Here is a 57671-nt window from a genome sequence, read left to right as displayed (position 1 = left end):
GGGTAAGTCGGGCCAATCAATGCTGAGCAAGTCGCCAAATAAATAACTTAAAAGCTCTGGTCTTAAACTTGGAACATGTTGAATAAATAGTAAGCCACTACACAGTAAGGTCGCTGAACATAAGGCTAGTAGAGCATCATTGGGTAAGCGATTGTCATGTAAAGCCCATAAAACGCCTACCAGTAAAACCGCCGTACCTGCAACGCCAAGCCATAATGGAAGACTTAAGGCTCCAGCAATAGCAACCCCAAGTAGTGTACCGTGCGCCATCGTATCAGCAAAAAAAGACATACGTCTCCAAAGCATTAAACAACCCAGAGGCGCGGTCAAAAATACCAGCAGGGTTCCCATAATCCATGCGGGCAACAATAATTGTAACCATTCCATCATGGCTTAAGCTTCCGGTTCTGGGTGAATGTGAGGACGGTCATTATGAGGGCAGGGGTGTGCAGCATCACCGTGAGCACAATGGTCATGATGATGTTGATAGAAGACCCTTTGAGTTCCAAAGATTGCCTGATATTCAGGGTGTTGTTGGATATTCTCGGGTAGCCCGCTACAGCAAATATGTTTATTTAAACACACTACACGGTGAGTTCCTTGCATGACCCATTGTAAGTCATGAGAAACAATTAAGATCGCACACCCATATCGTTCTGGCAGACTGCGGACATAATCATAAAGTTCCGCTTCTGACTGAATGTCTAGACCTTGCATAGGTTCATCAAGAACTAAAATATCTGGTTGACGAAGTAGAGCGCGAGCCAATAGTACTCGTTGGCGCTCTCCACCGGAAAGTTGTTGTACTTTTGATTGTTGTAACTTTGAAATACCTGTGTCTTGAATAATTTCCTGACGCAGGGCAGGGGTACATTTTTCTAGGTCTAGTAGGTCTTGAACACGCAAAGGTAGGCTGTGTGACGGGTTAAACTTTTGTGGCACATAAGCCATTTTAAGTTTTTTATGATTGATCACACGTCCGCTACTCGGCTGGAGAATACCGAGTAGAACTTTAATTAGTGTTGATTTACCTGCACCATTAGGACCAATTAAGGACACGATTTCATTCTGATGCAGGGAAAAATCAACTTTTTTTAATATATCCCGATCATCACGATGAACAGAAACCTGCTCAAGCTGAATTAATACAGGATTTAAGGAGTTGTGCGGCACTGTTGGCATTTCCCCGAAATTTCAATAATGCTGTGTTGAGCCATAAAGTCATCTGAAGCTGCAAGCTGGTCAAGCTGGTGTGTAAGACCTTGGGAAGAGGCCTCTTTAACCATATGACATTCAGTACAAATTAAGAATGCTGCTTGGTGGCCTTCACGCGGGTGGCAGCAAGGAATATAAGCATTAATAGAAGTTAGGCGGTGAATGAGCCCTTTTTCTAATAAGAAATCTAAAGTTCTATATACAGTTGGAGGCGCAGCAGGGCGATCAGTTTGACTTTTTATACGTGCCAATAAGTCATAGGCGCCCATTGGACCTGACGCATTTAAAATGAGTTCCAGAACTTCTTTGCGCAAAGGTGTAAGACGTGCACCAGTCGCAGAACATAAACTTTCTGCTTCAGCTAAACGGCTTGCGACATTGTGGTGATCATGCACACCATGCAAAGAATCATGATGTTCATGCGAGCAGGAACTCATAAGGATAACCTCGAATTTTTAACGGAATATTAGCATGAAGCGATGCTTCATTCGATTAATCTTAGGTATTTTTGTAACTTTGTTATATTATAACATGCTTCGAGCTAATTTAAATTGATGGTCTGTCATGTTCCGTTTTTTTGTTTTCAGTATGTTCTCTCTTTTGAGTACGTTAGGGTGGAGTCAGGGTTTGGTGGTTTCTACGCACCCGATTTATCTGATTGCAAAAGAAGTCACTCAGGGGGTTGAAGAACCACAACTCTTATTAAAAGGGCAAACTGGACATGACGTACAATTAACTCCAGCACACCGTAAAGCAATTAATGACGCATCTTTGGTGATTTGGCTGGGTAAAGCGCATGAAGCGCCTTTAAATAAGTTGTTGGGTAATAATAAAAAGGCAATTGCACTATTAGATAGTGGCATCGTTTCTGTTTTGCCGCAGCGCAGTACACGTGGTGCAGCTTTACCTAATACAGTAGATACTCATGTATGGTTAGAGCCCAACAATGCAGTTCGAATCGGTTTCTTTATTGCTGCTTTACGCTCTCAGCAACACCCTGAAAATAAGGCAAAGTACTGGAATAATGCCAATATCTTTGCTCGTAAAATGTTACAGGCGGCACAAGCCTATGATAGCTCAAGTAATGGTAAGCCATATTGGGCATATCATGACGCCTATCAATATTTAGAGCGTTCATTAAACTTAAAATTCGCTGGTGCTTTAACAGATGATCCTCATGTGGCGCCAACAGCAGCTCAAATTAAATATCTTAATGATAGCCGACCAAAAAATCAGATGTGTTTATTGGCAGAAAGTTTTACCACTAAGAATCAATATCAAAAATTAGGTAACATTACTTTTCAGCCAGTAGACGAGAGCATGAATAATGAGGATGATTTCGTCACTGCATGGAAGAAACTGGCGATAAAAACTGATAAATGTGTATTAAGTACGCAAAAGTAACATAAAAAATAAACAAAGGCTGACTGTAGCGTCAGTACCACCTGTCATGAAAAACCCCGACTAAAGTCGGGAAAAGATTGCATGTTCAGGGGTGTAACTCTATAATGCCTGCGATTAAAAGCGATCATCAGCTAAACTTGTCAAGCATTTATGCTGTGAGTGGATAAAAATGAGCCAAACTAGTCGCTTGATTGACCGACGATTAGCAAAAGCTTTGGTCTTCTTACAAGCATGTATGATCCCTGTTTCCGCTCTTGTAGCGTGGAGCATAAAAGACATGACAGCAGCATTAAGTGCGGCACTTGGTGCGTTGGTCTGCTGGCTTGCGACGAGTTATTTTTCGTGGCAATCCTTCAGAACAGCAGGTGCACGAGCATCAAAACAAGTGCTGTCTAACATGTATAGGGGCATGTTAGGCAAATTTGCAATCATGATCGTTGGATTTATTTTGATTTTGAGCAATGTTAAACCTTTATCACCGTTAGCATTGCTGTTTGGTTTTATTCTCGTTCAGGCAATGTCGTGGGTCGCTCCGTTCTGGGTGTCACGTCTACAAAAACGGGTGTAGAAACAAGAAGAATTGAAGATTTTTTGGAGGGTAGCGAGATATCGACAGTGCGCCGATGTTCGTTTCCCTTCTTTTTAGTAATTGACATTGACCAGGTGTGATTTATGGCTGCTGAAGAACATGCCCTCACTTCGACAGAGTATATCAAGCATCACTTGACCAATATGACCTATGGCAAAATGCCAGACGGTACATGGAAATTGGCTGAGACTGCTGAAGAAGCTCATTCGATGGGGTTCACTGCAATTCACTTGGATTCAATGGGTTGGTCAATTGGCCTTGGTGTTATTTTCTGTTTGTTATTCTGGATCGTTGCGAAAGCTGCTAATGCAGGTGTTCCAACTAAATTCCAGTCTGCAATTGAAATGATCATTGAGTTTGTTGACTCAAGTGTCCGTGATACTTTTCATGGCAAATCACGTTTAATCGCTCCGCTTGCACTCACTATTTTCGTGTGGATTTTCCTCATGAACTTAATGGACTTGATCCCAGTTGACTGGATTCCTCAAGTTGCAGCGTTTGTAGGTGCAAACGTATTTGGTATGGACCCTCACCACGTTTACTTCAAGATCGTTCCATCTACAGATCCAAACATTACTTTAGGTATGTCTTTATCTGTATTTGTACTTATCTTGTTCTACAGCATCCGCGAAAAGGGTGTTGGTGGTTTCGTTGGCGAGTTGGCACTTAACCCATTTAACCCAAGTAACCCAGTTGCAAAAGCGTTGCTTATTCCAGTGAACTTGATTTTGGAATTGGTAACATTCCTTGCTCGTCCGATTTCATTAGCTCTCCGACTATTCGGTAACATGTATGCCGGTGAGTTGATCTTTATCCTAATTGCTTTATTGCCGTTCTGGATTCAATGGGCGTTGTCTGTGCCTTGGGCGATCTTCCACATTCTTGTAATCACGTTGCAGGCATTCATCTTTATGATGCTTACCATCGTTTACTTGAGCATGGCAAGCGAAAAACATTAATGGTATTGCCTAACTATCAAATGATGGTTGGGCTGAATTTTTTTAATTTAATTTGGTAATAACCTAACCTCTGAGGAATTTTTCATGGAACTCACTTTAGGTCTAGTTGCAATTGCATCTGCTATCTTGATCGCTTTCGGTGCTTTGGGTACTGCGATTGGTTTTGGTCTTTTGGGTGGTCGCTTTTTAGAAGCTGTTGCTCGTCAACCAGAATTGGCTCCACAACTTCAAACTCGTATGTTCTTAATCGCGGGTCTTCTTGATGCTGTGCCTATGATCGGTGTTGGTATTGGCTTGTTCTTCATCTTCGCTAATCCATTTGTAGGTTAATCATCTTAATTCCTAAATCCACTATTTGAGGAATTGCAATGAATATCAACCTCACATTGATTGGTCAAGCGATTGCGTTTGCATTCTTTGTTGCATTCTGCATGAAGTTTGTTTGGCCACCACTAATCAATGCGATTAGTGAGCGTCAGCGTAAAATTGCTGATGGCTTAAATGCAGCAGAAAAAGCGAAAGCTGACCTTGCCGATGCACAAGCGCAAGTTAAGCAAGAGCTTGATGCAGCTAAAGCACAAGCGGCTCAATTGATCGAACAAGCGAACCGTCGTGCAGCGCAATTGATCGAAGAAGCTCGTACTCAAGCTGCGGCTGAAGGTGAGCGTATTCGTCAACAGGCTAAAGAAGCTGTTGATCAAGAAATCAATTCTGCTCGCGAAGAATTACGTCAACAAGTAGCTGCTTTGGCAGTAACTGGTGCAGAAAAAATCCTGAACCAGCAAGTTGACGCAGAAGCTCATAACGCCATGCTGTCTCAGCTGGCTGCTAAACTTTAAGCGAGGCGAATTATGGCTGAACTCTTGACGTTGGCACGTCCGTATGCCAAAGCAGCATTTGCTTATGCTTCTGAGCAAGGTGCAACAGACAATTGGTCGAATGCGTTACAAGTGCTCAGTGCTGCGGTGCAAGACGAAGCATTTTCCGCTTATTTAAATCGCCCTGAACTTACTCCTGCGGAGCAAGTGAAGCTTTTTGCTAAAGTTTTAGGTGAAGATCAATCTCAAGCAGTGTCTAACTTTTTGACACTTCTTGCAGATAACGATCGTTTAATGTTGTTACCTGAAATTGAAGCAGAATATGAACAGCTTAAATCACAGAATAACAACAATGTGGATGTCGTGATTGAATCGGCTTTCCCATTAACTGCTGAACAAGAGCAACTGTTGAAATCTGCTTTAGAAAAGCGTTTTAACAGTACTGTAACTGTTTCAGTTGAAGTTAAACCTGAGCTTATTGCAGGTGTTGTAATTCGTGCAGGCGATCAAGTGATAGATGATTCTGCGCTTAACAAGCTTGAAAAAATGCGTACTCGTCTTCTTGCATAATGCAAATGATGAAGACTGAACTAATAAAAGATTGAGGAATAGCGCAATGCAACAACTGAATCCATCCGAGATCAGTGCGCTCATTAAACAGCGTATCGGAGATCTGGACACCAGCGCGACCGCTAAAAACGAAGGTACCATTGTTATGGTATCCGACGGTATCGTGCGCATTCACGGTCTTGCTGATGCAATGTACGGTGAAATGATCGAATTCGACGGCGGCTTATTTGGTATGGCACTGAACCTAGAACAGGATTCAGTGGGTGCCGTTGTTTTAGGTAACTACCTAAGCCTTCAAGAAGGTCAAAAAGCTCGTTGTACAGGTCGTGTATTAGAAGTTCCAGTTGGTCCTGAACTTCTTGGCCGTGTTGTCGATGCTTTGGGTAACCCAATTGATGGCAAAGGCCCAATTGATGCGAAATTAACTGATGCTGTTGAAAAAGTAGCACCAGGCGTAATTTGGCGTCAATCTGTAGATGAGCCTGTTCAAACTGGTTATAAATCAGTTGATACAATGATTCCTGTTGGCCGTGGCCAACGTGAGTTGATCATCGGTGACCGTCAAACTGGTAAAACAGCGATGGCGATCGATGCGATTATCGCTCAGAAAAACTCTGGCATTAAGTGTGTATACGTTGCGATTGGTCAAAAACAATCAACAATTGCAAACGTTGTACGTAAGCTAGAAGAAACTGGCGCTATGGCGTATACAACTGTTGTCGCTGCTGCGGCTGCTGATCCTGCTGCAATGCAGTACTTAGCTCCGTACTCTGGCTGTACAATGGGTGAATACTTCCGTGACCGCGGTGAAGACGCTCTTATTATTTATGATGATTTGTCTAAGCAAGCTGTTGCTTACCGTCAAATTTCATTACTTTTACGTCGTCCACCAGGTCGTGAAGCGTATCCGGGTGACGTATTCTATCTTCACTCACGTCTTCTTGAACGTGCTTCTCGTGTATCTGCTGATTACGTTGAGAAATTCACTAATGGCGCAGTAACTGGTCAAACTGGTTCTTTAACTGCATTGCCAATTATTGAAACTCAAGCAGGTGACGTATCTGCATTCGTACCAACGAACGTAATTTCGATTACTGACGGTCAGATCTTCTTAGAAACATCATTATTCAACGCAGGTATTCGTCCTGCTGTGAATGCGGGTATCTCTGTATCTCGTGTTGGTGGTTCTGCTCAAACTAAGATCATCAAAAAATTGTCTGGTGGTATCCGTACCGCTTTAGCACAATACCGTGAATTGGCTGCGTTTGCTCAGTTCGCTTCTGACCTTGACGAAGCAACTCGTAAGCAACTTGAACATGGTCAACGTGTAACTGAGTTAATGAAGCAAAAACAATATGCTCCTTACTCAATTGCTGACCAAGCTGTTTCTGTTTATGCATCTAACGAAGGCTATATGGCTGACGTAGAAGTTAAGAAAATCGTAGACTTTGATGCTGCGTTAATTTCTTACTTCCGCTCAGAATATGCTCCGTTGATGAAACAAATCGATGAAACTGGTGACTATAACAAAGACATCGAAGCAGCAATCAAAGCAGGTATTGAAAGCTTTAAAGCGACTCAAACTTACTAAGTTCAGTTTTAGTTAAGTTTGGTTCACGGATCAACCTTCGGAAGCTCGAAAGAGCTTTCGAATACTAGGTTAAGCGTATGGCAAATTTAAAAGAAATTCGCGCCAAAGTAGCTAGTATCAAGAGCACGCAAAAGATTACTCGCGCGATGCAAATGGTAGCTGCTTCTAAAATGCGTCGTGCGCAAGAGCGCATGGCTCAGGGCCGTCCGTATGCCGATAATATGCGCCGTGTAATTGCTCACTTGGTACAAGCAAACCCTGAATACAAACACCGTTATATGGTTGATCGCCCGGTTAAGCGCGTTGGCTATATCGTAGTGTCTTCAGATCGTGGTTTGGCAGGTGGCTTGAACATTAACTTGTTCAAGAAAGTTGTGCAGCATGTCAAAGCACAACAACAGCAGTCAATTGAAGTTGAATTTGCTTTAATTGGTCAAAAAGCGGTTTCGTTTTTTAAGAATTACGGCGGTAAAGTGCTCGGTGCAACTACCCAACTTGGCGATGCGCCGAGTTTGGAACAGTTAACTGGCTCAGTCCAAGTTATGCTTGATGCATTTGATAAAGGCGAATTAGATCGTATCTATCTCGTATCAAATGGCTTCGTTAATGCAATGACTCAGCAGCCTAAAGTAGAACAACTTGTTCCTTTAGCACCAGCAGAAGAAGGCGATGATCTCAACCGTACTTATGGTTGGGACTATATCTACGAACCAGAAGCAGAAGAATTGTTAAATGGTTTGTTGGTTCGCTATATCGAGTCTATGGTTTATCAAGGTGTGATTGAAAACGTTGCATGTGAGCAGTCAGCTCGTATGGTCGCGATGAAAGCAGCGACAGACAACGCAGGACAATTGATTAAAGACCTACAACTCATTTACAACAAGCTGCGTCAAGCCGCGATTACTCAGGAAATTTCCGAGATCGTTGGCGGTGCCGCTGCCGTTTAACATTATTAAGTTTGAATTGAGGAGACAGCAATGAGTAGCGGTCGTATCATTCAGATCATCGGCGCGGTTATCGACGTCGAGTTTGAGCGCAATAGCGTTCCTAAGATCTATGACGCTCTCCAAGTTGACGGTACTGAAACTACATTAGAAGTTCAGCAACAGCTTGGCGATGGTGTTGTTCGTACCATCGCAATGGGTTCTACAGAAGGTCTTAAACGTGGCCTTAATGTAACTAGCACAAATGCACCGATTTCTGTTCCAGTAGGTCCAGCTACGCTTGGTCGTATCATGGACGTTTTGGGTCGTCCTATCGATGAAGCAGGTCCTGTAGCAACTGAAGAGCGTTTGCCGATTCACCGTCAAGCACCTTCTTATGCTGAACAAGCAGCTTCTACTGACCTTTTAGAAACTGGTATTAAAGTAATTGACTTACTTTGCCCGTTCGCAAAAGGTGGTAAAGTTGGTTTATTCGGTGGTGCTGGTGTTGGTAAAACCGTTAACATGATGGAGTTGATCAACAACATCGCTAAAGCTCACTCAGGTTTATCTGTGTTTGCTGGTGTTGGTGAGCGTACTCGTGAAGGTAACGACTTCTATCACGAAATGAAAGATTCTAACGTTCTTGACAAAGTAGCAATGGTCTACGGTCAGATGAACGAGCCACCAGGTAACCGTTTACGCGTAGCGTTAACTGGTTTGACTATGGCTGAATACTTCCGTGATCAAAAAGACGAAAATGGTAAAGGTCGTGACGTATTATTGTTCGTCGACAACATCTACCGTTATACACTTGCGGGTACTGAAGTATCAGCATTGTTAGGTCGTATGCCATCTGCGGTAGGTTACCAACCTACACTTGCAGAAGAAATGGGTGTTCTTCAAGAGCGTATTACATCTACTAAATCTGGCTCGATCACATCGATCCAAGCAGTATATGTACCTGCCGATGACTTAACAGATCCATCTCCTGCAACTACATTTGCTCACTTAGATGCAACAGTAGTATTGAGCCGTGACATCGCATCTTCTGGTATCTATCCAGCGATCGATCCACTTGACTCAACTTCACGTCAGTTAGACCCATTAGTTGTTGGTCAAGAGCACTATGAAATTGCGCGTGCAGTACAAAACGTATTGCAACGTTATAAAGAGCTTAAAGACATCATCGCAATCTTGGGTATGGATGAGTTAGCTGAAGAAGACAAATTGGTTGTTTACCGTGCGCGTAAAATCCAACGTTTCTTCTCTCAACCATTCCATGTAGCTGAAGTGTTTACTGGTGCTCCTGGTAAATTAGTACCGCTTAAAGAAACGATTCGTGGCTTTAAAGGTCTATTAGCTGGTGAATACGATCACATCCCAGAACAAGCGTTCTATATGGTTGGTGGTATTGACGAAGTGATTGCTAAAGCTGAGAAACTCTAATTTAAGGAGATCATCTCATGGCGACTATGCAATGTGATGTCGTAAGTGTTAAAGAGTCTATTTACTCTGGCGCAGTAACGATGTTAATCGCGAAAGGTGCTGGTGGTGAACTTGGTATTTTGCCAGGACATGCTCCACTAGTAACCTTGCTTCAACCGGGCCCAATTCGTGTTCAGTTGGAAAATGGTACAGAAGAAATCGTCTATGTATCTGGCGGTGTTTTAGAAGTTCAACCTCATGTTGTAACGGTTCTTGCAGATACTGCAATCCGTGCTGACAATTTGGATGAAGCTGCAATTTTAGAAGCACGTAAAAATGCTGAACAATTGCTTGCAAACCAAAAGAGTGATTTGGACTCAGCTGCTGCGTTGGCTGCCTTGGCAGAAACCGCTGCACAGCTTGAAACTATCCGTAAAATCAAAAACCGCGCACTCTAATTGCCGGTTTGAGATTGAAAAAGCCACCGTAAGGTGGCTTTTTTTATGAGTTAATTTTTAAGATTCAGTTTTTGAATCCGATTTTTCATCCCCAGCCATAATCATGGAAGCAAGTTTTACCATGTCCATTTGAATGGTATTAAGCTGTTTTTCGATTTGGTCAAAATCAATTTGATCTAATTTCCCATTCAGTAATGGCATGCTAAGAGCTTGTTGATTGGCACGTAATAAACTTTGTCGAATATTTTCAATTTCCTGACTTTTGATATCTAAAGTCAGAAGAGCTTGATTTAATCCTTGTAATTGCTGTTTTAAAGTTGTGACTGTAGTTTTTAATTCGTTCTTATTTTTATCTTGGATCGCTTGCTCAACATCCAGCTGAGTATCTTTAAGTTGTTCAACATAGTCACCAGCTTTAATCTGTAAGTTCGCAGCATCACGGACCATATAAAAAATATTACCGCTTTTAAGTTCAGTTTTATTCGGTGCAATATTGGACTCTTGTTGCTCAAGAGGTTGGTCAGATGATTGTTCAGTTATCTCAGTCTTTTCTTGATCATTAGCATGATCTTGTGCTTGATCACACCCGAGTAAAAGCATGCCTGAGGCAAAAATTACAAAAGGAAGAAATGCGCCCTGTAAAACTTTTTTCATAACTACAAACAACATCAAATAAAGCAAATAGGTACTATAGGCATAAAATATGAAGAAAGATTGTATTTTTGCAAACTAACAACATTTGCGAGGATAATAAAAAAGAGCGTATAAAACGCCCTTTTTCACATTTAAACATTTTATTTTGCTAACTCTGCTTCAACTGCTTTAACAATTTGTTCGTCGTCTGCTGTTATGTTTGGAGCAAAGCGAGCCACGACTTCACCATTCTTATTAATTAAGAACTTTTCGAAATTCCATAAAACTTCTGGAGCAGGATTGGTTGGAATACCTAAGCCTTCTAAACGCTCACGGAAAGGGCCTTCACCAGTACGTTCTGGTTGAGCTGCTGTCAAAACTTGGTAAAGTGGATGCTTGTCTTCGCCGACTACAGAAACCTTAGAAAATAAAGGGAAATGAACATCATAATTTAATGAACAAAATTGCTGAATTTCTTCATCAGAGCCCGGTTCTTGCTCTTTAAAATTATTTGCAGGGAAACCTAAAATTTCAAGACCTTGATCTTTTTTTGCTTGATAAAGTTTTTCTAAGCCTTCGTATTGTGGAGTTAAACCACATTTAGAAGCAGTATTTACAATAAGTAGAACTTTACCTTTATATTGTTCGAGATCAACCGTTTCGCCCGAAATAGCTTTTACTGGAATGTGATATACAGATTGTGTCATGAGTCTTTCCTAAAGATTGTAATTGATATCAAGTAACGCATTTGTTTTAACTGCTATTGAGGGGTAGTGCAATAATATTCGTGTTCAAAAAAGAAAAAGTTTTTAAAGATAATCTGAATTCTAGTTATTTCTGATTTGGATAGGCGTTTGCCCAGTGTAACGTTTAAAAAACTCAATAAAACTTGAGCTATGTTGATAACCTAAATCGTATGCTAAACGCTTGATAGGCGTTCCTTGGCGAATCTGATGAATGGCATAAACAATTTTGGCCCGATTTCTCCATTCGGACAACGAAAGCTGAAGCTCTTGTTGACTCAAACGTAATAAGTGACGATCACTTACTGAAAAGTTCTGAAGCAACTGCTGTAAAGAGTGATTAAAAAGTAAAGGATCTGAAAGTTTTTCTAGAATAGGCAATAAAACAGGATGACGCGTTTGCGGTAAATAATGTGAATATGCAGGGGCTTGTTTAAGTTGATCGAATAAAACTTGTAAAAGATGTTCTAAATATTCAGGTTTTTCGGTTTGTTTTTGCTGTTCTAAAATCTGTAAAACTAAGGTTCGAAAGAAAGGCTGAATACTAAAACATTTACAGACGTTACCTAAAATAGAACAGAGGCTAGGATGTAGTCGAATACAGATATAATGAATTTCATGGTCGATATGAGTAGATTGATGAACTGTTTGAGGAGGAATCCAAAGCCCATAGCTTGGAGGAGATAAGTAGATTTGTTCCTCTACTTGCATTTCCAAAATGCCATTCAAACTGAAATTAAAATCTCCCCAGAGAGATGCATGAGGACGAACAATATCTTCTTTTTGGTATAGAAATTCATGAACTTCTATACTGTTCAATAAAGAAAATGCTTGGTCCTCATTTTTCATCTATATGCTCTAACTCATATTTTAATTTTCACAAGTCGCTTTAGGATTATTTAAGCCTTTTGCTAAGGTGAATGTACTTAGTAATGCTAAGGCAACGAAGCTTAATACTCCATAAATTAAAGTATTTTCATTGAAATGATCAACTACATAGCCACCTAATAAAGAACCTGTCGCAATCATTACCTGAAACATACCAACAAAAAGAGGCATACCTTTTTCAACTGCATTTGGTGCATGTACAAACATCCAGATATTGGCAGAGGTAGGAAAAGCGCCAAATGCGAATCCCCATAAAGCTGTTAAGACAATAGCACCAAACTCATGGACAGCAAAAAGAGGGAATCCAAAAAATACGATTGCAAAGCATGTACCGACAAAAGCTAATGTATAACGGACATTTAGATTGCCACTATATCCAGCAAAAGCATTTCCGAAAATACCTGCAATTCCATAGAGCAATAATAATGAACTAATGGTTGTGCCATTAAAACCGGCAACATTCTTAAAGAAAGGGGCTAAATAGCTATAGGCACAGAAATGAGCAAGTCCAATCAGTAAGACAATTAACATACCACTACGTGCTTTGGGAGTACGTAATAGTGCTGGTAAGTCTTTCAGGTGAATTGCCGAGTCCGGTACAAGTTTAGGTAAAAAGATTAATTGTAAGATTAAAACAATTAAGCCAATACCTGCTGTAATTCCAAAAGCACTACGCCAGCCATAAAATTCACTTAGCCATGTTCCAATAGGTACACCTAAAACTGTAGCAAAAGTTACACCTGCCATCACGACCGCAGTTGCTTTAGCAATAGGAAGATGTGAAGGAGCTAATTTTCCACTTAAAGCAATTGCTGTCGCCCAGAAACCACCAATTGAAATACCTAAAATTAAACGGCTCAACAATAAAACATGAAAATTTTCAGCAAAGGCGGTAATGGTATTGGCAATCACCATAATGGCTGTCAGCAAGATAAGTACATAACGCCGATCAAGTTGTTTTACGGATACAGGCAATAGAGGTGCCGCAATTGCTGCCATAATGCCGGGTACAGTAATAATCAGGCCTGCTGTACCTACAGAAATATTTAAATCAGTTGCGACACTATTTAAAACACCAACAGGTAAAAATTCACTTGTTACTAATGCAAATGCAGCAATAGAAACGGCCAAAATAGCAAACCAGCTCCCTTGAGTGGAGGTCGTGGGTCGCGCTTTAGAAATAGAAGATTGGTCCATAGGAGATCCTTACTTGTCTAAATTTGGAGTAAAGAAAGGCAATTTATTAATTAACTAACGATCATTATGAAAATAAAATAGTTGATAAAAAATCGAACGTCAATTAATTTAATAACGATTGTTATAAAAATAGATGTGATCTTTATGACAAATAGGCATGAAACAGACCTTGTTGTTACTGAGGAAACGCTAAAAAAGAAGCGTGGGCGTCCTAAATGCTTTAATGAGCAAGAGGTTTTGCAAAAAGCAATGTTGCTCTTTTGGGAGCATGGCTATGAAGCAACATCTATTAGTGACTTAACGCAAGCTTTAGAAATTACAGCACCGAGTTTATATAGTACCTTTGGGGATAAGGCAGGGCTGTTTTATAAAAGTATTGATTACTATTTGGCTCATGAAGCATGCCCCATAGAAACCATTTTTTTAGAAGCAAAAACGGCAAAAATCGCTTTTGAGTTATATCTTTATGACAATGTAAAACGCTTAATTCAACCGAATAAGCCCGCAGGTTGTATGTTGGTGGTTGCTGCCATGAATTGTTCTGATGCCACTCAAGATGTGCAGCAAAACCTATTGGATAAACGCATAAAGACCAAAGAAAAATTATTAAAACGTCTTCAACAAGGTGTCGAGCAGGGTGATTTATCTGCCAATGCTCCTCTGCAAGAAATGACAGATTTTTATGCTACAGTCATTCAAGGCCTTACTATACAGGCCAGAGACGGCGCGAGTACTGAGCAATTGCATAAAGTTGTAGAGCATGCCATGAAAGCTTGGACATTATTTTAAAAAAAAGGGCAATGTCCTAAGTTCAATATCAATGTCGGAAATACGATATTTCAATTTATTAAGACATTCTCCAAAATAAAATCTCTTTTGTAGAGGGTGTATTACTATGAGTCAGGTCATGAAATATCACAAATGGGCATTTATTTTTCCCATTTTGGCAGTACTGATTTGGTCTTTAAATATTGTAGTCACCCGCTATGTTTCGGATTATATCTCGCCAGTAAGTATTAGTTTCTATCGGTGGTTAATCGCTTTTATTATTTTAACTCCATTTATGTTGTTACCTGTTTGGAGACAAAGGCAACTGGTAAAACCATATTTACCTAAGCTTGCTGTGCTAAGTGCATTTGGGATGGTACTTTATCAAGGTTTAGCTTATACGGCTGCCCATTATACCAGTGCAACCAATATGGGAATTGTGAATGCATTTATTCCTATCTTTACGATCTTTGTTTCGCTTGCCATTTTAAAAGATGTGCCTAACCGCTTTGCAGTTTTTGGCAGTATTTTGTCTTTTGCAGGCTTGCTATATGTCATGTCCCAAGGAAATATTAATAAGTTATTAAGTGGGGGCGGGCATCTTGGTGATGCGTTAATGATTATTGCCGTATTCTTCTATGCATTTTATGGGGTTTTCCTGAAAAAATGGCAGTTACCTCTACCAATTATGACAAGCTTATATGTTCAGATTGGATTTTCTGTAATATTTCATATTCCTTTAATTCTTTGGTTTGGACTTGATGCTTTAAATGTAGAAAATGCACCAAGCGCTATTTATGCGGGCGTATTTGCTTCACTCATCGCGCCGTTAGTTTGGATGTTAGCTGTTCAACAGCTTGGTCCTAATAGAACAAGTATTTTTATGAACTTGGTTCCTGTTTTTACAGCAGTTATTGCAAGCGTCTGGTTATCTGAACAGTGGACCATTTATCATACGCTAGGTGGGATTGTTATCTTAATTGGTATTATCATGGCTCAAAAGAAGGTCAGTCCTAAAAAGAGTGAATTAATCCAAGAGCAAAACTAAAGTCGGGGAAAAAACTATGGCATATTTTGAAAAAAACTGATGAAAATATGCCATTTTCTTCTTAGTTAAAGTTTTTCTATATGATTTATAAATAGTTTATAAAAGTTGGTTGAAATATAAATATTAAAAAAGCCGAGCAAAAATATTAATATAATTTTAATTTATAAGCGAAAACTTGCAAATTCCCTACACTTTTCATGCTTTTTTTAGAGAAATAATATATTTCTCTCATTTGATCTCTTACTACATAATAGCGACCACTACGAAAGACGTGCTTTTTTACAAATTATCTTTCGTTGCAGAGATATTCAAACCCTCTGGATGTGGTATATACCCATCCTTTTTTATGCTCAGTTATCCCTATATAACTGAGCTTTTTTTTTGTCTGAATTAGGCGCGAATAATCTCTCCAGTAAGGGCATTAATAATTCTACTTGGTTGCTGACTTTGGCCTAAGTCACCATTGAGATAGTTTAATTGTGAACCAAAGTATTGGCAGGCATCTTGTAGTGAGTGAGCAGGTTCTTGCCCACTTGGGTTAGCACTCGTCGAGACAATAAATCCATGAAAAGCATTGCATAATGCTACACATAAAGGATGAGTGGTGACTCGAACAGCAACAAGCGGATGTTTACCTTTAATCCATGAAGGAATATGTTCACCAGCAGGTAATAGCCAAGTTGTCGCTCTTTCTGAAGGTTGATGATTTGTCCAACAATCAATAATTTCTTGCTGGGTTGTTTGAGGGAGCGAAGTGAGCAAGTGCTCAACTTGGCTGATATGGCCTGCTAATAGAATTACGCCTTTTTCAATAGGCCTTTGCTTGAGCTCAAGAATCTTTTGAAAAGCTTGCTCATTAAAAGGGTCGCAACCTAGCCCCCAAACTGCCTCAGTTGGATATGCCAAAACTTGACCTTGTTGTAAACATTCGGCTGCTTCGGTAACTGAGGTGGTAATCATGGTAATACTCTTCCTTTCAATCAGACAGAATTTTATTGTGCGCTCCAATACTAAGAACGACAACGTAAATACAACCCTGATTGTTGCATACATAAACCGAGTAGTTCTAGTTCCATCAGTGAAGAGGTGAGTTCTGCCACAGGTTGAGAGTGATGCAAAACAAGCTGGTCAATATCTTGTCCAACCCAGTCTAAAGACTGATAAAGGCCAATTAAATGCTCAGGAATTTCTGGGGCGCAAGAAACTATTTCTTCCTTAGTTGAGTTCTGTTGCTGACTTTGCCATTGGGTGGGTAACGCAAGGTCTTCAATAATCTGCTCAGGATGATCAACTAAAATTGCTCCTTCACGAATGAGTTGATGACAACCTTGATGAAATTCACTGTAAATATGACCAGGAATAGCAAATACGGTTTTACCTTGTTCGGCTGCTTTGTTCGCAGTAATGAGAGAACCACTTTTTAATGTAGCCTCTACCACTAACACGCCTAAACTTAAACCACTGACAATTCGGTTTCGACGGGGAAAATGCTGCTGTAAGGGTGGGGTCCCAGGTAAAAACTCAGTAATAATGGCGCCGTTTTGAGCCAAGATCTGTTCGGCAAGTTTTTTATTTTGAGCAGGGTAGGTACTATCTAAACCTGTTCCTGTCACGGCAATGGTACGTTGATGTGCGGCAGCTCCTTGATGAGCAGCTTCGTCAATCCCATATGCCAAGCCACTACTTACATAAAATCCTTTTTCACTTAAGTAGTAGGCAAAATCATAAGCAACCTGACGGCCATGTGGGCTTGGTTTTCGACTACCGACAATCGCAATTTGTGGTTGCAACAAAGCTTGCGCTTGGCCTTTTCCAAAAATGATAGGGGGGTGATCAGTATAAGGTAGTAATTGAGTGGGATAGCCTGAGTCATCTGCCGTTAAAATAAAGTCAGTATGTTGATGAATCTGTTGAACCAGTTTTTCAAACTGAGCTTGACCTTGAGCGGTTTGAAATTCATCTACGCGTTTTAAATGATTGGCGTGTAAACCAAGATTAGACCACTGTGCTAATCCATTTGGCTGGACTGCTTTTTCACAGTGACCAAAATAATCAATAATTTTTTTAAAACTAACTAAAGAGTGCTGCACCAAATACCACACTTTAAGCGTGTGGTAATGGTGTGAAGAAAGTTGAGTAAGCATTTTAAAAGGTACATCCAGCGTTAATCATTAAAGCGAGGCGGCTGAATGCTTGAACCAACTTTAATTGGTAAATCACTTTCTAATACGTAGGCATAACTCAACTGATCAAAGGTTCTAAAAACCATTAGGCTACCAATTTGTTGACCAGGTAACTTTATTGATTCCTTGGTTTTAGGGTCTCGGATGGTTTCACCTTGCTGCGTAATATCAAAAACTTGGCCTACTTGAACACCTTGAGTTGTACCGCGGTCCAAAGTCACAACACTATTTTTGGCAGCAGTGCCAATTGATCCCATTACACGAATGATTTTGCCGGCATCAGATACTTGAGTAGCGTCCACTGGATAAAATAAAGTAGGCAATGTAGCCTCTTCTTCTGGCATAACCCGATCACCACGACGTACTTCAGAATCGTAGCTGTCAGTTAACTCAAGCGTGGTAATGTCTTTTTCCGAAGAGATAGCAATCCCCGAGGCAACTTGTTGTAACTCAATACCTAGACTATGCTTTTTGCCTTTATTATCTGTGAAATAATAAGGTTCACCTTCACGGTAGATGGCATAACGTTGACCATCAATCAAACCTTGTCCGCGTGCATAAATAGTTTGACCTTTTGCTGCAAGTACTCGTTGATCGGCAGTGCCTACTACATAAGGAGTATGTTCAATTGCGTCAGCTGGCAGAATAGTGCTGTGTTCTAACCACTGCTTGATATGTTCAAGAGGAATAACAGGGATGTTATTGTTAATTGACTCTACACGAACTTGAGGTTGTAAATTTGTCATTTGGCCTGTGTAACGGCGAATAATGCCGACACAACCGTCTCCCTCATCTTTTCCAACCAACGGCCGGCCCTCTAAACTACATAGCAGTAGTCGATCACCAGGATAAATCCAATGCGGATTTTTGACATGCTGATTATTTGCCCAAATTTCAGGCCAGCGCCAAGGTTTACTCAGAAAGTGACCGGAAATATCCCAGAGCGTATCTCCCCGTTTTACTACGTAGACATGTGGTGCATTACTTTTAAGAGAGGGTGGATTATGGTTTGGACTAGCAGCATAAACCTCTGCTACCGTACCGAATGCAACCCCTGTAAAAAGTGCGAAAGCAAGTAAATGCTTTTTTATCCCCAAAGCATGAAATTGAACCATGCCGTCAAAAACCTTTTTCATTATGATAATTCCTAAAAATTATGCGTGCAGATGCGTTATAATAGGCGGCTAACACACAATTTTTCGATGAAGTATTTCCTTCATTTGGTTTTTTAATCAATGGCATAAGTGAGGACGTCAGTATGGCCTTATTACCTATTTTAAGTTTTCCTGATCCCCGTCTTCGTACCATTGCTAAGCCTGTTGAAGAAGTTACTGATGAAATTCGTCAACTTGCAGCAGATATGTTTGAAACCATGTATGCTGCACCTGGTATTGGTTTGGCAGCTTCACAGGTCGATCGTCATATTCAGCTTATCGTCATGGATTTGTCTGAATCTAAAGATGACCCTATGGTTTTCATTAACCCCAAAATTACTCCACTGACAGAAGATACGCAGCAGTACGAAGAAGGCTGCCTATCGGTGCCACAAATATACGACAAAGTTGAGCGCCCGTCACGTGTGAAAATTGAGGCAATTAACCTTGAAGGTCAAGCATTTGAGATAGAAGCTGATGGACTTCTCGCTGTTTGTATCCAACATGAAATGGATCACTTAAATGGCAAATTATTTGTGGATTATTTGTCGCCACTTAAACGTCAGCGTGCACGAGAAAAAGTTGAAAAAGTTGTTCGTCAACGTGAGCGTGAAAAAGTTGCAGTAAAACGTTAAAAATTTCTATTCTTGAAACATGAATATAGTGTGGATGTGATTTTTGGTTTTTCGTAGTGGGTTACTGCTTGCATGTGCAGCAGTATTTTTACAGATTGCGGTGTTTCTACAGCCGCTATTACCGAAGCAATATCAAATTGCTCCGGTCTGTGAAACTATTACCCTTGCTTTGCTTAAACCCAAAGCACAGACGGAAATCATGTCACATACCATGCATTCGCATCATGAGCATCATATTGAACAAGCACAAACCTCTGGACAACATGATCATCATGATGCAAATCACCAGTGTCAGTATTGTACCGTCTATGCCAATTTGGTTTTACCACCTGAATTTGGTGTAAAAGAAGTTTTAGTCCGCATACAAGTCCGCTTAGTCGCCTATCAACAAGCATTTCGACATGTTTACTTTGCGCTACAGCGACTTTTTCTACTCCCGCAAGGGCGCGCACCGCCTCTATTTGCATAAATAAAAGCAATTTTTTGTTGGGGTCTTAACTGACTTCAATATCACTTTATTTATGTTTTAGAGCGTATAAAAATGCCACATTCTAAATTCTTATTACAACCGTTATGGGTTGCGATGCTTGCTGCCTCTCATTCGGGTCTAGTTTTTGCTGATTCAGAAAAAAATGATGTTGATACCAATGCTCTTCATTCATTGGCACCCATCGTTGTTACCGCACAACAAGGCAACGATGCAAATGGTCCGATCGTACATGCAGATCCAAAGCAACCGATTCAGCCCGTACCTGCTACCGATGGAGCAGACTATCTGCAAAGTATTATGGGATTTAACTCGATACAAAGCGGTGGAACAAATGGTGATGTGACATTCCGAGGTATGTTTGGTTCACGCATCAAAATTTTGACTGATGGAACTGAAAACTTGGGTGCATGTCCAAACCGTATGGATGCTCCAACTTCTTATATCTCTCCAGAAAGTTATGATCGCATTTCTGTGATTAAAGGCCCACAAACAGTCCAATATGCCAATACAGGTTCGGCAGCTACGGTACTTTTTGAACGTCAACCTGAGAAACTCACCTCTGAAAAACCTTATCGTGGGCAAGCGAGTGTCTTACTAGGTTCATATGGACGTATTGACCATAATGTTGAAGCGGCATTGGGGGATGAGAAAAAATATATCCGTTTAAATGCCAACCGTTCAGAATCCAATAGTTATCAAGATGGTGACGGCAATACCGTGCCCTCAGCATGGAAAAAGTGGAATGCAGATATAGCGCTTGGCTTTACTCCAGATGAAAACACATGGGTCGAACTCACTGGTGGAAAATCTGATGGTGAGTCACTTTATGCAGGACGTTCAATGGACGGTTCTCAGTTTGCGCGCGAAAGCTTAGGTCTACGGTTCGAAAAGAAAAATATCACTAATGTCATTAAGAAAATTGAAGGGCAAGTGAACTACAGCTATAACGACCACGTCATGGATAATTTCAGCTTACGTGAGTTTAATCCCAAAGATGGTATGTCCGATCCAATGGCATCAAATGTTGCACGCCGTACATTAAACGCACGTTTAGCGATGACTAATGAGTGGAATCAATGGAGCTTTATATCGGGTGTAGATACTCAAAATAATAAACACAGCTCACGCAGTAGTATAGGGAGTAATTACCTCAACCAGCCCCGCGTAACGGATATGATCTTTCAATCATACGGTGCTTTTGGTGAACTGGGTTATCAATGGAACGATCTCAACAAACTAGTTACAGGTGTGCGTTTAGATCGAGTCACAGTTGAAGATGAACGTGCCGATTCTCAAGCAAAAGGCTTCAATACTAAACTTGAAAAGACTTTACCAAGCGCATTTGTACGCTGGGAAAACCAACATCCTGAGCATGACCTAAAAAGCTATATCGGTTTAGGTTATGTAGAGCATATGCCCGATTATTGGGAGCTTTTCTCGCCTAAACATGGGAATGCTGGCTCAACCAATACCTTTAACGGTGTAAATCCTGAGAAAACATTACAGTTAGATATGGGCTTCCAGCAGCAACATGGTGCTTTAAATACATGGGCTTCTGCTTATGCAGGCTTAGTAGATGACTACATTTTGATGAGTTACCACCATCATCCAAGTATGGGAATGGGTGGACATGATATGAGTCATGATATTACTGCAGGGGCCAAAAACGTCGATGCAACCATCGCAGGAGCGGAAGCTGGTATTGGATATCAATTTACCGACAATATTCAGGCAGATTTGAGTGCGATGTATGCATGGGGTAAAAACACCACTGATGACAAACCACTACCACAAATTTCACCATTAGAAGGCCGCTTAAATATTCGCTATGTAGCTGACAAATATAACTTGGGTCTGTTGTGGCGAGCTGTTGCTGAGCAAAACCGTGTGAGCCTACATCAAGGTAATATCGTGGGTTATGATCTGAAACCAAGTAAAGGCTTTTCAACTCTTTCTTTAAATGGAAGCTACAACCTTCGTAAAGATATCGATGTCTCTGTTGGTATCGACAACGTATTAGATAAAACCTACACCGAACACTTAAACAAAGCGGGGAGTGCGGGCTTTGGATTTGCGAGTGAAGAGCAGTTCAATAATACCGGAAGAAATTACTGGGTTCGTATGAGCATGAAGTTTTAATAAGCTTAGCCAAATAGATGAACTGAAACTATTAACTTAATGAGAGAAATGAAATGACTAATAAATTATCGCCTGAACAGTCTTGGTGGGGATGGAAGTTACTGATTGTAGCTTCTATCTTAAGCTTATTGTTTATGATTGTTTTTTACTTAGCAATTAACAATGAACCTGACTACATGCCAAGTCAAAAAAATAAGCAGATGATGGAGTCACATGAGCAAATGAATCAAGCTGAAATGCACATGCACAGTTCATCAGCTCAATAAGCTCTTTAAAATTTGAAAAGGAAGTCTGGTTAACAGGCTTCCTTTTTTATTTTTAGGTTTTAAAAATTATTCAGGCATTCTCACTAAGATTTTTGCTTTACTTTGATTCTAATAAAACCTTAAATCAAATTTTATATAGGGCGGATGGGGCATCGGACTTCGAAAAGGTGCAGCATGAATCCCTTGTAATTATTAATAAGGCGCTTTTTACCCTGATACATTATGAGAGTCAGAAAATTTTCTTAATTTAGAACAACAGCTTAAGCTGGAATTAATGAGCATAATACTTGTATATTTAAGTCAAAAATAAAAAATTAAAATAATTTTTAATATAAAACAGATGCTTAGGTGGGTTGTTGATTTAAAAGTAAACGCTCGCGTCATTAATTTTTAATTTTCGCTTGCAAAGGGTTTTTAATGGTCTATAATGCACATCCATCGGCGGTGATGCAGATAGAAACTTGTTGAAAAACAGTTACTTGTGATTAAGTTGATTGCTTTAAGTGATGAATTTGATGAGAAGTTGGTTTTGAAGATAAGTTTTAAAAATATCGAAATTACCTGTTGACTTTTAAGAGATTAAGAGTAATATAGCCGACCTAGCTTGCTGGTGACGAACCAGGAAGAAGATCATTAAGAGAATTGAAGAACAACTTGTGTGGATTTTTACTGGTTGATTAATCGAAATAATTTTCATTGATTGATTGGTTTAAATTACTCGAAGTTTATTTGAGCGAAATTTAAGTCAGTAATTGATGAGCCAGAATTGGTACCTTGTCTTTAAATAAGGTACAAAATGATTTTAACTGAAGAGTTTGATCATGGCTCAGATTGAACGCTGGCGGCAGGCTTAACACATGCAAGTCGAGCGGAGAGAGGTAGCTTGCTACTGATCTTAGCGGCGGACGGGTGAGTAATGCTTAGGAATCTGCCTATTAGTGGGGGACAACATTTCGAAAGGAATGCTAATACCGCATACGTCCTACGGGAGAAAGCAGGGGATCTTCGGACCTTGCGCTAATAGATGAGCCTAAGTCGGATTAGCTAGTTGGTGGGGTAAAGGCCTACCAAGGCGACGATCTGTAGCGGGTCTGAGAGGATGATCCGCCACACTGGGACTGAGACACGGCCCAGACTCCTACGGGAGGCAGCAGTGGGGAATATTGGACAATGGGCGCAAGCCTGATCCAGCCATGCCGCGTGTGTGAAGAAGGCCTTATGGTTGTAAAGCACTTTAAGCGAGGAGGAGGCTACTGAAGTTAATACCTTCAGATAGTGGACGTTACTCGCAGAATAAGCACCGGCTAACTCTGTGCCAGCAGCCGCGGTAATACAGAGGGTGCAAGCGTTAATCGGATTTACTGGGCGTAAAGCGCGCGTAGGCGGCTAATTAAGTCAAATGTGAAATCCCCGAGCTTAACTTGGGAATTGCATTCGATACTGGTTAGCTAGAGTGTGGGAGAGGATGGTAGAATTCCAGGTGTAGCGGTGAAATGCGTAGAGATCTGGAGGAATACCGATGGCGAAGGCAGCCATCTGGCCTAACACTGACGCTGAGGTGCGAAAGCATGGGGAGCAAACAGGATTAGATACCCTGGTAGTCCATGCCGTAAACGATGTCTACTAGCCGTTGGGGCCTTTGAGGCTTTAGTGGCGCAGCTAACGCGATAAGTAGACCGCCTGGGGAGTACGGTCGCAAGACTAAAACTCAAATGAATTGACGGGGGCCCGCACAAGCGGTGGAGCATGTGGTTTAATTCGATGCAACGCGAAGAACCTTACCTGGCCTTGACATAGTAAGAACTTTCCAGAGATGGATTGGTGCCTTCGGGAACTTACATACAGGTGCTGCATGGCTGTCGTCAGCTCGTGTCGTGAGATGTTGGGTTAAGTCCCGCAACGAGCGCAACCCTTTTCCTTATTTGCCAGCGAGTAATGTCGGGAACTTTAAGGATACTGCCAGTGACAAACTGGAGGAAGGCGGGGACGACGTCAAGTCATCATGGCCCTTACGGCCAGGGCTACACACGTGCTACAATGGTCGGTACAAAGGGTTGCTACCTAGCGATAGGATGCTAATCTCAAAAAGCCGATCGTAGTCCGGATTGGAGTCTGCAACTCGACTCCATGAAGTCGGAATCGCTAGTAATCGCGGATCAGAATGCCGCGGTGAATACGTTCCCGGGCCTTGTACACACCGCCCGTCACACCATGGGAGTTTGTTGCACCAGAAGTAGCTAGCCTAACTGCAAAGAGGGCGGTTACCACGGTGTGGCCGATGACTGGGGTGAAGTCGTAACAAGGTAGCCGTAGGGGAACCTGCGGCTGGATCACCTCCTTAACGAAAGATTGACGATTGGTAAGAATCCACAACAAGTTGTTCTTCATAGATGTATCTGAGGGTCTGTAGCTCAGTTGGTTAGAGCACACGCTTGATAAGCGTGGGGTCACAAGTTCAAGTCTTGTCAGACCCACCATGACTTTGACTGGTTAAAGTTATAGATAAAAGATACATGACTGATGATGTAAGCTGGGGACTTAGCTTAGTTGGTAGAGCGCCTGCTTTGCACGCAGGAGGTCAGGAGTTCGACTCTCCTAGTCTCCACCAGAACTTAAGAGAAGTTCGGATTACAGAAATTAGTAAATAGAGATTATATGATCTTGGTTTATTAACTTCTGTGATTTAAATATCACGGTATTAAGCATGACCTGACGAAGGCATGTTTATTCATTAACAGATTGGCAAAATTGAGTCTGAAATAAATTGTTCACTCAAGAGTTTAGATTAAGCAATTAATCTGAATGAATTGAGAACTAGCAAATTAACTGAATCAAGCGTTTTGGTATATGAATTTAGATTGAAGCTGTACAGTGTTTAAGTACACAGACAACAGATAGTAGCGATGAAGAATCGCACGGACAACACTCACTTGTAGGTGTTGACGACTGTTTGGGGTTGTATAGTCAAGTAATTAAGTGCATGTGGTGGATGCCTTGGCAGTCAGAGGCGATGAAAGACGTAATAGCCTGCGATAAGCTCCGGGGAGGCGGCAAATATCCTTTGATCCGGAGATTTCTGAATGGGGAAACCCACCTACTTTAAGGTAGGTATTGCAACATGAATACATAGTGTTGCAAGGCGAACGAGGGGAAGTGAAACATCTCAGTACCCTTAGGAAAAGAAATCAATTGAGATTCCCTCAGTAGCGGCGAGCGAACGGGGATCAGCCCATTAAGTTATGTGTGTTTTAGTGGAACGCTCTGGGAAGTGCGAACGTAGAGGGTGATATTCCCGTACACGAAAGGGCACACATAATGATGACGAGTAGGGCGAGGCACGTGAAACCTTGTCTGAATATGGGGGGACCATCCTCCAAGGCTAAATACTCCTGACTGACCGATAGTGAACCAGTACCGTGAGGGAAAGGCGAAAAGAACCCCTGTGAGGGGAGTGAAATAGATCCTGAAACCGCATGCATACAAGCAGTGGGAGCACCTTCGTGGTGTGACTGCGTACCTTTTGTATAATGGGTCAGCGACTTATATTCAGTAGCAAGGTTAACCGTATAGGGGAGCCGTAGGGAAACCGAGTCTTAATAGGGCGTTTAGTTGCTGGGTATAGACCCGAAACCAGGCGATCTATCCATGAGCAGGTTGAAGGTTGGGTAACACTAACTGGAGGACCGAACCCACTGTCGTTGAAAAGCCAGGGGATGACTTGTGGATAGGGGTGAAAGGCTAATCAAGCCTGGTGATAGCTGGTTCTCCCCGAAAGCTATTTAGGTAGCGCCTCGGACGAATACCATAGGGGGTAGAGCACTGTTTCGGCTAGGGGGTCATCCCGACTTACCAAACCGATGCAAACTCCGAATACCTATGAGTACTATCCGGGAGACAGACTGCGGGTGCTAACGTCCGTAGTCAAGAGGAAAACAATCCAGACCGCCAGCTAAGGCCCCAAAATCATAGTTAAGTGGGAAACGATGTGGGAAGGCATAGACAGCTAGGAGGTTGGCTTAGAAGCAGCCACCCTTTAAAGAAAGCGTAATAGCTCACTAGTCGAGTCGGCCTGCGCGGAAGATGTAACGGGGCTAAAACTATGTGCCGAAGCTGCGGATTTGACATTAGTCAAGTGGTAGGGGAGCGTTCTGTAAGCCGATGAAGGTGTATTGAGAAGTATGCTGGAGGTATCAGAAGTGCGAATGCTGACGTGAGTAACGACAAAACGGGTGAAAAACCCGTTCGCCGAAAGACCAAGGGTTCCAGTCCAACGTTAATCGGGGCTGGGTGAGTCGACCCCTAAGGCGAGGCCGAAAGGCGTAGTCGATGGGAAATTGGTTAATATTCCAATACTTCTGTGTAATGCGATGAGAGGACGGAGAAGGTTAAGTCAGCCTGGCGTTGGTTGTCCAGGTGGAAGGATGTAGGTATGTATCTTAGGCAAATCCGGGGTACTCTATACTGAGATCCGATAGCAAGCTGTACTTGTACAGCGAAGTGGCTGATACCATGCTTCCAGGAAAAGTCTCTAAGCTTCAGTTACACAGGAATCGTACCCGAAACCGACACAGGTGGTCAGGTCGAGTAGACCAAGGCGCTTGAGAGAACTCTGCTGAAGGAACTAGGCAAAATGGTACCGTAACTTCGGGAGAAGGTACGCTGTTGTTGGTGATGGAACTTGCTTCCTGAGCTGACGACAGCCGCAGAAACCAGGCCGCTGCAACTGTTTATTAAAAACATAGCACTCTGCAAACACGAAAGTGGACGTATAGGGTGTGATGCCTGCCCGGTGCTGGAAGGTTAATTGATGGGGTTAGCGTAAGCGAAGCTCTTGATCGAAGCCCCAGTAAACGGCGGCCGTAACTATAACGGTCCTAAGGTAGCGAAATTCCTTGTCGGGTAAGTTCCGACCTGCACGAATGGCATAATGATGGCGGCGCTGTCTCCAGCAGAGGCTCAGTGAAATCGAAATCGCTGTGAAGATGCAGTGTACCCGCGGCTAGACGGAAAGACCCCGTGAACCTTTACTGCAGCTTGACACTGAACTTTGACCTTACTTGTGTAGGATAGGTGGGAGGCTTTGAAGTTGGAACGCTAGTTCCAATGGAGCCGTCCTTGAAATACCACCCTGGTAATGTTGAGGTTCTAACTCTGTCCCGTTATCCGGGACGAGGACCGTGTCTGGTGGGTAGTTTGACTGGGGCGGTCTCCTCCTAAAGAGTAACGGAGGAGTACGAAGGTGCGCTCAGCGTGGTCGGAAATCACGCGTAGAGTATAAAGGCAAAAGCGCGCTTAACTGCGAGACCCACAAGTCGAGCAGGTACGAAAGTAGGTCTTAGTGATCCGGTGGTTCTGTATGGAAGGGCCATCGCTCAACGGATAAAAGGTACTCTGGGGATAACAGGCTGATACCGCCCAAGAGTTCATATCGACGGCGGTGTTTGGCACCTCGATGTCGGCTCATCTCATCCTGGGGCTGAAGCAGGTCCCAAGGGTATGGCTGTTCGCCATTTAAAGAGGTACGCGAGCTGGGTTTAGAACGTCGTGAGACAGTTCGGTCCCTATCTACCGTGGGCGCTGGAAATTTGAGAGGATCTGCTCCTAGTACGAGAGGACCAGAGTGGACGAACCTCTGGTGTACCGGTTGTGACGCCAGTCGCATCGCCGGGTAGCTATGTTCGGAAGGGATAACCGCTGAAAGCATCTAAGCGGGAAGCCTACCTCAAGATAAGATTTCCCTAGGAATTTATTCCTCTAAAGAGCCGTTCGAGACTAGGACGTTGATAGGTTGGATGTGGAAGCATAGTGATATGTGAAGCTGACCAATACTAATTGCTCGTGAGGCTTGACTATACAACACCCAAGCAGTTGTATATGAAGCATCAATCGATTCATAAACATGCAAAGCAACTTGATTTAGTTAAACGCTTAGCTAAAATGAACAGATAAAGTCAGATTCAATCAGCCCGTCTGTAAAGATTTGGAAAACGCAACGTATCACCATGTGAATAAAACGAAGCAAGTATCCATACCAGTTGTGCTGGCGACCATAGCAAGAGTGAACCACCTGATCCCTTCCCGAACTCAGAAGTGAAACCTCTTAGCGCTGATGGTAGTGTGGGGTTACCCATGTGAGAGTAAGTCATCGCCAGCTCATTATTCTAAACACCCCCACTCATACTGGGGGTGTTTTTTTATGCGCGGAATAATATATTCAATTCTTTATATGATTATAATGGAAGAAATTCATATCAAATCTAATAAGGATATAACATGTCTACCGATCAGCAATTCCCCACACCCAATAATTTAGGTATCGCAGTTTATTCAAATAATGCAGAAGCTATTGGTAATACGCCTTTAGTCCGCATTAACCGTTTGATTAAAACGAGCGCAACTGTATTAGCGAAAGTAGAGAGTCGTAATCCTGCCTTTTCTGTGAAATGCCGTATTGGAGCAGCATTAATTGCGGATGCAGAAAAACGTGGTGTATTAAAAGACGGTATGCATATTGTTGAGCCAACCAGTGGTAATACAGGGATTGCATTGGCTTTTGTTGCCGCAGCGAAGGGTTATCCAATTACTTTGACTATGCCAGCCAGCATGAGTCTTGAACGTAGAAAAGTATTAAAAGCTTTAGGCGCTAATTTGGTTTTAACTGAACCAGCGAAAGGGATGAAAGGTGCAGTTGATGAAGCTGTACGATTAGCAACTGAACAGCCAGATGTTTATTTCTTACCTCAACAATTCGAAAACCCCGCCAATCCACAAATTCATGTAGATACAACTGGCCCAGAAATTTGGCAAGCAACAGGTGGGCAAGTTGATATCTTAGTTGCTGGCGTAGGTACTGGCGGTACGATTACGGGTATTTCTCGTTATTTTGAACAAGTCCAAAATAAGCCACTATACTCCGTAGCTGTTGAACCTGCCGAGTCTCCAATTATTACTCAAACCAAAAATGGAGAGAATATCACTCCTGCACCTCATAAAATTCAGGGGATTGGTGCGAACTTTATTCCAAAAAACCTTGATTTAAATCTGGTTGATGAAGTCTTACCAGTGAGTAGTGAGGAAGCAATTCAATGGGCGAGAAACTGTGCAACTCAAGAAGGTATTTTGGTAGGTATCTCAAGTGGAGCTGCCTTGGCTGCTGCTGCTAAAATTGCAGAGCGTCCTGAGAATGCTGGTAAAACAATAGTCGTTATTCTTCCTGATAGCGGGGAGCGTTATTTATCTTCTGTTTTATTTGAAGGTTTATTTGACGAATAAAATTAACTAGATAAAAAAAGCCCATTTATTAATGGGCTTTTTTATTTGATTTCAATTTATAAGGCACTTTTTAAAGTTTTTTGATGACGCTTCACAGAGCGAGCATATTTTTTTGCTTTGTGACGTGTCCAGAAGCTTCGCTCATAACCAGTTGGTCCTACATTATAATAAGCTGTCGCCTTGAACCAACTATCAGCTGATTGATAATAGTGGTTTAAGATATAAGCACCACATTGGATATTAGTAGTTTCATCATATAAATTCCCTGCACAAGTTTGTTGCCAATAGCTCGGAATAATTTGAGTTAAACCAACTGCACCAGTAGGAGAGCGAGCATTACTATTGTAACTAGACTCTTGTCTAATCACTGCTGCAAGTAAAAGGGGGGGCACATTATATTGGTCAGCACTTTGAATAATCATGGGAGATAGACGATTGGCTGTGCTCGGCGGGACAGAATAAGCTTTTTGTAAGCCTGATGAGAGCTTATTAGAGCGCCAAGAAAAAGAGCCACTATTAGGTCCTAAGCTGGTGCACCCCGTCATTATTGTCATCAACGCAATAATAAAAAATTTGAGACTAAGGCGCTGTAATTGTGATGGTTCAAAATGATCTTGAGCTAAAGATGAGGTAAACAAAATACAAAACCAATAATCAAATTTCAAATGAAATGATGGTATTCAGCTGTACTTATTGGATCAATACAAGTTCTGTTGCTCCGCGCATCTAAAAAGTAAGAATTTTGTATAATTGAAATGAAAAAACCCCGACATCCTGTCGAGGTTTCTTCGTATTCAGCTTATGTAGCTAACTCCTGTCAACTACCGCTTCCTGCGTTCTTATTCTTCTTCAATGAGACATCCTGTCTCTCTATGATTTATATATTATGAAAAAATACTAAAGTTGAATATCCGTAAATCACCGCAAGCTTTGTACGTTTTAACTTACAGTTAGCTTTTTTCAACTTTCTTAAATACAATGTCGGCCAGTTTTTGAGCTAGAGGTGCACAAATCAATACACTTGGGAAAGCTAATATCCATGCAATAATCCAAGCTGATACCCATAATGAAACGAAGTGATGATTTAATCCTATAGCCTTGAAAGTTGAAATACCTGAAATTATAAAAGACATCATTCCAGATAAAATTAAGAGGAATAAAAGTTTCTGTGCTCTCATGGTCTTATATTCCTTGATAGGTACTTAAGGTCAATGCAAAATTTTCACCAAATTGTTGAGCAGTTTTAATATCTCCTTCATCAAACCTATCGGCATTACTGCCATGTTCAGCTTGAGCCATTAAGCCTGACCATGAACCGAGACGGTTAGCTGCTTTTGCATAAGCAACACCTTGATGTTGTTCTGGCAGAATTGGATTGCCTACCCAGAGCATGCCGTGCTGCATACAAAAGGTAAAAATCGAAATTAACGTCGATTGTTTATCACCTGCAGGAAGAGAGGAAACAGTAAACCCAGCCGCTAATTTCCCTTTAAAACTTTGTTTTTTCCATAAAGGGCCTGTTGCATCCATGAGTTGTTTTAACTTGGAAGACACTCCACCTAAATATGTAGGAGATCCCCAAATTAAGCCGTCGTATTGGTTAAGAATTTCTGGGCGCTCGATAAGATCTTCGGCATTGAGCAAATCTACTTTAATATTTTTATGGTTTAAGATACCAAGTTGAATTTGCTGAGCAATAAATTGGGTATGGCCTTGGCGGCTATGGTAAATAATGGCAACAGTTTTCATGGGCAGTTTCCTCTTTTATTTAAATTTGAAATAGTTTTGAAGTGAGATATAAGCCACAGCCAAAAACACTATGGTTCATTAAACTTTTTATACAGTTCAAAAAAGGATGGGGTGTTTTTGATGAAGCAAAGCCATTACCCATGGCCGGTTGCATAATAAAAAAAGGAATGAGAACGGTGACCACACCAAACAGTAGAGCTGAGTAAAACTGAGGTTGAATCAGCCAAGTTGACCCAACAAAGAAAATAAAAATTAATGCGAAGATAATCCCAACACTGTAGTGTGCAATCCAGCCCAATAAATATTCACCTTTAATTTGAGGGCTTTGTGCAATAGTTTGATGGACGAGTTTCCCTTTAAATATCCAACCAACCCAGCGTCCGAGAAAGGAAAAATTTAAGGTCGGAATTTTGAATATCTTTAATATTAATAGCCAGATATCCATGACAATAGTTGCACCAACACCAAGAAATAAAGCTTGAAAGAATATTGTGGAGGTATTCATTTTTACACCTTGCTTTTATACGCCTAAAACGTGATAAATTTATTGTGCAAGTTCAAGTTCACTTGAAGTCAAGAGGTTGTTATGGATATTGGTGAAGTCGCTAAAAAAGCAAAAGTCACAACGGCCACGCTACGCTTTTATGAAGAGAAAGGATTAATTAAATCAATAGGGCGGCAGGGTTTACGGCGGCAATATGGCAAACAAGTACTTGATCAATTGGCACTCATTGCTTTAGGTCGTGCCGCAGGCTTTTCTTTAAATGAAATTACCACAATGTTTGGGCAAGATGGTAAGCCAGAGCTTGATCGGCAAAAACTAAAAGATAAAGCTGAACAGTTAGAGCACATGGCAAAGCGATTGCATTTTATTAGTCAGGGATTACAACATGCTGCTGTATGTCCTGCCAAAAATCATATGGAATGCCCAACCTTTCAGAACTTTTTGAAAGCAGCAATTGCAGGAGAATATCAGCCAACGAAACTTTAATTATTTTTGATGAGGTCATTTAGTTTGTGTTGGTATTGAATAGTTGGGTTTGTCATATTTTCGCCATAAAGATTTCATCTTTTTGAAGTAAAAACTTCATATAAGCTTGATTAAATTTGCTTAATTTTTTATCAACTGTATAAAACTATGAGCAAAAAAACATTAGCGGCATTATTATGCTGCGCCAGTTTAGGATTGACGGCATGTAATAATGATAATGATCAAGAACAAACGTCACCTATTGAGAACGTTGCCGAACCAACCTTAATTTCTTTTGCCAAATTACCTGTAGAAACTTATTCTGCTGGCCCAGACTCTGGCGTATATGTAAAAGGTGCAAATGGAATTTATCCTCCATTTAAAGGTCAACCTGTACAGGGGTTTTCTGCTGCATTAAAAAATGAAGATGGCAGTTATATGGCAATGGCTGATAACGGTTTCGGAACTCAAGATAATTCAGCAGACTTTTTACTTCGTATTTATAAACTGAAGCCTGATTTCAAAACTAAAGCTAAAGGCACCGGTCAAGTGACTGTGCAAAACTTTATCCAGCTGCGTGATCCGAACAAATTAATTCCGTTTAATATCGTGAATGGTAATACAGTTGATCGATTATTAACGGGCGCTGATTTTGATCCAGAATCTATGCAACGTTCTAATGATGGAACTTACTGGATTGGGGATGAGTTTGGGCCTTATTTACTTCATTTTTCAGCAGATGGCGTGTTATTAGATGCACCGATTGCTTTGCCAAATCCGTTAAACCCGACTCAAGAGCTACGTTCACCACAAAATCAGTTTAATAAAGCACAAATTAATTTTGTAGAACCTCTAGTTCAGCAAAGTGGTGGTTTTGAAGGAATGGCGATTTCGCCAGATGGGCAGTATCTTTACCCGCTTATAGAAAAGCCAATTAAATCAATTCGGGAAACAGAAAGACAGTTGCTGATTTCGCAATTTGACTTGAAGAAAAAAGCGTATACAGGAAAATATTATTGGTTCCAATTAGATAGTAAGGCAACTAATATTGGTGACTTCCAACTCTTTAATGATAAAGAAGGCATTATTATTGAGCGTGATGCGACTCAGAATAATTTAGGCGGATATAAAAAGTTAATTCGTATTAAATTAAATGAGTCAGGTCAGCTAGTAAGCCGTGAAGATTTAGTCGATTTAATTAAAATCGCTAACCCGAATTTGTTGTATAGCACAGCTAGAGCAGGGGATATTGGTACGGGACAGGTTTTTGCTTTTCCATTTGAGACGATTGAAGATGTGATCATTGAAAATGGCACAACACTTACCGTTTTCAATGATAATAACTTCCCTGGATCGACAGGGCGTAACGCAAAACTGGCTGATGATAATGAGATTATTCAGATTCGTTTGCCAAAAGCTTTGTTCTAAGCTTTACAAATAAAAAATTAAAACTGCGGCGGATTTTATTCCGCCGTATTTATTCCAAGAATAAAATATTGAGTAAACTTTAATCAAATTAATTTCTATATTATTGTTTTCGCATGTTTTATAAACAGGGAAAATGAATGAAATTCATGTTAAAATGATCGGCTTTCATCTTTAGATGTCTCTCCTCCATCTGCTAGCCGAGATTCGCAAGCCATGTCTACTGCCTACACCATGCAGACTGCGCCAAAAGCGCTGTTTGATTACGACAAATATTGGGCGTCGTGTTTTGAACCCGCACCATTTTTGCCGATGTCACGAGAAGAAATGGACCAACTCGGCTGGGATGCATGTGACTTTATTTTAGTCTGTGGCGATGCTTATATTGATCATCCATCGTTTGTATCGGGTGTGATTGGACGTGTACTTGAAGCACAAGGTTTCCGTGTCGGAATTATCGCGCAGCCAGACTGGACCAATGTTGAAAGCTTCCGCGTTTTAGGTAAGCCAACGATTGCTTGGGGTGTAACCGCAGGTAATATGGATTCGATGATTAACCGTTATACGGCAGATCGTAAAATCCGTTCTGATGATGCATATTCTCCAAACAATGAGCCAAACAAACGTCCTGACCGTGCAGCTACTGTTTATTGCCAACGTTGTCGTGAAGCTTTCCCTGATGTACCTGTATTATTAGGTGGTATTGAAGGTAGTTTACGTCGCATTGCGCACTACGATTATTGGTCGGATAAGGTTCGTCGTTCGATTTTGATGGACTCAAAAGCTGATTTGCTGATGTACGGTAATGGTGAGCGGGCCATTATTGATGTGATGCATCGTTTGGCCAAAGGTGAAAAAATCCACGAGATTACAGATGTCCGTGGTACAGCATTTATTATTAATAAACATAACAAAGCATCAAAAGCAAAGTTTGTTGAAGTTGCGAGTAATGATGTAGATACGGTTGGGCGTGTTGATCCAATTATTAACCCATATGTCATGACAGAAGATATTGATGGCTGTGAGGTTGAAAAAGAAAAGGGTAACTCTTTAGCTCAGTATCAAAATTTCCAAAAAGAGATTGTTGCAAACCCGATTGTGCGTGAAGGAGACAAACTCGATGACGACACTCAAATCGTACAATTAAAGCCAGCACCGTCAAAAGCGATTAAACACAAATTACCTCCACGAGAATTGGCGGTAATTCGTTTGCCTTCTTTTGAAGAAGTAGCGAATGATCAAGTGCTTTACGCGCATGCAAACCGTATTTTACACCTTGAAACGAACCCAGGTAATGCCCGCGCACTCGTTCAACGTCATGGTGAGCGTGATGTTTGGATTAACCCACCTCCAATTCCTCTAACCACTGAGGAAATGGACTATGTGTTTGATTTACCATATGCACGTTTGCCACATCCTACTTATGGCGATGCGCGTTTCCCTGCATTTGATATGATCAAATTCTCGGTCAACATTATGCGTGGCTGTTTTGGTGGTTGTACATTCTGTTCAATTACAGAACATGAAGGGCGTATTATTCAAAACCGTTCGGAAGATTCAATTTTACGTGAGATTGAAAAAATCCGTGATACGGCACCAAACTTCACCGGCATTATCTCAGACTTAGGTGGCCCAACGGCAAACATGTACCGTTTGCATTGTAAAGATCCTGAAATTGAGAAGAACTGCCGTAAACCTTCTTGTGTATATCCGGGCGTTTGTCAAAACTTGCATACCGATCATGCCCCTTTAGTGCAGCTTTACCGTAAAGCACGTGCAATTAAAGGTGTGAAGAAGATTCTGATTGGTTCGGGTTTACGTTATGACCTTGCTGTACTCAACCCTGAATATGTCAAAGAGCTGGTACAACATCACGTTGGCGGTTATTTAAAAATTGCACCAGAGCATACTGAACAAGGCCCGTTATCTAAGATGATGAAACCGGGTATTGGTACCTATGATCGTTTCAAACAAATGTTTGACCGTTTCAGTAAAGAAGCAGGAAAAGAGCAATATTTAATTCCTTACTTTATTGCTGCACATCCGGGTACTTCAGATTATGACATGATGCATCTTGCAATTTGGTTGAAAAAGAATGGCTTCCGTGCCGATCAGGTACAGACGTTCTATCCATCGCCAATGGCAACTGCAACAACCATGTATTATTCGGGCAAAAACCCGCTTGCTAAAGTCGCTCGTTATACTGAAAAAGTTGATATTGTAAAAGGTGAGAAACGCCGTCGTCTGCATAAAGCATTCTTACGTTACCATGATCCAAATAACTGGCCATTACTTCGTGAAGCCTTAAAAGAAATGGGCCGTGCCGATTTAATTGGTAATTCGAAGCAGCATTTAATTCCAACTTATCAGCCAAAAGGCACAGAAGGGGAATACAAATCTGCACGTAAGAAAAATTCGACTACTGCAGGCGATTCAGTTAAACGAAATAACCAGCAAACGAATAATCATTCAAATCAGAAGCGTCCGCAAAAGGGTCAGGTACTTACTCAGCATACAGGCTTACCTCCTCGTGAAACAGGCGAAAAGAGACCATTTGGTGGTAAAAGTAAACCAAAGTCGAAAGCTCGTGGCTAATGATAAAACAGGCTCTTAAACAGAGCCTGTTTTGTTTTTAATGTGACGTTTTAAATCGTATAGTGAGATTTTTGAAGATTTAAAGTACAAAAAACGTAACGAATAATGATAAATACTAAAAATCTGACGAGCTGCACTTGATTGTTGAAGACTCTATGATTATAAATAATGTGAGGGTGGCTAAATTTAAGCCAAGCTTGATAACTACAAGTGAAATTACTAAGTGAACCTTTTAAAAAACGGCTGTGTCGTTATCAATTACAACAAAGTGTGATCTAGCAAAATCATTATAAAAAACCTAAAGGATTGGACCCATGTACTATTTAATCACGATCTTATTATTATTTCTGGCTGTTGTGATGGCCGTGAAAAGTCTTTCACGAAGGAATCAACACGATAGCGCTTTAAAGCGCCGTGCAGTCTTAACCAGTCATGAGCAAATGACCTTAACCCGACTACAAACAGTTCTACCCAAATTTACAGTGTTGGCCCATGTATCTTTTGATGCACTTTTAACTACAAAATATGCGCATACTCGCCGTAAATACCAAAATATGGCAGCTGATTTTGTTGTACTTGATCAAAATTATCAGGTAGTTGTAATCGTTGTTCTCGGGGAAAACGGTTTACGTCGAGCGCATCAACAATATGAACGTCGTCTATTACAATTGGCTGGTTATCGTGTGTTGCATTATAGCGATGTGCCTGATTATGATGATTTAAGAAGAGATTTATTAAGTCCTGAATCAGAGCTAGCAACTTTGCATGCAACGCCACAGCTAGAAAGAATGTCAAATGCTTTTGTGAAGTCTTAAAAAATGAGTCACTATAGCAATTGATAGGAGAATTTATTAAAGAAGATCTTGGTAATATGCTGATATTAAAGATTTTAAAACCTATAAAAAAATGAGCAATATCAAAAAATATTGCTCATTTTTATTTAGATTTATATGTCTAAAACTATGGAAGTACCGCAACAACCGTCATTTCTACAAGTACATCTGGCGCATAGAGTTTTGATTCTACACAAGTGCGTGCGGGTGGATGTCCTTCGCTAATCCATGCATCCCAAACGGCATTCATTGCTGCATAATCTTTTTCGATATCTTTTAGAAAAATCATGACAGAAAGAATATGAGTTTTATCAGTTCCTGCTTCTGCCAATAAACGATCAATATTGTCTAAAGTTTGTTGAGTCTGTCCTGTAACATCTACGCTTGTATCGTCTGCGAGTTGTCCAGCCAAGTGAACCAAATTACCTGAAATCGCGACTTCGCAGTAGCGTGAAGTAACGTGTAAACGCTTTACCGTCATAAAAAATGCTCTAGAGTGACTTTATTTAATAGTTTTGATTTTATGAAGAGTTACTAGCTCGGTGCAAGCAAGTAAAAAGGAATTTCAGTAGATTATTGTGATGAGGGGATAGTTAAGCCATGTATCAGAAGAGCCCTGCAATATTCGGATTTGGTCGTCACGCCAATCACAGGACGATATGCCGAAAGTAAAGGTTGCTTTGGCATGTTGCAAATACATGGGTAATGAATATGCGTTGATTAGGTTACTCTAAAGTTTGGGTAAAAGGGAGCCTGTTTTGTTCAAAAGTTGTTCTTTCGAGTAAAAATTAATCAATTACCACAGGTTAAGCTGGAAGTCATCGGCTTGGGTCTGTAATTGATAAACCCCTATACCAATCAAGCGAAATTGGAAATGTTCAGGTATTTGCATTTCATTTAATAATAAAAATAAAACTTGGATTAAGTCCTGTAGCGATTGGATCGGTCTTTTAAAGCTTTTACTATGTTGTAATGTCTGAAAATTCTTAAGTTTAAGCTTAATATTTACACCACGTGCATTGAGTTGTTTTTTCTCTAGAGTTTGCCAGACTTTTTCAGCTAATCCCTGCCAATAGGGCTGGCATTGAACCAAAGTAAAATCACTATCGAAGGTGGTCTCTTTGGAAATTTGTTGGCGAGCTCTTTCAGCTTGAACAGGCCTATGATCAATGCCTTGGGCATATAAATAAAGCTGTTGTCCATATTTTCCAAAATGATGAACTAAAACGGCTTCTTCAATTTTCTGTAAATCACCTAAAGTATGTAAATGAAGCTGTTGTAATTTTTCCTGAGTGACTTTACCCACCCCAGGAATCTTTTTTAGTGGGAGGTCTTGAATAAAAGTAGCAACTTGCGAAGGTTTAATTACACATAAACCATTCGGTTTGTTCCAGTCGGAAGCAATTTTTGCCAAAAATTTATTTGGTGCTACGCCAGCCGATGCAGTAAGTCCCGTTAATCTAAAAATATCTTCCCGAATGTGCATAGCCACTTCAGTTGCACTTGCCATCTGTTTTAGGTTTTCAGTGACATCTAGATAGGCCTCATCTAAAGATAACGGTTCAATAAGCAGCGTATATTGCTGAAAGATCGAGTGAATTTGCGCGGAAACTGTACGGTATTTTTCAAAATTTGGCTCAATAATAACGACCTGAGGGCATAGTTTCCTTGCCTGAGTCATCGACATGGCTGAACGTAAACCAAATTCGCGGGCAGGATAGGATGCAGCAGCAATCACAGCTCGGGGATGATGAGATGAGATAACAACGGGTAGATGCCTTAATTCAGGGCGTTCCCGTAATTCGACCGATGCATAAAAGGCATCCATATCGATATGAATGATTTTGCGCATATTATTGTGCTTACACGATGCCTTGCTGCTGTAAAAATTGGTGCCATTCTTTGACTGAACCCTCATAAACATTGAGGTCTACTGGCTTTGTCATGCCTTCAATTTTACCCTGATTACTATGCTGCCAAAAGAGCCATTTTCTTTTGTCTTTCAGCTCAGGTTTACCTTCGTAATCTCTAACCCAAAGCGGTGTATTGGGAAAATTACCTATTAGCACAATGTGGTAAAAGGTTTTAGAAATATAAAAAATAGGCTGTTTGCCATAATGCTGTTTTAAGCGGTCATGCATAATGCCTATTTCTTTAAGTAATTGTTCTTTTGTATGCGCATTAATACAGTTGCCGTCATATTCCAGATCAATGACGGGAGGAAGAGCATCGGTTTTATTTGGAACTGTTGCAATAAAATTTTCGGCTTGTGTTTTACCATCACGACATAGGCGATAAAAATGATAGGCCCCAACATGGAACCCATGTTCGCGTGCTTTTAACCAGTTTTCTTGAAATTTTGGATCTTTATAATCCCCGCCTTCGGTTGCTTTTAAATAGACGAATTGGAATTTTTCAGGTGATATCTTTTTCCAGTTAATGTCACCCTGATGGTGAGAAACGTCAAAGCCCTGAACTGGATAATCTTGTGCAACGGCTTTTTGTTGATAGAACAAACCAAAATAAGCTAAGACTCCCATAACACAAGCCAAGCCAATTCCAATTAAGGCATTGTGCCGTGCTGTGAAAAAGGGTTTAGCCAGTTTGGTCATGCAAAACTCATTAAAAATATGAAGTAAACATCATAGCGTGATTTATGAAAGAGAAACTACGCTAAAAATGCAACCGCTTAAACAGACGTATCCTTTGGAATTTGCCAGAAAATAAATGCAGTAATGACATTGATACAACCGAGACAAATGAGGGTGACATGAAACGCTGTTGTCACATGGTCTGCACCATAATAATGGGTAAAGATATTAATAAGGGTGCCTGCTAGTGCCACACCAATACTCATTGAAAGCATCATAATCATCGATAAGAAACTATTACCGCTACTCGCATCTTGTTGAGGCAAATCTTTCAAGGTCAATGTGTTCATGCCAACAAATTGCAGGGAATTTAATGTGCCAAATAAGAAGAAGTGTAAGGCTCTAACCCAAGTTGGAGTGTCGACTGTCATGATGGCAAAAGAAGCAATACATAATCCAACGAGTGTTGTGTTGATGAGTAAAAAACGTCGATAGCCAATTTTTTGAATAATAGGTCTGACAATTGGCTTTGAAAATAATGAACCTAGGACCAATGGAATCATCATTAAACCTGCAATAAAGGGTTCAAAACCAAAAGCGACTTGTAACATGAGTGGTAAAACAAAAGGTAAGGCATTACCACCAAAGCGTGCAAAGAAATTCCCTAAAATACCAATCGCGTAAATCTTGTTTCTAAAGAGTCGGCTACGAAATAATGCATTTTGATGAGTATGTGAATGATAGGCATACCAAAGTGTTGCGATTATGCCGACGACTAATAGCGAAATGCTGAACCATTTTGAATATTCTGGCGAGGCTAAATGTTCGATACCCAAAGACCAGCCAATCATGGCCACTACTAATAAAATGAAGCCGCCCAAATCAAAGTTTTTGACTGAGGGTTCTTTTACATTTGGCATGACTTTTAACGTCATTAATATACCTAAGATACCCATGGGAATATTGATGAGGAAAATCCAGTGCCAAGTTGCAACTTCAACTAACCAGCCACCTAAAGTTGGACCAGCCAAAGGCCCGAGTAAACCTGCAAGACTCATTAAGCTCATTGCGGCTAAAAACTGAGTGCGTGGAATAATCTTTAAAAGTGATAGTCGGCCAACAGGAAGTAGTAAGGCTCCGCCTACGCCTTGGATGACTCGGAAAAATAAGAGTTCATTGAGGCTCTGAGAAAGACCACAACCTAAAGAGGCTAAAGTAAAAATAACGATTGCCGACAAGAAAATATTTCTGACACCAAAGCGGTCTGCTAACCATCCACTTAAAGGAATACAGGCAGCAACCGATAATACATAGGCCACCACTACGCTGTGCATGCGTAAAGGATCCTCATTGAGATGATGAGCCATGGCAGGAATAGCGGTATTTACAATCGTTGTGTCCAAGGCCTGCATAAAAAAGCCAATAGAAACCAAAAGAACGAGTAAGCGATATTCGGGCTGCAAGGCTTGGTGAGTCGGCGTGGCATTCATAACATTTAAAAATTAACGTTTTAATCTAGTGTAAAACAAAAAAAGCGGCAGAACCGCTTTTTTATAGAGAGTAGATAGACAACTAGACAACAAATCTTTTCGGCATTTTTAGATTTTTAATGACGTTATAAATTTGATCGACCTCTTCACATACAATTAATTTAGCTCGGTGCTGAAGGGGTAGAAAACCTTCTTGAACTGCATGGTCTAATTGGGCGATCAATGCATTATAAAAGCCATTTACGTTATATAAAATCATGGGCTTTTGATGTTGGTTGAGTTGGCCCCAAGTGGCTATTTCCAATATTTCTTCAAATGTTCCTAAACCACCTGGTAACGCAATAAATGCACTTGCACGTTCCGCCATCATGGCTTTACGTTCATGCATGGTTTCTACGATATGTAATTCAGTTAGTCCTGCATGTGCGACTTCATAATCAAGCATAAATTCAGGGATCACCCCGACAGCTTCTCCGCCGTTTGCGAGAACGCTATCTGCGACTTGTCCCATTAAACCGATACTGGCACCGCCATAGACTAAACCAAAGCCTTGTTCAGCAATTCCGTGAGCCAGTTCAATTGCTTTTTCTCGGTAGATTGGGTTATTTCCTGCACGTGAACCACAATATAATGCAATAAGAGGTTGTTTTGTTTTTACAGCTGTTATTGGTAAATCATTTACTGCCATTGTTAATACGCTATTCATTGCTTTATTTTCACCTTATCACGTTCATATTTCTTGTCTACACTAAGCAAAAGATATGACAACTTTATAAGCAGATTTATAAGAAAGATTCATGTTTTGTATGGGTTTGGTGAATGCTGGTTATGTACAAATAAAAATGATGAATTTATGTTAAATCTTGCCTATACTAAAAAATCGTTTAACAACATATGAACAAATATGGGTAGTGGTTGTAGTCGCTCCGTTTTAATTTCTTGTCCTAAAAAAACATTTTCCGCACTTTGTGTAGGCGCGCCTGTTGTGTTGCCAAATAAAGATAAAATTCAAACAACACAGGAGCAGGATCAATGATCTTTGAATGGATGTCTGATCCCTCTGCTTGGGTAGGCTTAGCGACCTTAATTGTTCTTGAAATTGTATTGGGGATCGATAACCTCGTTTTTATCGCTATTTTGGCTGAGAAATTGCCGCCGGAGCAACGAGCTAAAGCGCGTATAGTCGGTTTAGTACTCGCCTTGGGAATGCGTCTTATACTCTTAGCCTCGATCGCTTGGGTTGTGACACTAACTGAACCACTTTTCCATATTTTTGATCATCCTTTCTCTGGTCGTGATCTGATTTTATTATTCGGTGGTGTGTTCTTACTCTTTAAGGGCACCATGGAATTGCATGAACGAATGGAAGGAAAACAGCTTCATAAAGAAGATAATCCTGTTCATGCTGCGTTCTGGATGGTCATTGTTCAGATTGTCGTACTTGATGCGGTATTCTCACTAGACAGTGTGATTACAGCTGTAGGTATGGTGAAAGAGCTGTCAATCATGATGGTTGCGGTTGTAATTGCTGTCGGAATCATGTTGTGGGCATCTAAGCCACTCATGGACTTTGTCAATAAACATCCAACAGTTGTTATTCTGTGTCTTGGCTTCTTGATGATGATCGGTTTCTCTCTGGTCGTGGAAGGGTTTGGTTTCCATATTCCGAAGGGCTACTTATATGCTGCAATTGGTTTCTCGGTTTTGGTGGAAATTATCAATCAAAGCATGCGCCGCAATCAGGAAAAGATGGTTACAACCACAGATTTACGTTATCGCACAGCTTCTGCAGTTTTACGTATGTTAGGCAGTAAAAATAGCGGTTCTAGTTCAGATGCCCAATCAGCTGATAAAGAAGATGTACTGGCTACACAAGCGTTTGCAGATGAAGTTTTTGACGAAGAAAACGGCGCTTATCACAGTGTGCTTGTACAAGGCGTACTTGGCTTATCAGAGCGTCCAGTAAAGTCTGTTATGACTCCACGTCCTGAATTAGAGTGGATTGACTTAGACGATGAACCTGAAGTTTTAAAAGAACGTTTAATGTCAATGACTCACTCTCGTTTGATCGTTGCACGTGGTGAGCTTGATAATATTGAAGGTATTGCGCTTACGCATAAAGTTTTAAATAACTTTATTGAAACAGGTGTGATTGATTTCCAAAAGCATTTACGTGAACCTGTGATTGTGCATGAAAATGCTCAAGTACTTATGGTTATGGAACAATTACGTCAAGCTCCTTTACAAATGGCCATCGTATTAAATGAATATGGTTCTATCGAAGGTATCGCAACGCCAATTGATATCTTAGAAGCAATTGCGGGTGAATTCCCAGATGAAGATGAATTAGATGCTGCTGCCGAAAGTTTGGCAGATGGTTCCTTAATGCTTGAAGGTTCAACTGACATTCGTCACGTATCACTTTTATTAGGTCGTGATCTCGTTGATGAAAGCGAGCAGTATTCAACTTTATCGGGTTACTTGTTATTCCATTTAGGTCGTTTACCAGAAAATGGTGAAGCTGTTGAGGCAGACGGTTACCGCTTTGAAGTGATTACCATGGAAGGTCATAAAATCGAGAAAGTTCATATTGTTTCTATTGAGCAAGATGAACCAAAAGATTAAATAACGTTTTAAGTCTAGAAACATCATAAAATAGCTCAACTTTGAGCTATTTTTTATTTGAGAAGTACCAAATGACTCAACAAAATTGTCCATGTGGAAAAGGCAGCTATATAGAATGCTGTGAGCCTTTACATTTAGGTGCAGCAAAAGCACTAACAGCAGAGCAGCTTATGCGTTCACGTTATAGCGCTTTTGCATTACAGCAAATCGATTATATTGTGCAAACCACTGCTTTAGGTCAGCAAACAGCTCTTGATAAAGAGGCGATTGCTGAGTGGAGTAAACAAAATCAGTGGTTGGGTTTAGAGGTGGTTAACACCAACGAAAAATTAGATAAAACCCATGCACAGGTTGAGTTCAAGGCTCATTATCATGATGGACAAAAAGCCCAAATTCATCATGAGGTTTCACATTTTGTATTTCATCAGCAACAATGGTTTTTCCTTGATCCAACGGTCGATATGCATGTCACGATGAAGCAACCTTGTATATGCGGTTCTGGAAAAAAATTTAAGCAATGCTGTGCACAATACCTATAACTTTATCTTAAAATACGCCCACTGTTTGGCCTGAGGGAAAGGGCGATGTTACTCACCGTTATTTATATTATTGCGATTACTGCGGAAGCGATGACAGGCGCATTGTCTGCTGGGCGACGGAGTATGGACTGGTTCGGTGTCGTACTGATTGCCTGTGTAACTGCTTTAGGTGGTGGTTCGGTACGTGATGTATTGCTTGGTCACTATCCTTTAACTTGGGTGAAACATCCTGAATACTTGGTTCTGACCTGCTGTGCTGCCTTTGTCACAATCATTATTGCCAAATGGATGCGTCATTTACATAACATCTTTTTGGTACTCGACGCTTTAGGCCTAATTGGGTTTACGATCATTGGTTGCCAGATTGCCCTACAAATGGGGCACGGTTTTGTCGTATCGGCAGTAGCAGGGGTGTTAACTGGAGTATCTGGCGGTATTTTACGTGATATTTTATGTAACGATGTCCCATTCGTTTTCCGCCGCGAACTCTATGCGAGTATCTCTTTTGTGGCAGTCATCTGTTACTGGGTTTGTCAGGACTTAGGATTAAGTTTAGAGTTAACCGTCATTTCAACCCTAATTTTCGGCTTTACCTTGCGTCTGATTGCAATTTATTTCGGTTTAGAAATGCCTAAATTTATTTATAAAGATGATGATGCAGAATCGGCTTCTTCAACCGACGAACATTAATCATGCAGAATTCGATGTGAGCATGCTATAACAATAAAATATATTGTCTTGCTCACTTATTTTTTCCAGTAGAGTTTTTCCTATGGATCTGGTTTCACGTATACAAAATCTTCCAATTGGCAAATTCCACTACACACTATTGTGGGTGGTTGGTTTAGGTTGGATGTTTGATGCGATGGACACAGGGATCATTGCTTTTATCATGACAACGCTTGTTAAAGACTGGGCATTAACACCAGCCGAAAGCGGTTGGATTGTGAGTATCGGGTTTGTAGGAATGGCTATTGGAGCTGTTTGTTCGGGAGCTTTAGCAGACCGCTTTGGCCGAAAGACAATATTTGCAGTGACCATGGCGATCTACAGCATCGCGACTGCCTTATGTGCTTTTGCACCAGATCTAAAGTGGTTATTAATTTTCCGTTTTATTGTTGGTCTTGGACTTGGTGGACAGTTACCCGTTGCAGTGACATTGGTGAGTGAATATATCCCTGCACATGTTCGTGGCCGTTTTATTGTACTACTCGAAAGTTTTTGGGGTTTAGGCTGGTTAGTTGCTGCACTCATTTCTTATTTTATTATTCCTAAATTTGGTTGGCATATTGCATTTCTTATGGGTGGCCTTCCACTGATTTATATTTTAGTGATTTGGAAAAAACTCCCTGAATCGATACCGTACCTGATTAACCGTGGACGTGTTGAAGAAGCACACGCATTAGTTCAAAAATTAGAAGCTCAAGCAGGTGTACAAATTGTTCACCATATTGAAGTTGTGCCTGTTGCCATGCGACAAAAAGTCTCTTTTAAACAACTTTGGAGTGGTCAATTTGCTCGCCGTAGTTTAATGCTCTGGCTCATCTGGTTTGGAATTGTGTATTCCTACTATGGCATCTTTACGTGGCTACCAAGTTTATTGGTAAAACAGGGCTATGACATTGTTAAATCTTTTGAATATGTTTTGTTGATGATTTTGGCGCAGCTACCAGGCTACTTAGCAGCGGCATGGTTTGTAGAGCGATTGGGTAGAAAAATTACACTTGCTGCATTTATCGGATTTTGTGCGTTGTCTGCATATTTCTTTGGACAAGCCGACAGTGTAAATAGCATTATGTTTTGGGGCTGTCTCATGTCCTTCTTTAATTTGGGTGCATGGGGTGTGTTATATACCTATACACCAGAGCAATATCCGGCCAATATTCGGGCTTTTGGTTCGGGCTGGGCATCTGCAATGGGCCGTTTAGGCGGAATTTTGGCGCCGATCGTCGTCACTCATATGATGGTTTCCAAAAATGGTTTTAGCCATGTTTTTATGATGTTCACTATTGTTTTACTCTTGGTTGCAGCTGTAATTTTAATATTAGGTGAAGAAACTCAAGGTAAAAGACTAGAGTCGATCGGTCTCTAGTTTTGCCTAACTTTATAGCAAGTAACTAAAAATATAGAGAGATGAGACATAATTTGACGCTCAGGTGACAGAGTCCCTCTTGTGTCTGTAACATAGCCCACTTAGCATAAGACTCACTTAAAATAACGACTGATTTGGAAGATAAGCTGACTATGACCAGCCTTGCGCATCAAGCGACAGAAAACCGCTCTGTAGCCGAATTTACTGAACAGGCTTACCTGAATTATGCCATGTACGTCATCATGGACCGTGCATTGCCGCATATCAGTGATGGCTTAAAACCTGTACAGCGCCGTATTGTCTATGCCATGAGCGAGTTGGGCTTAAAAAGCAGTGGTAAGCCAAAAAAATCGGCCCGTACTGTGGGTGACGTACTCGGTAAATACCATCCACATGGCGACTCGGCATGTTATGAAGCTATGGTGTTGATGGCTCAGCCATTTAGTTATCGCTATCCTTTAATCGAAGGTCAAGGGAACTGGGGCTCACCAGATGACCCTAAATCGTTTGCTGCGATGCGTTACACCGAGGCAAAACTTTCTGCCTACAGTGAGTTATTACTAAGTGAGTTAGGACAAGGCACGAGTGAGTGGCAAGATAACTTTGATGGTTCTTTAAAAGAACCGATTACGTTGCCAGCACGAGTTCCTAATATTTTGCTTAATGGTACAACTGGTATTGCGGTTGGTATGGCTACCGATATTCCGCCACATAATTTGCGTGAAGTGATTAAAGGCACAATTGCTTTAATTCGTAATCCGCAAACATCAGATGAAAAATTGGCTGAATATATTCCAGCGCCAGATTTACCAACCAAAGCTGAAATTATTACGCCGCCAGAAGAATTACTCAAAATCCAGATGACTGGTCGTGGTAGTTACCGCATGCGAGCGGTTTATACCATCGAAAAAAATGAAATTGTGATTACCGAATTACCGTATCAAGTATCGGGTTCTAAGGTAATTACTCAAATTGCCGACCAAATGCAGGCCAAAAAACTGCCATTAGTCGTTGATATTCGTGACGAGTCGGATCATGAAAATCCAACACGACTCGTGATTGTACTGCGTTCTAACCGCATTGATGCAGAAGCGGTGATGAGCCACTTATTTGCGACTACAGATTTAGAATCGAGCTACCGTGTTAATTTAAACATGATTGGTGAGGATGGCCGTCCTCAAGTTAAGTCGATTCGTCGTATCTTGCTTGAATGGATTGAGATCCGTAAGAAAACGGTAACTCGCCGCTTAGAATACCATTTAAACCGAATTGAAAAGCGCCTGCATATTTTGGCAGGTCTTTTAATTGCTTATCTTGATATTGATACAGTCATTCGTATTATTCGTGAAGAAGATCAGCCTAAACCTGTATTGATGGAACATTTCAAAATTGATGAGATACAGGCAGAAGCAATTCTAGAACTCAAGTTGCGTCATTTGGCAAAACTTGAAGAGATGGAAATCCGTCATGAACAAGATGAGCTTGCTGCAAAAGCTGCCATTATCCGTGAACAATTAGAAAATCCAGAATCTTTAAAGAGTCTGATTATTGGTGAATTAAAAGAAGACGCGAAAAAGTTTGGTGATGAACGCCGTTCTCCAATTGTTGCGCGTGCTGAAGCTGTTCAAATTAGAGAACAGGATTTAATGCCAGCTGAAGCAGTAACAGTGGTTTTATCTGAGGCGGGATGGATTCGTGCTGCAAAAGGTGCGGATGTTGATGCAGAGAATTTAAACTATCGCGCTGGCGACCAATATTTAAGTCATGCGGTAGGTAAAACCAACCAACGAATTTATTTCCTTGATGAGACGGGGCGTAGTTATGCTTTACCTATTAGTAGCTTGCCATCAGCAAGGGGTTTAGGTGAACCACTAAGTTCGAAACTGGCTCCTGCAAGTGGAGTCGCGTTTATTCAGGTCTACTTAGAGGATGAAGACTCAGAACTTATTGCTGCTAGCTCATCAGGTTATGGTTTTAAAACTCAAGTTAAACAGCTAGATACTAATGCCAAGGCCGGAAAAAGTTTCTTGTCGGTACCTGAAAAATCAAAAGCTTTGCCATTAATCTCCGCCCAAAATATGACACATTTGGCTGTACTCAGCTCAGCAGGTCGACTCCTGATTATTGATTTGTCAGAACTGCCAAATTTAAATAAGGGTAAAGGTAATAAGTTGATACAACTTGAAGCGAAAGAGCAGATTTTATCCATGACAACCCTGAACTTAGATGAAATAATTCAGGTAGTTGCAGGTCAACAACATCTAAAATTAAAAGGTGATGATCTACAAAAATACATGGGTAAACGAGCTTCAAAAGGTCATCTCTTACCACGTGGATATCAAAAAGCAAATAAACTGTTGATTCAGAGATAAAGCTAGCGTCGGGCAACATAAATACGCTATATATGGCAACATGTTCAAGCAATGAACTGAACTTGTTGGTATTGGATAACGATTAAAAGGACAGCAATTTGGAGTACGTAATTTGTACTCCATGCAAAAAATTTGACAGGGTCAAATTGTCAAAACTTCTGTCTCATAATCTTGTTCGAAAGTGTCATGAATGTGCCAATAAGTTTTAAATATGTTCTGGCACCAAGAAGCTAAAGAATAGCTGGGGCATTGAATAACAGTTATTACTAAGGATTACGAATCGGAGATAATGGCATTATGGAAAAGATTTGGTTTGCAGAATACCAAAAAACAGGGATTCCAGAAACAGTAGCATTGCCTGCGGAAAATACTTCTCTTGTTGATATTTTTGAGAGTAATTTCCAAAAATTTGGTTCTCGTGATGCCTTTATCTTCATGGATAAGGCAATGTCATTTAACGAGTTAGAACTCGCAAGCCGTAAGTTCGCGACCTATTTGCAAAATTTGGGGTTAGCAAAGGGAACTCGTGTGGCAGTAATGATGCCGAACGTATTGCAATATCCTGTAGTTGCATTAGCTGTGTTACGTGCAGGCTTAGTGTTGGTGAATGTAAACCCACTTTATACTGCGCGTGAGCTTGAGCATCAATTAAATGACTCGGGTGCAGAAGTACTCGTGATTATTGAAAACTTTGCCAGTGTTTACCAAAGTATTTTAGGTAAAACTCCTGTGAAGCATGTTGTAGTTGCGACAGTAGGGGATATGCTTGGTACACTTAAAGGCACATTGGTAAATTTTGTATTACGTAAAGTACGTAAGCAAATTCCTGCTTGGAATATTCCTGGGCACGTTAAATTTAATACAGCATTAAATAAAGAAAGTCCGAGTAATTATAAACGTCCGAACTTAACTTTAAGCGATACTGCCGTACTTCAATATACGGGTGGTACAACTGGTGTTTCAAAGGGTGCTGAGCTGACTCACCGCAATTTGGTTGCCAACCTTTTACAGTGTGACGGTATTTTCCAAAGTAAATTTGGTGCAAATGATGGGGCTAAAGGCGACCGTATTGTTTGTGCATTACCGCTTTATCATATTTTTGCGTTCATGGTTTGCGCAATGTACGGTATGTATAAAGGTCAAGCAAATATCTTGATTCCGAACCCACGTGATTTACCTGCTGTAATTAATGAATTACGTAAATATCAGCCATCATTCTTCCCAGCAGTAAATACATTATTTAATGCGTTAGTGAATAATGAAGAATTTAAACAGCTTGACCATAGCAATTTAAAAATGGCGATGGGCGGTGGTATGGCAGTATTACCTTCTACAGCAGAAGCTTGGAAGAAAATTACTGGCACAACTATTATTGAAGGCTATGGCTTATCTGAGACTTCTCCGGTAGCGACTGCAAATCCTCCTGCATCTACTGAATTTAGCGGCACAATTGGTATTCCATTACCTTTAACTGAAGTTGCTATTTTAGATGATGACGGTAAAGAAGTTGCTTTAGGTGAGCAAGGTGAAATCTCAATTCGCGGTCCTCAAGTAATGAAAGGCTATTGGAACCGTCCTGATGAGACAGCTAAAGTCATGACCGCGGACGGCTTCTTCCGTACGGGTGATATCGGCGTTATGGATAGCCGTGGTTATACAAAAATTGTAGACCGTAAAAAAGATATGATTTTGGTCTCTGGCTTTAACGTTTATCCAAGTGAAATCGAAGAAGTGATTGCTAAGCATCCAAAAGTATTGGAAGTTGCTGCAATTGGTGTTCCAGATGAAAAATCAGGTGAAGTGCCAAAACTCTTTATCGTGAAAAAAGATCAAAGCTTAACGACTGAAGAAATTTTGAACTTTGCTAAAGAGAACTTAACAGGTTATAAACGCCCTCGTTATGTTGAGTTTATGGATGAGTTACCTAAATCAAACGTAGGTAAAATCTTGCGTAAAGACTTACGTAAACCAGCTTAAAAAGTTAATGAAAAAGCGCCTTAGGGCGCTTTTTTTGTATTTATATTTTGTGACTTTTCATAAACCAGCGGTCTATATAGGGACGGCCAATTCCTACCATTCCAACAAAAACAAGCATTGTGCCAAGTTGTAAGCGTAGATGAGTTAAATCAAGTTGACCATAACTTAAATAATTATCAACAAGGCAATATAGAGCAATCACAATTAACCAATGCCATAAAGGAAGCCGTTTAATACCGACTGCAATAAAGGTAATTGTTAAAATGACAAAGGTGCCTAGTGTCGATTGCCAATTTAAATTTGCACAAATCACACTCAATAAAAAAGCGACAATCGGAAGTACGATTTTTAATACACGATCTACCTGAAGTTGATTCTGTTTTTGCTTATCTAAGACTTCAAACAATTCTTTTTGATCAGGTTGTTGCATATATGGCCCTATTAATCAGTGATGACAAGTGATTGCATAAAATTTCAGGTAAAAACGCAATGTTATGATAGCATGATCAACAGTATTTTCAGTGATGGATGGCACTATGCAGGGCATCAGCGGCATTATCTATATTATTTTAGTGGCATGTTTGCTGCCATACGCATTTACCGTAATTGCAAAGTTTACGGGCGGTTTTCAGCCTAGTGACAATCAAAACCCGAGAGCCTTTCTTGCTAAAACAACAGGTCTTGCTGCTCGCGCTAATGCCGTACAACAAAATAGTTTTGAAAGCCTACCATTATTCTTAACAGCTATTTTAATGGCTGAATATATGGTTGTTCCGGAATATTTCATTCTAAGGTTAGGTTGGGCTTATATTATTTTAAGAGTTATTTATGGCATCTGCTATTTAAGTAACTGGGCAACTTTACGTTCGATTGTCTGGTTCTTATCTATATTGTGCCCAATCTTTTTATTAGTGGTCACGATAAAACTGACTTGAGTGTCATTCTGTCACCATTCATATCAACTTTCGCGTGTGCCCATTGTATAATCGGCATCATTTTGATGATATCCACGCTATAATCGAGTGGATTTTACATCTGACTTCATAACGAAAGAGTATTGATATGAGTTACAGCAATATCCCAGCAGGTAAAGATGCACCAAATGACATCTATGTCATCATTGAAATTCCTGCAAATGCAGCACCAATTAAATATGAAATCGACAAAGATTCTGATGCATTGTTTGTAGACCGTTTTATGGGTACAGCAATGTTCTACCCAGCGAACTATGGTTATGTTCCAAATACTTTGTCTGAAGATGGCGACCCGTTAGACGTACTTGTTGTAACTCCACATCCTGTTGCTGCTGGCTCTGTAATTCGTTGCCGTCCAGTGGGTAAATTAAACATGGAAGATGACGGTGGTATTGATGCGAAATTAATCGCTGTTCCACACGAAAAATTATCTCCACTTTATAAAGACGTGAAAGAATATACAGATCTTCCTCCGTTATTGATTAGCCAAGTTGAGCATTTCTTCAGTCACTATAAAGATTTAGAACCTGGTAAATGGGTAAAAATCAGTGGTTGGGAAGGTGCTGATGTTGCTAAAGCAGAAGTATTAAAAGCAATTGAAGCTGCTAAATAAGCTTTAATTTATAAGCTCAGAATTTCTCAGTTGATATTCTGAGCTTGATAAAAAACCTACCTCTGTTGCCAGACGTAGGTTTTTTTATGCTTGATAGATATGTGAATTAGAATAATTTCACAGGAATATCAAGGAATAAACGCCATTCGTTCGTATCGCCAATGTAAGCATTGGTTTGATAAGCATCACTTGCACGATAGTAAGAGTTACGAATACGAAGGCTTGCATCTTTAGCAAAGCCACTTTGAACTGTATATTTTACTTGGTTAAAGAATTCACGTTCTTCAGCATCATCCGTTAAACCTTTAACTTTGATGTCCCAACCATATACAAATGCAGTGGTCCAGTTTAGACCTGGTAATACACCTAACTTACCGAAATCAAGACTGTACTGAATTTGCGCAGATTTTTCATCGTTACCGATGAAGTCAGACAGGTAAGAGTTTGGCAAATAAATACTTTGGCCACCGTCAGCATTTTCCCCATAGTCATAACCGACATTACCACTGTTTTGTTGGTAAGCAACCATGATGTTATGTGGACCAGTATTATAGGCTGTAGAGATTGCCCAGATATTATTCTTACGATTAGATAGGTCATCAGTAGTTTGTGAATAAGTAGAAGCACCTTCATCGAACTTAGTATGATAACCACTGAAATCGTAAGTTAATGAGCTGTCATTAGAAAGAGGTTGCTTATAATTCACATTTACATAATGACGTTCAAGTTTATCTTTACTATCTAGGCCATAGTAAGATGCATTTAAATTATCATCAAACTTGTATTTAGCACCCCAAACAATTGCACGGTCAAGACGACGGCCATCTGTGTTCACTTGATCAGAATATTGGTTTTTAGTGAATTTACCAGCAATCACTTCTAAATCTTTAATTTCATGGCTGGTTAACAATGTACCTGTGAAATATTCAGGTACTAAACGAGCTGTGTTACTTGCAAGAACAGGTAGGTCGAGTACTTGAGTACCATAACGTACAGTTGTATTTGAGAAACGTGCTTTTACGTTACCACCACCACGAGCCCAGTGATCATAAGTATCACCAGAGTTTTCTTTACCGTTCAATGTTTCGCGTGGAATCATGTTATTACCAGCGTTATTATTGTCGCCGATTTTAAATGAACCATCACCAACAACACCAACACCGAAACCAACAATACCAGGGGTAAAGCCAGAATCTAGCGTAACGATTGCTGTTTGAGCAAATGAACTGGTGTCATCTACGCCATTTTTTTTGTCACGGCTGATGTAACCTGTACGGAAGAGAATAGAACCGTTCGCATCTTCAACAAATCCTTTTGCCTCACTTTGCTCGCTTGCCTGAGCTGAGGAAATTATTGCCGCAGAAATGAGAACTGCTAATGTAAGTTTTTGTGCTTTTAGCATATTTAAAGAACCTCATAAAAACGATAAATCCTGTGCCTTGTTATTGTTCAGGGCCTAGGATTTCCATCAATTGTATAAGTAATCTATAAAAAAGATATATTTTTGTTCATTTTATTTTATATATGCTATGCAGGATTTAATTAATGTGTTAGGGGTTGCTTAGTAGTTTTATAGCCAGATTTTTACACTTAATATATTGTTTAAAATAAAAAAAGTAATTTATTTTTTAGTGGATTTTTACCATTTATTTTTTATTAATAGGCTAAAAAAAAGTTGATTTTTGTGTTCATTTTTTGCGCTTTTTTGTTGGATATGTTTACTTTTTAATCTTCTTGTAAGCAGCTTTTTACAGCAATTTATTTTAAAGAATAGCTAAATTGTTACTTTATAACATTATTTGAAAATAAAAGTGTATGAAAATAGATCACTATAGTAGGCCGACAGAATATCGTTGGGTTGGTCATATTTAGTGCGCTAGATTGCTTGGATTTTGTGCATTATTATTTTTTCTCAAAATATTGTTTAAAAAAGACCCAATATGGTTCATTGTTTTAAATTAGAAAATAAATAAAAAAATCTAACGAGTAGAAATGCTCACTCACAGACCATATAAGCACTGTCTTTAAAAATTTACGGAGTTTTTATAGCTCGGCTCTAGGTTTAAATAGAGAATTTACATCAATCACATGAACACTTCTCATCTCGGTAATGAGTTTCCGATAAGGGGTTTTCGTATATTTATTATTTTTAATACAACAAGAATTTTATTTTTAATTTATTGTTTTTTATTAATATATTTTAATGAAAAATAAACGGAAATTTAATTGTAGAATAAATCTGATCTCAAAATTAATGAAGTGCATCGATAGCAAATATGGAATTGGCACAGCAATTGCTAAAGCTTAACCAACACAATTTGTTAATTCATATAAATCGTGCATTCATTGTGGGGGAGATCAAAATGATGAAATTTGCACTTAAGGCCGTGAGTCTTAGTATTTTTGCAGCAAGTTCAACCATGGCTATGGCTGAAGATGCACCATCTTTTTATGGAATCACGGCAACAGGTAGTGTGGCAGCGACCACAGACTATCGCTTCCGTGGTGTGACACAATCATCAAATAACCCAGCCATTCAAGGTGGTTTTACTTTTTCTCATAAGTCAGGTGCTTATGTTGCGCTTTGGGGTTCAAGTGTTGACTTTAATACACCGGGTGTTTCAACTGAAACTGATATTTCTTTAGGTTATACCAACACCTTAAAATTGTCAGACACACTTGCGCCAACTTATGATGTTGGTGTGATCCGTTATGGTTACATTGGCTCTGACTCAAAATTTACTAACCCATACAATGGTGATACTGGTTTTGACTTTACCGAGTTTTATGGAAAATTAACGTTTGCAGACTCTTTATTTAAAGGTGATACACTTAGTGCCGGTGTGAATTACTCTAACGATTACTGGGGCCATTCTGACGAGTTCTGGTATTTTAACGTTGGGTACTCAGCACCAATTGCAGACACAGGATTTACTGGACTTGCTTCAGTTGGTTATAACAAACTCAAAAACAAAGACTCTTTACTTGTCGTTGCGGGCGGACCAGGTGAAGACGATAGCTATATCGATTATAAGGTCGGCGTAAACTATAACATTTTGGGTATTGTTGCTGAGCTAGATGTAGTTGGTACAGATATTAGTACTTCTGGTATGACTGATGCTCAGAAAAAACCTTATGACACAGGTTTAGTATTTAGTTTGACTAAAACATTCTAAGTTTTGAGTTATAAAAAGCGGGTAAATAAACCCGCTTTTTTATTAGTTTTCTATTTCCGAAATTAGCTGTTTTAATTGGCTAAGCTCAATATCCGAGGCTTTGGACAGAGGCTTGCGTGGTGCCCCCGCAGCGATACCTTTTAGTTGTAAACCTGCTTTAATCGTTTTGGGTAAACCACCAGTTACAATAAAGCGTAGTAGAGGAAGCTGCTGATAAAATGACTTCTGGGCTTGTTCTAATTCTCCATTTTTTACATATTCAATAAGCTGTTGAGGTCGTTTACCTAACAGGTTTGGTGCAGCCGTACACCAACCGCTTGCCCCAGCACATAGAGCTTCTAAAGCTAAAGGGTTACAGCCGTTATAAAACGGAAGTTCTCCTTTTGATAATTCATAAATTTTATGCATACGCTGAATATCGCCGCTACTTTCTTTTACCATCATAATATTTGCAATGTTATTAAACATACGCACAATTAGCTCTGTTGACATATCAACACCGCTAGTTGCAGGGTTGTTATAAATCATAATCGGTAAAGTCGTTGCTTGAGCAATCGCTTGGTAATATTCAAAAATTTCTTGATCTGTGAGCTTCCAGTACGATACGGGAATGACCATAAGTGCATCTGCACCATAGCTTTGAGCGATCTGCGCCTTTTTGATGGCTTGATCGGTCGTGAGTTCTGAAATCCCAATAATGACAGGTAGGCGTTTATTAATGCTTTCAATTGAAGTCTTAGCGACTAAACACCACTCATCCCATTCAAGATAAGCGCTTTCGCCAGTACTGCCTAGAGGCGCAATTGCATCGCAACCGTTTTCAATAAGCAAATCCAGCATTTGCTTTAGGACAGGAAGGTTAATGGTGTTGTCATCAGAAAATGGAGTAACCGGGTAGCCAATAATGCCGTTTAGTTTCATGGTCGAAGTCTCTTTTTAAATACAGTCAGAATGTTTTTTCAAAGCTTTACGTGCGTAGTAAGCAAAGTTCACTTTGTTACGCTTATCGGTAGATACCCAGTCATGAGCTTCTGTTGCTAAATCGTGTGGGATCGGCTGAATTTGCCCAGCAGACATGGCTAATAGTTGCAGTTGAGCTGCGCGTTCAATTAAAAGAGCCAAGTTACATGCTTCTTCAATAGTTTTTCCTGTGACCAGTTGACCATGGTGAGATAACAAAACAGCACGGTTTTTACCCAGAGCAGAAGAAATTAAAATGCCTTCTTCGTTACCTACAGGAACACCTGGCCAATGGCCTACAAAAGAGCAATCTTCATAGAGTGCACAAACATCCATTTGAGAAATCATGAGTGGAATCTGAAGCATCGACAGTGCAGCTACATGAGTCGGATGCGTATGGATAATGCAGTTCACCTCTGGGTGCTCTTTATAAATCCATGTGTGAAAACGGTTGGCTGGGTTGGCCATTCCTTCTTGATTGACGGGTTCTAAGTCTTGATTCACCTCAAGTAAGTTTGAAGCAGTAATTTCATCAAAACCTAAACCGAAACGTTGGGTAATAAAGGAATCTTTATTTTCACTACGGCAAGTAATTTGGCCTGCTAAACCAGCATCATGGCCATGGTCAAATAAAATACGACAAGTGAGTGCAAGCTTTTGACGATCAGTTAAGTCTGAGTCGCTAATCCACTTTTGCATGTCTTGTTGTGCGTGTTGCATCAAGTCGTGTTTGTTTACAGAAGCAGTCTTCATCTCTTCTCCAGTCCAATTGACCAAATTAAGTAGGTGAAGGCAGAATAGAAAACAACTGGATGAATCAATACATCCAGTTTTTATAAGTTATATGGTCCAGATGGGGCAAATATGCTAAGACCTTGGCAAGTACATTTCCGTATTGATGAAAGAGAAGAAAAGACAGTTTTTCTAAAACTGACCAACTTGATTAGTCAGGAAATTTTAAGTGGCCGTTTAGTACAGGGCACTATGCTGCCAGGGTCTCGTAGCCTTTCAAAAGAATTGGGAATTAATCGAAAAACGGTACAAGCAGTCTATGAAGAATTGGAAGCACAAGGTTGGCTTGTGACTCGGCCTCGAAAAGGCACATTTGTGGCAGATGTTTTACCGGAAAAAAAGCTTCAAATAAAATCAGGATCTGTTCGAAAAGTTAGTGATAAACCAATAATTCAACAAGTTGCCCAGCAGCCCCATAACGATGGTGTGCCAGATCCGAGGCTTATTCCCTATGAATTATTTTCGAGGGCCTATCGGCACGCACTCATTAAAATTACGCAAAACCAATACATGGGCTATGGTGACCC

General features: G+C 40.4%; 54 protein-coding genes, 2 tRNA genes, 3 rRNA genes and 1 pseudogene (2 of these 60 only partly in view). 37 read left to right on the top strand and 23 right to left on the bottom strand.

All coding sequences use genetic code 11. The features are described from left to right. The 3 genes in view from znuB to zur are tightly spaced (at most 3 nt apart) and all read right to left on the bottom strand, a layout consistent with a single transcriptional unit that may run on beyond the window. On the bottom strand, window positions 1-390 hold the start of the coding sequence (gene znuB, locus SOI81_RS16630) for a zinc ABC transporter permease subunit ZnuB (protein ID WP_320541008.1). Its footprint begins 420 nt before the window's first position; the window shows 390 of its 810 coding nt (coding positions 1-390); it begins with the start codon at window positions 388-390; the stop codon falls past the left edge of the window. Window positions 391-393: 3 nt separating this feature from the next. After that, window positions 394-1182 carry a zinc ABC transporter ATP-binding protein ZnuC gene (gene znuC / locus SOI81_RS16625; protein ID WP_025470529.1) on the bottom strand — a complete coding sequence of 263 codons (789 nt, stop codon included), beginning with the start codon at window positions 1180-1182 and terminating at the stop codon, window positions 394-396. Beyond that, the gene (gene zur, locus SOI81_RS16620) at window positions 1155-1652 is read right to left on the bottom strand and encodes a transcriptional repressor (protein ID WP_016142503.1); all 498 of its coding nucleotides are present in this window, start codon (window positions 1650-1652) and stop codon (window positions 1155-1157) included. Before zur ends, znuC begins: the two co-directional genes overlap by 28 nt. Before the next feature lie 127 nt (window positions 1653-1779). Here zur and znuA point away from each other — a divergent pair, with 127 nt between their 5' ends. The 10 genes from znuA (at window position 1780) to atpC (ending at window position 9955) form a co-directional block, all read left to right on the top strand. After that, window positions 1780-2619, top strand: a complete 840-nt coding sequence (znuA, locus tag SOI81_RS16615; protein ID WP_016142502.1) for a metal ABC transporter substrate-binding protein — start codon at window positions 1780-1782, stop codon at window positions 2617-2619. Window positions 2620-2788: 169 nt separating this feature from the next. After that, entirely contained in the window at window positions 2789-3187 is a 399-nt protein-coding gene (gene atpI, locus SOI81_RS16610; RefSeq protein ID WP_002114124.1) for an ATP synthase subunit I, read from the top strand. Between the two features lie 104 nt (window positions 3188-3291). Continuing rightward, window positions 3292-4167 carry a F0F1 ATP synthase subunit A gene (atpB, locus tag SOI81_RS16605; RefSeq protein WP_016142501.1) on the top strand — a complete coding sequence of 292 codons (876 nt, stop codon included), beginning with the start codon at window positions 3292-3294 and terminating at the stop codon, window positions 4165-4167. Between the two features lie 84 nt (window positions 4168-4251). Beyond that, window positions 4252-4497, top strand: a complete 246-nt coding sequence (gene atpE / locus SOI81_RS16600; protein WP_000424060.1) for a F0F1 ATP synthase subunit C — start codon at window positions 4252-4254, stop codon at window positions 4495-4497. 38 nt (window positions 4498-4535) lie between these two features. Then, complete coding sequence (gene atpF, locus SOI81_RS16595; protein ID WP_001024691.1) at window positions 4536-5006, top strand: F0F1 ATP synthase subunit B; 471 nt, start codon at window positions 4536-4538, stop codon at window positions 5004-5006. A 12-nt stretch (window positions 5007-5018) separates the two neighbouring features. Beyond that, a complete protein-coding gene (atpH, locus tag SOI81_RS16590) occupies window positions 5019-5555 on the top strand; it encodes a F0F1 ATP synthase subunit delta (protein WP_002114070.1) in 537 nt (178 codons plus the stop codon). A gap of 46 nt (window positions 5556-5601) precedes the next feature. Beyond that, window positions 5602-7146, top strand: a complete 1545-nt coding sequence (gene atpA / locus SOI81_RS16585; protein ID WP_002114049.1) for a F0F1 ATP synthase subunit alpha — start codon at window positions 5602-5604, stop codon at window positions 7144-7146. A 77-nt stretch (window positions 7147-7223) separates the two neighbouring features. After that, window positions 7224-8093, top strand: a complete 870-nt coding sequence (atpG, locus tag SOI81_RS16580; protein WP_002114131.1) for a F0F1 ATP synthase subunit gamma — start codon at window positions 7224-7226, stop codon at window positions 8091-8093. 30 nt (window positions 8094-8123) lie between these two features. Continuing rightward, the gene (gene atpD, locus SOI81_RS16575) at window positions 8124-9518 is read left to right on the top strand and encodes a F0F1 ATP synthase subunit beta (protein WP_002114045.1); all 1395 of its coding nucleotides are present in this window, start codon (window positions 8124-8126) and stop codon (window positions 9516-9518) included. 17 nt (window positions 9519-9535) lie between these two features. After that, window positions 9536-9955, top strand: a complete 420-nt coding sequence (gene atpC / locus SOI81_RS16570; protein WP_002114076.1) for a F0F1 ATP synthase subunit epsilon — start codon at window positions 9536-9538, stop codon at window positions 9953-9955. Between the two features lie 57 nt (window positions 9956-10012). Here the strand turns inward: atpC and SOI81_RS16565 are convergent, their stop codons facing one another. The 4 genes from SOI81_RS16565 to nepI form a co-directional block, all read right to left on the bottom strand. Continuing rightward, the gene (locus tag SOI81_RS16565; RefSeq protein ID WP_320541007.1) at window positions 10013-10609 is read right to left on the bottom strand and encodes a hypothetical protein; all 597 of its coding nucleotides are present in this window, start codon (window positions 10607-10609) and stop codon (window positions 10013-10015) included. Window positions 10610-10749: 140 nt separating this feature from the next. Continuing rightward, on the bottom strand, window positions 10750-11295 hold the full coding sequence (btuE, locus tag SOI81_RS16560) for a glutathione peroxidase (protein ID WP_239976398.1): 546 nt from the start codon (window positions 11293-11295) through the stop codon (window positions 10750-10752). Window positions 11296-11415: 120 nt separating this feature from the next. After that, window positions 11416-12180 carry an AraC family transcriptional regulator gene (yeaM, locus tag SOI81_RS16555; protein ID WP_239976397.1) on the bottom strand — a complete coding sequence of 255 codons (765 nt, stop codon included), beginning with the start codon at window positions 12178-12180 and terminating at the stop codon, window positions 11416-11418. Between the two features lie 21 nt (window positions 12181-12201). Further along, on the bottom strand, window positions 12202-13416 hold the full coding sequence (nepI, locus tag SOI81_RS16550; RefSeq protein ID WP_174723178.1) for an MFS transporter: 1215 nt from the start codon (window positions 13414-13416) through the stop codon (window positions 12202-12204). A 135-nt stretch (window positions 13417-13551) separates the two neighbouring features. On the opposite strand from nepI, the gene SOI81_RS16545 reads away from it, so the two are divergent. Both SOI81_RS16545 and SOI81_RS16540 read left to right on the top strand, forming a co-directional pair. Beyond that, entirely contained in the window at window positions 13552-14205 is a 654-nt protein-coding gene (locus SOI81_RS16545) for a TetR/AcrR family transcriptional regulator (RefSeq protein WP_080649527.1), read from the top strand. Window positions 14206-14311: 106 nt separating this feature from the next. After that, window positions 14312-15232, top strand: coding sequence for a DMT family transporter (locus SOI81_RS16540; protein ID WP_239976396.1), 921 nt, complete (start codon window positions 14312-14314; stop codon window positions 15230-15232). Window positions 15233-15622: 390 nt separating this feature from the next. Here SOI81_RS16540 and yrdC read toward each other — a convergent pair whose 3' ends face one another. Genes yrdC through SOI81_RS16525 form a run of 3 tightly spaced genes read right to left on the bottom strand, consistent with a single transcriptional unit; the run spans window position 15623 to window position 18551 of the window. Then, a complete protein-coding gene (yrdC, locus tag SOI81_RS16535; RefSeq protein WP_016142494.1) occupies window positions 15623-16192 on the bottom strand; it encodes an L-threonylcarbamoyladenylate synthase in 570 nt (189 codons plus the stop codon). Window positions 16193-16242: 50 nt separating this feature from the next. After that, window positions 16243-17376: a DNA-processing protein DprA gene (gene dprA / locus SOI81_RS16530; RefSeq protein WP_320541006.1), complete on the bottom strand. Its 1134-nt coding sequence runs from the start codon at window positions 17374-17376 to the stop codon at window positions 16243-16245. A gap of 20 nt (window positions 17377-17396) precedes the next feature. After that, the gene (locus tag SOI81_RS16525; RefSeq protein WP_239976394.1) at window positions 17397-18551 is read right to left on the bottom strand and encodes a LysM peptidoglycan-binding domain-containing protein; all 1155 of its coding nucleotides are present in this window, start codon (window positions 18549-18551) and stop codon (window positions 17397-17399) included. Window positions 18552-18673: 122 nt separating this feature from the next. Between SOI81_RS16525 and def the strand changes: the two genes are divergently transcribed. From def to cysK, 10 genes are all read left to right on the top strand, one after another. After that, complete coding sequence (gene def, locus SOI81_RS16520; protein WP_016144059.1) at window positions 18674-19204, top strand: peptide deformylase; 531 nt, start codon at window positions 18674-18676, stop codon at window positions 19202-19204. 43 nt (window positions 19205-19247) lie between these two features. Next, the gene (locus SOI81_RS16515; RefSeq protein WP_239970356.1) at window positions 19248-19673 is read left to right on the top strand and encodes a DUF2946 family protein; all 426 of its coding nucleotides are present in this window, start codon (window positions 19248-19250) and stop codon (window positions 19671-19673) included. A gap of 72 nt (window positions 19674-19745) precedes the next feature. Further along, window positions 19746-21833 carry a TonB-dependent copper receptor gene (gene oprC / locus SOI81_RS16510; protein ID WP_320541005.1) on the top strand — a complete coding sequence of 696 codons (2088 nt, stop codon included), beginning with the start codon at window positions 19746-19748 and terminating at the stop codon, window positions 21831-21833. A gap of 53 nt (window positions 21834-21886) precedes the next feature. Then, window positions 21887-22099, top strand: a complete 213-nt coding sequence (locus SOI81_RS16505) for a hypothetical protein (RefSeq protein WP_016142488.1) — start codon at window positions 21887-21889, stop codon at window positions 22097-22099. 803 nt (window positions 22100-22902) lie between these two features. Next, window positions 22903-24440 (top strand): 16S ribosomal RNA (locus SOI81_RS16495). A 59-nt stretch (window positions 24441-24499) separates the two neighbouring features. Beyond that, a tRNA-Ile gene (locus SOI81_RS16490) sits at window positions 24500-24576 on the top strand. A gap of 55 nt (window positions 24577-24631) precedes the next feature. Further along, window positions 24632-24707: transfer RNA gene (locus SOI81_RS16485), tRNA-Ala, on the top strand. A gap of 354 nt (window positions 24708-25061) precedes the next feature. Then, a 23S ribosomal RNA gene (locus SOI81_RS16480) occupies window positions 25062-27952 on the top strand. A gap of 186 nt (window positions 27953-28138) precedes the next feature. Continuing rightward, a 5S ribosomal RNA gene (gene rrf / locus SOI81_RS16475) occupies window positions 28139-28253 on the top strand. The 16S, 23S and 5S rRNA genes sit together here with 2 tRNA genes alongside, the layout of an rRNA operon. A gap of 119 nt (window positions 28254-28372) precedes the next feature. Then, the gene (cysK, locus tag SOI81_RS16470; RefSeq protein ID WP_239975887.1) at window positions 28373-29371 is read left to right on the top strand and encodes a cysteine synthase A; all 999 of its coding nucleotides are present in this window, start codon (window positions 28373-28375) and stop codon (window positions 29369-29371) included. A gap of 56 nt (window positions 29372-29427) precedes the next feature. Here the strand turns inward: cysK and SOI81_RS16465 are convergent, their stop codons facing one another. The 4 genes from SOI81_RS16465 to SOI81_RS16450 all read right to left on the bottom strand — a co-directional run bounded on the left by SOI81_RS16465 (window position 29428) and on the right by SOI81_RS16450 (window position 31625). Next, window positions 29428-30036: a lytic transglycosylase domain-containing protein gene (locus SOI81_RS16465; RefSeq protein WP_239975888.1), complete on the bottom strand. Its 609-nt coding sequence runs from the start codon at window positions 30034-30036 to the stop codon at window positions 29428-29430. A gap of 285 nt (window positions 30037-30321) precedes the next feature. Next, entirely contained in the window at window positions 30322-30549 is a 228-nt protein-coding gene (locus SOI81_RS16460) for a DUF2798 domain-containing protein (RefSeq protein WP_239975889.1), read from the bottom strand. Window positions 30550-30553: 4 nt separating this feature from the next. Continuing rightward, the gene (locus SOI81_RS16455; RefSeq protein ID WP_239975890.1) at window positions 30554-31120 is read right to left on the bottom strand and encodes a flavodoxin family protein; all 567 of its coding nucleotides are present in this window, start codon (window positions 31118-31120) and stop codon (window positions 30554-30556) included. A 19-nt stretch (window positions 31121-31139) separates the two neighbouring features. Then, entirely contained in the window at window positions 31140-31625 is a 486-nt protein-coding gene (locus SOI81_RS16450; protein ID WP_239975891.1) for a DUF2938 domain-containing protein, read from the bottom strand. An 81-nt stretch (window positions 31626-31706) separates the two neighbouring features. On the opposite strand from SOI81_RS16450, the gene SOI81_RS16445 reads away from it, so the two are divergent. From SOI81_RS16445 to SOI81_RS16430, 4 genes are all read left to right on the top strand, one after another. Further along, window positions 31707-32111: a helix-turn-helix domain-containing protein gene (locus SOI81_RS16445; RefSeq protein WP_239975892.1), complete on the top strand. Its 405-nt coding sequence runs from the start codon at window positions 31707-31709 to the stop codon at window positions 32109-32111. Window positions 32112-32258: 147 nt separating this feature from the next. Then, window positions 32259-33518: an esterase-like activity of phytase family protein gene (locus tag SOI81_RS16440; RefSeq protein ID WP_239975893.1), complete on the top strand. Its 1260-nt coding sequence runs from the start codon at window positions 32259-32261 to the stop codon at window positions 33516-33518. A gap of 213 nt (window positions 33519-33731) precedes the next feature. Next, entirely contained in the window at window positions 33732-36110 is a 2379-nt protein-coding gene (locus SOI81_RS16435) for a YgiQ family radical SAM protein (protein ID WP_224993584.1), read from the top strand. 314 nt (window positions 36111-36424) lie between these two features. Then, the gene (locus tag SOI81_RS16430) at window positions 36425-36925 is read left to right on the top strand and encodes a DUF2726 domain-containing protein (protein WP_239968090.1); all 501 of its coding nucleotides are present in this window, start codon (window positions 36425-36427) and stop codon (window positions 36923-36925) included. A 145-nt stretch (window positions 36926-37070) separates the two neighbouring features. On the opposite strand, the gene SOI81_RS16425 is transcribed toward SOI81_RS16430, so the two are convergent. Further along, window positions 37071-37424, bottom strand: a complete 354-nt coding sequence (locus SOI81_RS16425) for a RidA family protein (protein WP_239975894.1) — start codon at window positions 37422-37424, stop codon at window positions 37071-37073. Between the two features lie 194 nt (window positions 37425-37618). Between SOI81_RS16425 and SOI81_RS16420 the strand changes: the two are divergent. Further along, window positions 37619-37735, top strand: a pseudogene (locus SOI81_RS16420) (hypothetical protein). A gap of 4 nt (window positions 37736-37739) precedes the next feature. On the opposite strand, the gene dinB reads toward SOI81_RS16420, so the two are convergent. The 4 genes from dinB to SOI81_RS16400 form a co-directional block, all read right to left on the bottom strand. Then, a complete protein-coding gene (dinB, locus tag SOI81_RS16415) occupies window positions 37740-38795 on the bottom strand; it encodes a DNA polymerase IV (protein ID WP_239975895.1) in 1056 nt (351 codons plus the stop codon). A gap of 10 nt (window positions 38796-38805) precedes the next feature. Further along, window positions 38806-39555, bottom strand: a complete 750-nt coding sequence (yegX, locus tag SOI81_RS16410) for a glycoside hydrolase family 25 protein (RefSeq protein ID WP_239975896.1) — start codon at window positions 39553-39555, stop codon at window positions 38806-38808. Window positions 39556-39632: 77 nt separating this feature from the next. Further along, window positions 39633-41024 (bottom strand): multidrug transporter subunit MdtD, encoded by a 1392-nt coding sequence (mdtD, locus tag SOI81_RS16405; protein ID WP_239975897.1) that lies wholly within the window; start codon window positions 41022-41024, stop codon window positions 39633-39635. Window positions 41025-41106: 82 nt separating this feature from the next. Next, window positions 41107-41730 (bottom strand): TIGR00730 family Rossman fold protein, encoded by a 624-nt coding sequence (locus SOI81_RS16400; protein WP_239975898.1) that lies wholly within the window; start codon window positions 41728-41730, stop codon window positions 41107-41109. A 326-nt stretch (window positions 41731-42056) separates the two neighbouring features. Here SOI81_RS16400 and yoaE point away from each other — a divergent pair, with 326 nt between their 5' ends. The 6 genes from yoaE to fadD all read left to right on the top strand — a co-directional run bounded on the left by yoaE (window position 42057) and on the right by fadD (window position 50629). Continuing rightward, window positions 42057-43649: a TerC family protein gene (yoaE, locus tag SOI81_RS16395; RefSeq protein ID WP_104080692.1), complete on the top strand. Its 1593-nt coding sequence runs from the start codon at window positions 42057-42059 to the stop codon at window positions 43647-43649. Window positions 43650-43720: 71 nt separating this feature from the next. Beyond that, entirely contained in the window at window positions 43721-44188 is a 468-nt protein-coding gene (locus SOI81_RS16390) for a YchJ family protein (protein ID WP_016142474.1), read from the top strand. Window positions 44189-44233: 45 nt separating this feature from the next. After that, window positions 44234-44878, top strand: a complete 645-nt coding sequence (locus tag SOI81_RS16385; RefSeq protein WP_002121256.1) for a trimeric intracellular cation channel family protein — start codon at window positions 44234-44236, stop codon at window positions 44876-44878. 82 nt (window positions 44879-44960) lie between these two features. After that, entirely contained in the window at window positions 44961-46280 is a 1320-nt protein-coding gene (locus tag SOI81_RS16380) for an MFS transporter (RefSeq protein WP_002121171.1), read from the top strand. Window positions 46281-46432: 152 nt separating this feature from the next. Next, window positions 46433-48652, top strand: a complete 2220-nt coding sequence (parC, locus tag SOI81_RS16375) for a DNA topoisomerase IV subunit A (RefSeq protein ID WP_239975899.1) — start codon at window positions 46433-46435, stop codon at window positions 48650-48652. Between the two features lie 297 nt (window positions 48653-48949). Then, entirely contained in the window at window positions 48950-50629 is a 1680-nt protein-coding gene (gene fadD, locus SOI81_RS16370; protein ID WP_016142472.1) for a long-chain-fatty-acid--CoA ligase, read from the top strand. A gap of 40 nt (window positions 50630-50669) precedes the next feature. Here the strand turns inward: fadD and SOI81_RS16365 are convergent, their stop codons facing one another. Next, window positions 50670-51059 carry a hypothetical protein gene (locus tag SOI81_RS16365; protein WP_016142471.1) on the bottom strand — a complete coding sequence of 130 codons (390 nt, stop codon included), beginning with the start codon at window positions 51057-51059 and terminating at the stop codon, window positions 50670-50672. Between the two features lie 106 nt (window positions 51060-51165). On the opposite strand from SOI81_RS16365, the gene SOI81_RS16360 reads away from it, so the two are divergent. Continuing rightward, complete coding sequence (locus SOI81_RS16360; protein ID WP_016142470.1) at window positions 51166-51564, top strand: MAPEG family protein; 399 nt, start codon at window positions 51166-51168, stop codon at window positions 51562-51564. 127 nt (window positions 51565-51691) lie between these two features. Beyond that, on the top strand, window positions 51692-52216 hold the full coding sequence (gene ppa, locus SOI81_RS16355; protein WP_002121243.1) for an inorganic diphosphatase: 525 nt from the start codon (window positions 51692-51694) through the stop codon (window positions 52214-52216). 106 nt (window positions 52217-52322) lie between these two features. Here ppa and oprD read toward each other — a convergent pair whose 3' ends face one another. Next, window positions 52323-53618, bottom strand: coding sequence for an OprD family outer membrane porin (gene oprD / locus SOI81_RS16350; RefSeq protein WP_224993567.1), 1296 nt, complete (start codon window positions 53616-53618; stop codon window positions 52323-52325). Between the two features lie 961 nt (window positions 53619-54579). Between oprD and SOI81_RS16345 the strand changes: the two genes are divergently transcribed. Then, on the top strand, window positions 54580-55392 hold the full coding sequence (locus SOI81_RS16345; protein WP_239975900.1) for a TorF family putative porin: 813 nt from the start codon (window positions 54580-54582) through the stop codon (window positions 55390-55392). Between the two features lie 42 nt (window positions 55393-55434). Here SOI81_RS16345 and SOI81_RS16340 read toward each other — a convergent pair whose 3' ends face one another. Both SOI81_RS16340 and SOI81_RS16335 read right to left on the bottom strand, forming a co-directional pair. Next, window positions 55435-56313 (bottom strand): dihydrodipicolinate synthase family protein, encoded by an 879-nt coding sequence (locus SOI81_RS16340; RefSeq protein ID WP_239975901.1) that lies wholly within the window; start codon window positions 56311-56313, stop codon window positions 55435-55437. Between the two features lie 15 nt (window positions 56314-56328). Then, complete coding sequence (locus SOI81_RS16335) at window positions 56329-57105, bottom strand: aldolase (RefSeq protein ID WP_239975902.1); 777 nt, start codon at window positions 57103-57105, stop codon at window positions 56329-56331. 111 nt (window positions 57106-57216) lie between these two features. Here SOI81_RS16335 and SOI81_RS16330 point away from each other — a divergent pair, with 111 nt between their 5' ends. After that, window positions 57217-57671: the 5' portion of a PLP-dependent aminotransferase family protein gene (locus SOI81_RS16330; protein WP_320541004.1), read on the top strand. The gene runs 979 nt beyond the window's last position; only the first 455 of its 1434 coding nucleotides appear in the window; its start codon is at window positions 57217-57219; the stop codon falls past the right edge of the window.

It is taken from the genome of Acinetobacter pittii, from assembly GCF_034067285.1.
Classification (GTDB): Bacteria; Pseudomonadota; Gammaproteobacteria; order Pseudomonadales; family Moraxellaceae; genus Acinetobacter; species Acinetobacter pittii_E.
Note: the sequence above shows the minus strand (reverse complement) of the source record. Positions and strands in the feature narration are given on the sequence as shown.

What these genes read in the sequence shown, in the direction of transcription:
- SOI81_RS16400 (WP_239975898.1), bottom strand. Translation starts at nt 41,730, where the DNA reads ATGAATAGCGTATTAACAATGGCAGTAAATGATTTACCAATAACAGCT.
- SOI81_RS16435 (WP_224993584.1), top strand. Translation starts at nt 33,732, where the DNA reads ATGTCTACTGCCTACACCATGCAGACTGCGCCAAAAGCGCTGTTTGAT.
- atpE (WP_000424060.1), top strand. Translation starts at nt 4,252, where the DNA reads ATGGAACTCACTTTAGGTCTAGTTGCAATTGCATCTGCTATCTTGATC.
- atpA (WP_002114049.1), top strand. Translation starts at nt 5,602, where the DNA reads ATGCAACAACTGAATCCATCCGAGATCAGTGCGCTCATTAAACAGCGT.
- oprD (WP_224993567.1), bottom strand. Translation starts at nt 53,618, where the DNA reads ATGCTAAAAGCACAAAAACTTACATTAGCAGTTCTCATTTCTGCGGCA.
- parC (WP_239975899.1), top strand. Translation starts at nt 46,433, where the DNA reads ATGACCAGCCTTGCGCATCAAGCGACAGAAAACCGCTCTGTAGCCGAA.
- yeaM (WP_239976397.1), bottom strand. Translation starts at nt 12,180, where the DNA reads ATGAAAAATGAGGACCAAGCATTTTCTTTATTGAACAGTATAGAAGTT.
- fadD (WP_016142472.1), top strand. Translation starts at nt 48,950, where the DNA reads ATGGAAAAGATTTGGTTTGCAGAATACCAAAAAACAGGGATTCCAGAA.
- yrdC (WP_016142494.1), bottom strand. Translation starts at nt 16,192, where the DNA reads ATGATTACCACCTCAGTTACCGAAGCAGCCGAATGTTTACAACAAGGT.
- zur (WP_016142503.1), bottom strand. Translation starts at nt 1,652, where the DNA reads ATGAGTTCCTGCTCGCATGAACATCATGATTCTTTGCATGGTGTGCAT.
- def (WP_016144059.1), top strand. Translation starts at nt 18,674, where the DNA reads ATGGCCTTATTACCTATTTTAAGTTTTCCTGATCCCCGTCTTCGTACC.
- SOI81_RS16385 (WP_002121256.1), top strand. Translation starts at nt 44,234, where the DNA reads ATGTTACTCACCGTTATTTATATTATTGCGATTACTGCGGAAGCGATG.
- cysK (WP_239975887.1), top strand. Translation starts at nt 28,373, where the DNA reads ATGTCTACCGATCAGCAATTCCCCACACCCAATAATTTAGGTATCGCA.
- SOI81_RS16365 (WP_016142471.1), bottom strand. Translation starts at nt 51,059, where the DNA reads ATGCAACAACCTGATCAAAAAGAATTGTTTGAAGTCTTAGATAAGCAA.
- atpI (WP_002114124.1), top strand. Translation starts at nt 2,789, where the DNA reads ATGAGCCAAACTAGTCGCTTGATTGACCGACGATTAGCAAAAGCTTTG.
- atpH (WP_002114070.1), top strand. Translation starts at nt 5,019, where the DNA reads ATGGCTGAACTCTTGACGTTGGCACGTCCGTATGCCAAAGCAGCATTT.
- SOI81_RS16540 (WP_239976396.1), top strand. Translation starts at nt 14,312, where the DNA reads ATGAGTCAGGTCATGAAATATCACAAATGGGCATTTATTTTTCCCATT.
- atpC (WP_002114076.1), top strand. Translation starts at nt 9,536, where the DNA reads ATGGCGACTATGCAATGTGATGTCGTAAGTGTTAAAGAGTCTATTTAC.
- yegX (WP_239975896.1), bottom strand. Translation starts at nt 39,555, where the DNA reads ATGACCAAACTGGCTAAACCCTTTTTCACAGCACGGCACAATGCCTTA.
- atpD (WP_002114045.1), top strand. Translation starts at nt 8,124, where the DNA reads ATGAGTAGCGGTCGTATCATTCAGATCATCGGCGCGGTTATCGACGTC.
- SOI81_RS16525 (WP_239976394.1), bottom strand. Translation starts at nt 18,551, where the DNA reads ATGAAAAAGGTTTTTGACGGCATGGTTCAATTTCATGCTTTGGGGATA.
- SOI81_RS16335 (WP_239975902.1), bottom strand. Translation starts at nt 57,105, where the DNA reads ATGAAGACTGCTTCTGTAAACAAACACGACTTGATGCAACACGCACAA.
- oprC (WP_320541005.1), top strand. Translation starts at nt 19,746, where the DNA reads ATGCCACATTCTAAATTCTTATTACAACCGTTATGGGTTGCGATGCTT.
- SOI81_RS16505 (WP_016142488.1), top strand. Translation starts at nt 21,887, where the DNA reads ATGACTAATAAATTATCGCCTGAACAGTCTTGGTGGGGATGGAAGTTA.
- znuC (WP_025470529.1), bottom strand. Translation starts at nt 1,182, where the DNA reads ATGCCAACAGTGCCGCACAACTCCTTAAATCCTGTATTAATTCAGCTT.
- SOI81_RS16440 (WP_239975893.1), top strand. Translation starts at nt 32,259, where the DNA reads ATGAGCAAAAAAACATTAGCGGCATTATTATGCTGCGCCAGTTTAGGA.
- SOI81_RS16390 (WP_016142474.1), top strand. Translation starts at nt 43,721, where the DNA reads ATGACTCAACAAAATTGTCCATGTGGAAAAGGCAGCTATATAGAATGC.
- SOI81_RS16425 (WP_239975894.1), bottom strand. Translation starts at nt 37,424, where the DNA reads ATGACGGTAAAGCGTTTACACGTTACTTCACGCTACTGCGAAGTCGCG.
- SOI81_RS16380 (WP_002121171.1), top strand. Translation starts at nt 44,961, where the DNA reads ATGGATCTGGTTTCACGTATACAAAATCTTCCAATTGGCAAATTCCAC.
- SOI81_RS16455 (WP_239975890.1), bottom strand. Translation starts at nt 31,120, where the DNA reads ATGAAAACTGTTGCCATTATTTACCATAGCCGCCAAGGCCATACCCAA.
- SOI81_RS16345 (WP_239975900.1), top strand. Translation starts at nt 54,580, where the DNA reads ATGATGAAATTTGCACTTAAGGCCGTGAGTCTTAGTATTTTTGCAGCA.
- SOI81_RS16430 (WP_239968090.1), top strand. Translation starts at nt 36,425, where the DNA reads ATGTACTATTTAATCACGATCTTATTATTATTTCTGGCTGTTGTGATG.
- dinB (WP_239975895.1), bottom strand. Translation starts at nt 38,795, where the DNA reads ATGCGCAAAATCATTCATATCGATATGGATGCCTTTTATGCATCGGTC.
- mdtD (WP_239975897.1), bottom strand. Translation starts at nt 41,024, where the DNA reads ATGAATGCCACGCCGACTCACCAAGCCTTGCAGCCCGAATATCGCTTA.
- SOI81_RS16445 (WP_239975892.1), top strand. Translation starts at nt 31,707, where the DNA reads ATGGATATTGGTGAAGTCGCTAAAAAAGCAAAAGTCACAACGGCCACG.
- znuA (WP_016142502.1), top strand. Translation starts at nt 1,780, where the DNA reads ATGTTCCGTTTTTTTGTTTTCAGTATGTTCTCTCTTTTGAGTACGTTA.
- dprA (WP_320541006.1), bottom strand. Translation starts at nt 17,376, where the DNA reads ATGCTTACTCAACTTTCTTCACACCATTACCACACGCTTAAAGTGTGG.
- SOI81_RS16450 (WP_239975891.1), bottom strand. Translation starts at nt 31,625, where the DNA reads ATGAATACCTCCACAATATTCTTTCAAGCTTTATTTCTTGGTGTTGGT.
- atpF (WP_001024691.1), top strand. Translation starts at nt 4,536, where the DNA reads ATGAATATCAACCTCACATTGATTGGTCAAGCGATTGCGTTTGCATTC.
- btuE (WP_239976398.1), bottom strand. Translation starts at nt 11,295, where the DNA reads ATGACACAATCTGTATATCACATTCCAGTAAAAGCTATTTCGGGCGAA.
- ppa (WP_002121243.1), top strand. Translation starts at nt 51,692, where the DNA reads ATGAGTTACAGCAATATCCCAGCAGGTAAAGATGCACCAAATGACATC.
- SOI81_RS16565 (WP_320541007.1), bottom strand. Translation starts at nt 10,609, where the DNA reads ATGAAAAAAGTTTTACAGGGCGCATTTCTTCCTTTTGTAATTTTTGCC.
- SOI81_RS16460 (WP_239975889.1), bottom strand. Translation starts at nt 30,549, where the DNA reads ATGAGAGCACAGAAACTTTTATTCCTCTTAATTTTATCTGGAATGATG.
- nepI (WP_174723178.1), bottom strand. Translation starts at nt 13,416, where the DNA reads ATGGACCAATCTTCTATTTCTAAAGCGCGACCCACGACCTCCACTCAA.
- yoaE (WP_104080692.1), top strand. Translation starts at nt 42,057, where the DNA reads ATGATCTTTGAATGGATGTCTGATCCCTCTGCTTGGGTAGGCTTAGCG.
- atpG (WP_002114131.1), top strand. Translation starts at nt 7,224, where the DNA reads ATGGCAAATTTAAAAGAAATTCGCGCCAAAGTAGCTAGTATCAAGAGC.
- SOI81_RS16360 (WP_016142470.1), top strand. Translation starts at nt 51,166, where the DNA reads ATGCAGGGCATCAGCGGCATTATCTATATTATTTTAGTGGCATGTTTG.
- SOI81_RS16340 (WP_239975901.1), bottom strand. Translation starts at nt 56,313, where the DNA reads ATGAAACTAAACGGCATTATTGGCTACCCGGTTACTCCATTTTCTGAT.
- atpB (WP_016142501.1), top strand. Translation starts at nt 3,292, where the DNA reads ATGGCTGCTGAAGAACATGCCCTCACTTCGACAGAGTATATCAAGCAT.